The sequence below is a fragment of the Bacillus cereus group sp. BfR-BA-01331 genome (assembly GCF_022663915.1).
Lineage (GTDB): Bacteria > Bacillota > Bacilli > Bacillales > Bacillaceae_G > Bacillus_A > Bacillus_A mycoides.
In genome coordinates, this window is the sequence record NZ_JAKUGJ010000008.1 from 57,672 (window position 1) to 115,342 (window position 57,671).

The following is a 57,671-nucleotide window of genomic DNA, read 5'->3' on the forward strand; positions in this document are numbered from 1 at the left end:
CATCACTTAATAAATGAGGAGGAATGGAACCAACAACCCCAATAACAGGACCATTCTTCGTCATAACTTGTACACGCTGAGCTAATAGTACTTGGCTCCACCAGCCACCTAACGTTTGAAAACGAAGCATCCCATTTTTCGTAATTTGCGTAACCATGAAACCTACTTCATCCATATGACCTGCTACAAGAACGCGCGGGCCAGTTTCGTCCCCTTTTTTCAGACCAAATACGCTACCTAAACCGTCTTGCACAATCTCATCAGCATATTTGCTTAATTCTTGCTTCATAAAACTGCGCACATCATGTTCAAAACCTGATGCACCTTGTAATTCTGTTAACGTACGAAATAATTGTAATGTCTCTTTATTCACGAAGTCCCCTTCTTTCAAACCTTAGTAGAATACCTCTTTTATTGTAACGAAATTTTCGAAATGTTTCTAGTTTCTTCTTTTTTAGTTGCATTTGCATTATAATTATTATTGGTACACTATTTTTATTTTACAGAATTGAGGTGAATATATGAGCTGGAAAGGTTTAGTCACAGGTCTTGGCGTTGGGTTCGCAGCTGGTTATTTCGTTGCAAACAAAGTACAAGAACAATCCCATATTTCTTCAGAAAAAGCATTGAAAATGGTGAAACAAGCATTAAGTCATAAAGGTGAAATTACTGGCTCTTGGGTACATATGGTTCCGGAGGCATTTGAAAAATATGATGTCGCGTACGAAGTTTATCGCGGCGGTCTTACAACGATGTTAGATGAAATACAAGAACGATTTGAATTTTTAGTTGATGCTAAAACAGGTACTGTTTTAGAGGTTATAGCAGCATAAAAAGAGGTTTCCCATTAGGTGAACCTCTTTTTTTTTAGAATTACCAACAAAAGCTGATAATAACAGCAATACATAATAAGTGGAGATTGTTCCAATAAATATTTTTGGACACCTTCCTCTTATTAATATTAAGCTTCTATATTTGTTTTTCTCTCTATCTTCTCCACTATATGCCCTTCCTCATTCCACTTTACTGCACGGTAATATGCATCATGATAAAAAGTAAACCACGCCTCTTTTTCAGCACCATACTTCATCCACTTTTGTTTATGTTCAATCGATGTCATTGGATAGTCATCGTATGCCATTACCCATAATACATTTTGATGTGCATGCGTCGGTAAAATGTCCGCTAAATGAAGCATCGTTTCACCCTGACTTTCAAGGACGACAACAGCATGTCCATCGCTATGACCACCCGTATGCACCATCTTTATTTCATCCGTAATTTCTACTTCTTGCCTGAACGTAACAATCTTATCAACGATTGGCTCCCAATTTCCCTTCCAATATGTATTACGCGATCTAACATTCGGATTTTTCATTTCATTCCATTCAGTCTCACTTACATAAATCGTTGCGTTCGGAAACGCCGGAACAAGGTGATTTCCCTCCCATTTTGTTAAACCAGATGCATGGTCAAAATGAAGATGCGTCATTAAGACGTAATGAATATCTTCATTATGCAGTCCCAATTTTTCTAAAGATTCCTTAACTGCTGATTCTTCTGTTACACCTTGATTCCGCTTCATTTTCTCATTCAATTTACCATTCCCTATCCCTGAATCAATAAGCATGTTTCCTTCTTTCGTTTGTAAGAGTAACGGATCTGTTCGTAAATAAATATGATTTGTATCATTATGTTTATATTTTCGTGACCAAAGTACTTTTGGCACAACTCCAAACATCGCGCCTCCATCTAAATGTGTATTCCCACCTTTTAGCCACGTCACTTTTATATTTCCAATTTGCAACTGTTCCATATCCCATCCCCCTTTTTCATTTAATTTTAACATAATATTCCGATTATTTTTCATATAAAAAACCTATGCATTACTGCATAGGCTCCGTACGATATTTTGCTTCAACTCGATAAATACGATGACCTTTACTAGAGAATTTCTCTTCGTATTCTGTCATAATGTTTCCTTCATAATCACTATTATGAAGATCTAGGCTAAGGTAAGTTAATAACATACCATACTCAGCCATACTCATAAGAGAATATTCAAATAATCCCTGGTTATCAGTTTTGAAATGAATTTCTCCGCCATCTACTAACACTTCTTCATAATTGCGTAAAAATGTTTTATACGTTAAACGACGCTTCGTATGACGATTCTTCGGCCATGGATCTGAGAAGTTTAAATAAACGCGGTCAATTTCACCTTTCGCAAAGAAAACTGTTAAATCTTCAGCATCTTTATTAATTAACTTTAAGTTCGGTACTTCTTCTTCAATTAATTTATCAAGTGCATCTACAACAACACTTGTGAATTTTTCAATTCCAATATAGTTAATATGCGGATTTGCTTTTGCCATATCATACATAAAGCGGCCACGTCCTGTACCTACTTCAATATGAATTGGCTGTTCATTTCCAAATATTTCTTTCCAGTTACCAGCGCTCTCCTCTGGGTTTCCAATTACGATATGTGAATACTCATTAATTCGATCCATTGCATAAGGCTTATGTCTTAAACGCATAGATGTCTCCCTCTCTTTACAAAACTATTTTAAAGGAAAAATTCCTTCTTTCTGTTTTAATCAATCTATCAAACAAAAAACCAAGTACGTACGAGCACTCGGTCCGTTTCTTTCAAGTATAAGATGTACCATTTTGATAAAAACTACATAAAGCATTAAACATTCCATGACGAAATAGCTTTTTCTCTTACATTTCTAGGGAGAGAAAAACACTCGAAAGGATGATCCGTTCATGCCAATTAATCAACAGCATCAATTAGAAGTGTTAAAAGATATTTTAATCAACCATCAAAGTGATTGCTGCGGGACAGTTTCTGAATGCGAGCAATTAGAGCGACTCATTCAATCGTTACTCGCAAACGATAGTATAAGTAGTGACACTAAAGTAATGCTAAACGATGTATATTCTTATAGTCAATCGGGTAAATCTTCCTCTAATTTGGACAACCATATTTCCAATAATCAAGAACAACTTACTCAGTGGATTGCTGGAATGGACAATTTTTCTTAAGTATTATTCTGAAGCAAGTAGTTGCTGTAAATATTGATGCCAATATTTAGCTTCTGCTTGCTGCTTTTTTGTTGTGTGCCATTGCATAGATAAAATCGTTTGTGCTATCACATACCATCTCATACGCCTAAGCAATGATTCATCTAGTTCAATCTCATAATATCCGAGCCACTCACTCCATTCATGGCGTGGAATATACCAATATAATAACATACCAAGATCTAAAGCTGGGTCAGCAATAACAGCCCCATCCCAATCAATTAAAAACAATTCATCTTCGTCCGACAATATCCAATTGTTATGGTTTACATCACAATGGCATACAACGAATTCATTGTACTCAATATCTTTTAATGACTCCGTTAAATATTGAAGACCTTGCTGAATTGTTTCATCAACTCTTATATCTCCTCTTAAAACGAGCTGTAATTGTTGTAATAACTCTTGCGCATGAAGCGGCTGCTTTCCTAGCCTTTGAATCATCTGCACAAGCGCTTTAGAGGAGTGTATTTTCTTCAAAAGTTTCGCAACACGTTCTAGTTTCATATCCTCTGGCTCTAACTTCTGTCCCGGAAGCCATTTTTGAGCAGAAATTACATCACCGTTCGTTACCCTTCTTGTCCAAAGTAATTTTGGAACAATTCCTTCTGCTGACAATACCGCTAAAAAGGGCGATGTATTCCGCTTTAAAAATAACTTTTGTTGTCCGTTTTGCGCAATATATGCATCGCCCGTTACTCCACCAGCCGGTATAAGACTCCACTCTTTTCCTAATAATTGTTCCAACCATTCCATATTCATTACCCGTTAACAAATCCTTATCTTTTATAGTTATGAAAAGAAAAACCGCAACATTTCTACACATGTTGTGGATTCATATATTTTACTGTATTTGAATGAAAAAACTTGGCATAAGCCGAAAACAGGATAAATCACCTGTTCTTCTAGTTTATTTTACAAAATCAATCATAGAATGACAACTTATGAAAATCGTCACCTTTGTCAATTCTACATTTATTACATTCTCATCGTCAAGTAGCGATTTGTCACATTATCGTCAATATATACGTGCTAATTGGAGCCAATTGAAGTTCCTTTCCTCTAAATGAAGAAATTGGCTCTATTTTCGCTTGCTTTTCGTTTACTAACACATGCCACGTTTCTTCTTTTGGAAGCTGCACCGTTTTAGCTTCCAAACCGCTATTAAATAAAACTACAATCTCTTTCCACGGTCCAAATAATTCTACATGCTCTAGGTGGTATGCCAGTACTTCTGTAGATGTTTGCAAAAAAGTCATATGCGTTTTTATAAGGTCTGCATTTTGTAATCGGAATGCCCCGTGCCCTTTGCGAATCGCAATTAACCCTTTTATATAGTTAACAGTCTCCATCTCTTTCTCTTTTTGATCCCAATCTAATTGATTAATTTCATCATTTGCATTATAACTATTTTCATTCCCTTGCTTCGTACGATAAAACTCTTGCCCCGCATGTAAGAAAGGAATCCCTTGTGAAAGAATAACCATTGCAGTTGCTAAACGATGACGCCTTTTCAAAATTTCTTCTGATTCTGGATTACTTTGCACTAGTTTATCCCACATCGTCATATTGTCATGACATTCTACATAGTTGATGCTTTGTATTGGCTCTAGAAACAATCCTGTTTCTTTCATACTTAAAAGGCTACCAGCTACTATATACTGCAAATGATTACAATCTACATGCCCACCAAATGCAAAGCCACGTTTATTAATATTAAAAGTACTTCCTTTTATTCCATCACGAAATTGATCATTAAACTGTGCGATACATGGCATTTTATTCGCATTATTTAACGTCGCTTTCTCTTCAAGAGGAAGCGGTGTTTGCAAATCCCATCCTTCACCTAATAACAGCGCATCCTGCTTTATTTTTCGTACTTCTTTTTCTAATTCATTCATCGTTTCAACATCTAAAATTCCCATTAAATCAAATCGGAATCCATCAACATTGTATTCAGTAAGCCAATATAAAACAGATTCTATAATAAATTTCCTCATCATTTTCCGTTCAGATGCTATATCATTTCCAACTCCCGTCCCATTAGAAGGCATACCGTCTTCCCCATGACGAAAATAATATCCCGGGACAAGCTTCTCAAATGATGATAATTCTCTTTCATAAACATGATTATATACAACATCTATAATCACCCTGATGCCGTGATCATGAAATGTTTCAATTAGTTGTTTACACTCTACTATCCTGTTATATGGATCAGAAAGGTTTGTAACATAAAATCCTGTTGGTATATTGTAATATAACGGATTATAGCCCCAATTATATGCGGAAGCAGGATTCACTTCATCTACACCACCAAAACAATGTAAAGGTAATAGTTCAACATGTGTAACGCCTAAATCTTTTATATGAGACAATCCTGTTAATGTCCCATTTCGTCCCATTGTCTCTTCTTCCATCAATCCTTTATATGTTCCCTTTTTATTCACTCCACTGTTTGGGTGAATAGTAGCGTCACGAATATGCAGTTCATACAATATGGCATCTGTCATTGACTGTAATGGTGATAATTCTACTCGTTTTGTCACATTCGTTTTTTCCAAATCGATAACGACGCCGTATTTTCCATTTATCGTCGCAGACTTTGCATAAGGGTCAACCGCTTCGTTCCATATTAAATTAATACAAACAAGGAATGTATATCGTGCTCCATCATGATCACCTTGTAATGTATGAATCCACACTCCGTTTTCTTCTCTGTACATTTCATAATCAATATATTCTTTATCACTTTTATAAATCCGTACTTTCGCAAGCCTTGCAGTCGGAGCCCATACTTTAAATATTGTTTCTTCTTTTTTATACACAGCACCTAAGTCGGTACCTTCGTAATAATATTTTTCATCGAAAACTACTGTTCGAATCACAGCGCCTATTTGTAAATCTGTTTCTTCATTCCGTTCATCACGTACTGTATAATACTTCCCCACATCTATCGGCTCTTCTATAAAACATTCATACTTCGTTGCATCTGGAAGAGCAATAGTATGAACAATCGGTAACTCTTTCACATTGCTTCCTTCTTGTAAACGAAATGTCCGGCTTGTTCCATACGCATGCGGGAGCAAAATTGTAATTTTATTCATTTCATCTAAATAGGCATCAAATGGACGTTTTACTTTCAACATAAAAAATCACCATCATTCTTAAAGTTAAAATAAAGTGAAACTTTAATCAGTGGGAAGGCTTTACCCCACTGATTATTAGTTGAACCAATCGGGCCTTTATGGGCAGTAGATCTCCCACCTAGCTTCTTTGCTTTATCCTAATTTTGAGGTGGGAGTCTTACTGCCCGTTAATGCGGGGTGAAACGAGCTGCAAATGATAAGGGGTTTCTTATCAGCGAAGCTCTATACAGTAACACATTATTCCCTATAGTATATTCACCTGTATAAAAAACGTTTTCATACATTCTATTTTTGTAGTTTTATTTCAGTAATCGATTTATACTTCGGCGTTTCCTTAACGTGAGATTCATACAAAGTAATCGTATCTGCTTGAAATGATGTTACAGGTAACTCTTTTACATTTGTCAGATCAAACACTTTTTCTCCTACCCATTTACGCGCAACAGTAATATGTGGATGATAAGGACGTGTCTCTAGAGAGAAGCCATTTTCTTCACAAATTGTATGCACTTGCTTTTGTAAAGTAAACAAATCTTGATTATCACTTATCCCCGCCCAAAATATACGAGGCTGGTCCACCTGTCCGAATGTAGAAAGTCCTTGTAACGTGAACGATAATTCCGTTTTTTCTGTAAGTGTTTGTAATCCATTCTTTATTCCTTCTAACTGTTCCTGCGTCGCACTTCCTAAAAATGAAAGGGTAATATGATAGTCTTCTTCATGTACCCACGAGCGAAATGGTAATTCATCCTTCATTTCCTCTTTATAATTAGAAAGAATTTCTTTTATATGACGTGGTAAAGTTACTGCGACAAAATAATGCGGCACCATCTACATCGTCTCCTTTATGTTATTGTTGCTTTTCTTCCTTATCTCATTCAGCTAAAAAGAATCCGCCCTCTAAAGTAGAGAGCGGTCATTATTTACATATCTTTTATTTCGCTAATTCATGAATTGCCTGAGCATAAATCGCTGTCGCTTTTAATAAATCTTCAATTTCAATGTACTCATCTTTTTGATGCGCAAGTTCTTCTTTTCCTGGGAATAACGGGCCAAATGCAACGCCAGCTTTCAATGAACGAGCATAAGTACCACCGCCAATTGCTAACAATTCAGCTTTTTCACCAGTTTGTTCTTCATATACACGTTGCAAAGTACGAATTAACGTATGGTCTTTGTCAACGTGATGCGGGCGAGAGTTAGAATAATCCGCTACTTCAAATCCATGAGTACCAACATATTCTTTTAACTTTGCAATTGTTTCTTCAAAGTTAGTTGTAACTGGATAGCGTACATTTAATCCTAAATTACCACCGTTTTCTTGCGAGTAAGACAAGCGACCAACATTCACTGTTAACGGCCCGCTAATATCATCTTTATAAGAAATACCAGCTTTTTCTCCAATAATATCACCCGTAAATGTTTCTGTTACAAACGAGGCAAATGAAGCCCCTTTTCCATCAAGAGAAACTTTCGTTAAGAAGTTTACCAATAATAAACCTGCATTTTCTCCCTTTTCCGGAGTAGATCCGTGAGCTGAAATCCCTTTGATTTGCAACGTCACCGTCTTTCCTTCTACAAGTGCTTTACCTATTTTTTTAGCAGTTTGTAAATACTCCTCATATGCTACTGTAAGTGTATTTACATCTTCTCCTGTAATAACTGCTTCTGCAAAATCAGGAACCATATTTAAACGACGACCTGACTCAAATGAAATAAGCTTAAATGTGCCTTCTTTCTCTTCGCCATCACTTTGCACAACTTGTATGTCAGAAATTCCTTTTTCCGCATTAATAATCGGAAAATCTGCATCCGGCGCAAAACCGATTGTTGGCATTTCTTCATTTTTAAAATAATGATCTACACACTTCCAATTACTTTCCTCATCGGTTCCTAAAATCATACGAACACGTTTTGAAAGAGGTAAGCCTAATTCTTTAACGATTTTCATCGCATAATAAGCTGCCATCGTCGGCCCTTTATCATCAATTGCACCGCGTGCAAAAATCTTCCCGTCGCGAATATCCGCACTATACGCAGGAGTTGTCCAGCCATCTCCTTCTGGTACAACATCAACGTGACAAAGAATACCTACTAGTTCTTCTCCTTGTCCCATTTCAAGATGACCTGCATATCCTTCTAAATTTTTAGAAGCGAAACCTTCTGCTTCTCCTTTATGTAACATGAAAGATAAGGCTTTTTCTACACCTTCACCAAATGGTGCGCCCTCTTTCGCAGATTCTTCTTCCCATACACTTTTAATTTGTAAAAATTTTTGTGTATCACGAATTAAATCATCTTTTCGTTTTGTAACTTCTTCTGTCCAATTAATCGTCGACATCACGCATCCATCCTTCACTATATTGTCTCTTTCATCATAGCAAACGAAAATCTCTTATGCCATACATGAAAACCTAATAACGGACAATTGTAATATTTCAGATATTTCTTATTAGTTTTTCTTTTATTTTTTTAAAAAAATTTGCAGGAATTTGGCGTTTTACGTAGAAATTTATGAGTTAGTTGACTGACCAGACATAAAATGTCAACTACCAATATTTTTCTATATGAATATTTGTTAAACTTTTGTAAAATTTAAGTAAGTTAAAGCATGAATTTTATCATGTAGAGTACAATGGTAGTAACGACCTTCTTTCCTGAATGGGGTCAAAAAAACTAGTAGAGGAGCGGTTTTCTCTTGAAACCTACAACTACTCGTATGCTAACACGCATTAAATCAATTTATATGTACATCAATGAAAACGGTACGGTAACAACGAAAGACCTTGTAGATGAGTTCGGGATCACACCGCGAACAATACAACGTGATCTAAATGTGTTGCAGTTTAATGAACTCGTGTATAGCCCTTGCCGCGGCAAGTGGACAACGACAGGAAAGAAAGTGAGAATGACCTCATAATAAAAAATAATTGTATGTAAATAAATACATACCCCTTTCTAACTCATTAGAAAGGGGTCTTTTCTATACTTTGAAATTGGCGTTACTTTTCGTTATCTACTTGATACGTCTTTAACATTTCTACTTCTTCATCTGTTAATTCACGATATTGCCCAAGTTCTAACTCTTCATCTAACATTAAAGGTCCCATCTCTGTTCTCTTTAAATAAACTACTTTTTTCCCTACCGCTTCAAACATACGCTTCACTTGATGGAATTTTCCTTCTGTAATAACGAGTTCAATCTCAGAAATATCATCACTTTTTAAAATTGTAAGTTCGCCTGGCTTCGTTTCATAGCCATCTTCTAAAATTACACCTTTAGCGAATTCTATTACATCCTCTTCCGTTACAACACCTGAAATGTGTGCATAATACTTTTTCGGCACATGCTTTTTCGGAGATAATAGTTGATGCGTTAACTTCCCATCATTTGTGATTAATAAGAAACCTTCTGTATCAATATCGAGCCTTCCAACAGGGAATGGATCGAAAATCGCATCTTCTAATTCTAATAAATCTATTACTGTTTCGTGGTTATCATCTTCTGTCGCTGAAATAACACCTTGTGGTTTATGCATCATTAAATAAACAAACTCTTTATATTCCACAACTTCACCGTGAATCATAACCTCTTGCTCTTCTACATTCACATGAAACTTCGCATCTTTCACTGGCGTTCCATCAATCTTCACAACGCCGTCTTTCAGTAATTTCTTTACTTCTTTTCTACTTCCGTGTCCCATATTCGCTAATAATTTATCTAATCTCATGTTCTTCACCTTCTTTATTTATCATAGAAAAGGGGACGTATTTACGCCCCTTTTGATTTCAACTTTATTTTGAATCTACTACCAAGTTTACGCTGGATTTTCTCTAAAGCTTCTCCGCCAAATACTCTTTCTAGTACTCCTGTGCGAATCGCTAACAATCCGTAAACAAGACCACCAATACCTGCACAAATCGCAACTGTAATAAGAGCACCAATACGGCCATCAGGCGAAATCATGAAGGATAGAAGCCATTGTGATAGTTTTACAGCAATAACCATTACAAGTGTTAAGACTGCAATTTGGAATGTTCTCTTATATACAACACCAAATGAATAGTGTGCGTGTTTTTTGATTTGTCTATTCGTATACCATACGGAAGCTAAGAAGCCGACTGCAGTAGCCAAGATCGCCCCAACTGTACCGAAATAACGAATAAAGATTACGTTACATGCAAATTTCAAAATAACACCCATCACAAGCGCAATAACCGCATGTTTCTGCTGGTTAATCCCTTGCAGAATTGCTGCTGTTACTGTGAATAAAGCGAATAACAATGCAACTGGCGCATACCACATTAATACTTGTCCACCTAGTGGGTCTGAATCGTAGAAAGCAGTGTAAATCGGATATGCAAGTGTAGAAATACCGACAACTGCTGGCAATGTTAAAAACATATTCGCCTGGAATGTTTGTGTAATTTGTAATTTCAAATAACGGTATTGCTTTTCAGTAAATGACTTTGTAATCGCTGGCACGAGCGTTAAACTAAACGCTGTTGCAAGTGATACTGGAATCATAATTAATTTATGCGTCCACATCGTGAAAATACCGAGTGCTCGCTCTGCGATATCTCCTTGACCAATCGCCTGCATAATAGAGTTAAATGTCAATGTATCAATTTGTTGATATAAAGGAATTGTTAATCCAATTACAACATAAGGGATTGCATATGCAAACAACTCTTTAAACAATTGAGCGGTACTTACCGTCGATTCTGGTACAGTTTGCTCAATTAAATATTGATCTAAATATTTTTTACGTTTTAACCAGTACCAAATTAATACACCAAGTGCTCCAACTGCTGAAACGAACGCAGCGAATGTCGCAACCCCAACTGCCGTTGCTACTGTACCGCCAAGTACTTTAATAACGATGAAACTACCCGCTAATAAAAAGACGATACGAATAATTTGCTCAATAATTTGTGAAACCGTAGTCGGTCCCATCGATTGGTGGCCTTGGAAATAACCACGAATCAAACTTGCTGCCGGCACAACAATAAGCGCAAAACTTACGAGGCGAATAATCGTCGTAACTTCTTCTATCTTATTTTGTAAACTTTGTTTACCAAGCATTGCTTCTGCAAATAATGGTGCGGTCATGTACAGTACTAAGAAGGAAAGAACTCCTGTTACTATCATCATAACCATTCCCGAGCGGAACATTCTCCGACTCGTTTTATAATCCCCAAGTGCATTATATTTGGAAACAAACTTAGAAACAGCAAGCGGCACTCCTGCCGTTGCGATACTTAAAAATATCGTATATGGAATGTATCCATATGTATAGAGCGTTCCGCCTTCTGTGCCTACTAATGCATGAAACGGAAAAACGTAAATCATGCCTAAGAACTTTACTAAAAATGTCCCTAACGTCACAATAAGCGTTCCGCGCAGAAATTTTGAATCGGACATACGAAAATCCTCCTACATCTACAATAAAGTGAAACTATAATTAGTGGGAGACTCCCCTCCTACTAATTATTCGAGCATTTACGGACCTTTTTAACTCCCTCTTTACTTCTCATAAATCTTAAGATAGTAGTCTTATTGCCCATAAATAGCAGGATAATGCTGAACTCTAACTTTTGTATTGTACCACAATTCTCCTCTTAAGCAGTACTTCACTCTATTTTTCTTTTAAGGGAAAACATGCTATTCTTTTAGGCAGGAAATGTAGAAAATGAGGTCGATATATTATGCATTATGATGTTATTGTCATCGGCGGCGGTCCTTCAGGGCTAATGGCTGCAATCGGTGCTGCTGAAGAAGGCGCAAGCGTCTTACTTCTTGATAAAGGAAATAAACTAGGACGTAAACTTGCGATTTCTGGTGGTGGTCGTTGTAACGTAACGAACCGTCTACCACTTGATGAAATCGTTAAACATATACCTGGAAATGGTCGCTTCTTATACAGTGCTTTTTCTATTTTCAGTAATGAAGATATTATTACATTCTTCGAAAATCTCGGTGTACAACTGAAAGAAGAGGATCATGGCCGCATGTTCCCCGTATCAAATAAAGCGCAATCTGTTGTAGATGCACTGTTAACACGATTAAAAGACTTAGGTGTGAAAATACGTACGAATACGCCTGTCGAAACGATTGAGTATGAAAACGGTCAAACGAAAGCAGTTGTATTACAAACAGGCGAAGTGTTAGAAACGAATCACGTCGTTATCGCTGTTGGCGGAAAATCTGTTCCTCAAACTGGTTCTACTGGAGACGGATACGCTTGGGCTGAAAAAGCTGGGCATACAATTACAGAACTTTTCCCAACAGAAGTACCAATTCTTTCAAACGAACCGTTTATTCGTGACCGCACATTACAAGGTCTTGCTTTACGAGATGTAAACTTAAGTGTATTAAACCCGAAAGGAAAAGTTATCATTTCTCATAAAATGGACATGCTTTTCACTCACTTCGGCCTATCTGGTCCTGCTGCTCTTCGCTGTAGCCAATTCGTCGTGAAAGCACTGAAAAAGTTTAAAACGAACACAGTGCACATGAGTATCGATGCACTGCCAGAAGAAAATAGCGAGCAACTATTCCAGCGCATGCTGAAACAAATGAAAGAAGATCCGAAAAAAGGAATTAAAAACGTGTTAAAAGGTTATGTGCCTGAACGTTACTTCTTATTCTTATTAGAAAAAAATGAAATTGATGGCAGCGAACAAGCTGGACAAGTTTCTCACGAGAAGATTCGTGCACTTGTGAAAGACTTTAAAGAATTTACCGTCCATGTAAATGGTACGCAGTCAATTGAAAAAGCATTCGTTACTGGCGGAGGTGTATCCGTTAAAGAAATTAACCCGAAAGAAATGGCTTCGAAATTCACGAATGGTTTATACTTCTGCGGAGAAGTTCTTGATATTCACGGTTATACTGGCGGCTATAACATTACATCTGCCCTTGTTACTGGCCGAATTGCCGGAACAACCGCTGGACAAAATTCGAAAATGCAATATTAAAAAAGAAACAGGGACTCCTGTTTCTTTTTTTAGTATGTTGGAATAGCAAAGCAATACACGAAATTATATCGGCGATACTTTAAATATGTCGACCGTTTCTTCAAAAATATCCCTTCCTCCTAACTTCCCATTGCTTTTTTGTTGCTTTATATACCTTAGTAGCTTTATATTTTATATTGTTGAATATTCGAAAAAGGGTAAGGGGAAAACAAATGAGAAAAAAAGTCATGATGTCTTTAATGCTAATGACGTTTCTTTCTGCGGTAGAAGGAACGATTGTTAGTACAGCGATCCCTCGTATAACGAGTGATTTGTCAGGCGTCGAACTTGTTAGTTGGGTATATGCAATCTATATGCTTGCAACAGCTGTTTCGACTCCAATATACGGAAAGCTAGCTGATTTATTCGGCCGTAAAAAAGTTCTGCTCATCGGAGCAACAATCTTCTTAATCGGTTCTGCACTTTGCGGAGTCGTTACATCAATGGAACAATTAATCTTCTTCCGTGCTCTTCAAGGTATAGGGGCTGGTGCTGTTATGCCGATCACAATGACGATTATTGGAGACCTATATAGCGAAGCGAAAGACCGCGCGAAAGCACAAGGCTGGATGAGTGCAGTTTGGGGTGTATCTGGTGTTATTGGGCCGTTAGTAGGTGGATTTTTAGTTGATTCTCTTTCTTGGCGCTATATTTTCTTCTTAAACGTTCCTTTTGGAATTATCGCTTGCTTAATGTTTGCCACTTCTTATAAGGAATCTGTTAAGTCCGCCGCTAAGCAACATATCGACTATCTTGGTGCGACAGTTTTCTCATTAAGTACAATTGCTTTACTATACGCATTATTAACAGGTAGCAGTAAGCAAAACTGGGGAGACATTTCAATTATCGGCCTATTAATCTTTGCCGCTGTTTCATTCATTATTTTCTTATACATCGAGAAAAAGTCTCCGGAACCATTAATTCCGCTAGCACTTTTCTCTAACCGTACATTATCTACAATAAACATACTAACACTTATTGCTGGCGCAATGATTATTAGTATTACAGTGTATCTTCCAATTTGGAGCCAAGGTGTTTTAGGAAAAAATGCGACAGAGGCTGGACTCATTTTAATGCCGATTCCTGTTATGTGGACATTCGGTGCTATGTTCTCCGGCAACTTAGTTGGCAAGTTACAAACGAAACAAATTATTTTACTTGGAGCTAGCATTTTATCAGTTGCTACTTTCTTATTATTTACATTATCAACAGATTCACCATCATTCCTTATTTATGTTGCAGTCGGATTATTCGGCTTAGGAATGGGGCTTGTTACACCAATTTACATGGTAACAATTCAAGCAGCTGTACCGGCGAATACGCGCGGAACGGCAGTTGGTTTAAATACATTTATTAATACATTTAGTCAAACACTAGGAGCTGCAATCTTCGGAACGATCTTCAATACGATGATTCATGCACGTGGCATTAAAAACCTTGATCTTGTTTCTTCTGGCGGACATGGAGGGGCTACAGCAAACGTAGCAACCGAATCACAATCCGCATTAGCATCAAGTGTACACGTCATTTATATGAGCACTTTCGTATTAGCGGTATTCACATTAATTATCGCTTGGATCCTATTAAAGCCAGCTAAACAAACAAGTGAACAATAAAAAGAGGATGACCATTTTGGTCATCCTCTTTACATAAAATCTACTCTTCATTCTCCACAATATGTTTAAGCATGGACAATTTATTATCCCAAAATCGTTCATAATACGAGAGCCACTGCTGTAATTCCTCTAATGGTTCTGGATGCAAACGATATATCTTCTCTCTTCCGCTCTTTCTTCCACTCACTAAATTCGCTTCTGAAAGAATATGAAGGTGCTTTACAACAGCAGTACGACTCATCGGAAAATGATCCGTTATTTTTGAAATCGGTAACTCTTTGTCACTTAATAACCGTATTACTTCTCGGCGGGTTGGATCAGCAATTGCTTGAAATACATCATATTTCGCTACTGATGAGGACACTTAGCCTTCGACAACCTTTTTCAGTTTTTCATTTACAATCGCTACCCAGCCGCCGCTCATTCTATCGCGAATAATAGAGCTCTTCGCATTCGCTTTCGGAAGGATTTCATCAGGATGTTTCCAGCCGCCGTGAATTAACGTAAATTCTGTTTTACTATCTCCTAAGTCTTTCAAATTAAATGAAACAATCCAACCATCTGTATCCCATGAGAAAGATAAATGATTTGGCTCATCAATCTCTAACACTTTACATGGTGATGGTCCAAAAGGTGATTGCACATGAAACTCATGTCCTACCTTTAATTCAAAATCATTTGGCATAAACCATGACGAAATTCCTTCTGCAGTTGATACTACATTCCATACCTTTTGAATAGGCGCGTTAAAAACGATTGTTTGTTTAATATCATTTAATGTATTTTGTTGTTCCATTTTATATCTCCTTTATTCGGCATTAAAATATAACACCTTTTAGTTTCACTTTAACAATATAACACCTTTTGGTTTCATGTCAAGAAAGACTCTTTTTCACTGTTGAGAAATTCTCAACATTTTTTCAACAGGACAAACACCCTCTCACCATTCCTTCATAATATACTCACAAAGGCAATGAAAAATAGAAAATTCCCTCAACATGAACCCTATCACTCCTATTGAGAGAAGCGCCTAACTTATCTCATCTGTACTTCGTCTCTCCTCCTTCCCTCGGGGACAATACGCGAGATATGTAAAGATCAGAAGGAGTATGCCCGCCATTTGGGTAGGTAGTTATTTCTCTTCTCCTCAACATTTCCTTAGGAGCGAAATGACTACCGACCCACTTTTTTAAACAAAAATAAAAAGGAGATGAAAGCTATGTTCTATTGCATTAACTGTTCCGAAATTCACCATGAAAAACACCCGAATGATAAAGTTTTCAAAAACGGTTTTTATATTGATCCATTTTTAGGTGATCGTTATCACCTCGGTATGTGCACTGATGCCCAGGATCATGAAACAGGAAAAGTTCTTTTAACGGAAAAGAAAACAGGCGCAACACAATCTATTATGAATATTTTACCGACACATGTTGTCCCAACGTAAAGCATAAAAAAGAGCTGGCTCCCCAGCTCTTTTTTATGCTTTATAAACAATCATCGCTGAAAAACAATAAATTTGATTTTCATCATCGTTAATTGAAACACCAACTTGATACTTTATATCTACAAAATTTCCATCATCAATTTTTTTCAAAAATACATTTACAGCGTCTTCTAAGTCTTTTTCATGACTTTCATCAAACACTTTCACACGAATCATGTTAACACCATCCTAGATCGCAGCCCTCCGCCGCTTGTTTATTGCCACGGTGCGTATCTATGATGCGATAAAACTTTCCATCTTCATATATATATCCGTCTTCTAACACATATTGTTTATCTTCAGTATAGACATAAAACTTACCTATCATAAACTTACTCGTATATAATTCCAAATAATCTTGCCTAAATTTAGCTACCACTTTATTTGTAATATCAATTCTAATTGTGCGCCCCACCTTCTATCCCTCCCTTGCAAAGAACGGATTTAGGTATATTGTATTAGCGATTTTATATTTTATGCTTAAAAATAAGTGGATATGCTCTCTTTCTGCGCCTGTACTATTTTTCTAAAAAAATTCCCCCTATTTATTCAACTTATAAGAGCAAAAAAACAAACAAAAAAACGACTTTTATATATTGACTACAGCATATCAGATGTGATATTATATAAAATTTGACATTTTTATCCTAGTATGTTATCATTAAAAGTAGTTACCACATACGGAGGTGGATGATTTGTTTCAAATTGGTGATAAAATCGTTTATCCAATGCACGGTGCAGGAATCATCGAAGCAATTGAAGAGAAAGAAATATTAGGCACTACGCGTCAATATTGTGTTATACGCATCATTAGTAAAGATATGCAAGTAATGCTTCCGATGAATCAATTACAAAAATCAGGTATACGTTATATCGTCGATAAAGGTACGTTAGATGGTATACTTCTTGAATTTCATCATGGGGAATCAGACCCCTCACTCTCTTGGAAACAAAGATATACAATGAATATGGAAAAAATGAAGAACGGCAATCTTCAAGATAGTGCAGAAGTTGTTCGTGATTTACTTCGTCGCAATAAAGAAAGAGCATTAAATGCGAGCGAAAAACAAATGCTAGATAATGCGCGTAAAATGGTTATTAGTGAAGTTGCGCTCGTACAGAATGTTTCAGAACATCAAGCAACAGAATTTCTTCAAGATACAATCAATCATTAATTTTAAAAATAGCCGACCGCTATTTTTTTTTGCGTAAAAAAGGCCAAAGAGTTAAATCTCTTTGGCCTTTCATATTACCCACGCCCCGCTTGAAACGATGGGTATAAAGTCATTCCACCATCTGCAAATAACGTAATTCCAGTTACGTAACTTGCCTCTGCTGAAGCAAGCCACGTTGCTACTGCTGCGATTTCTTCAGGTTTTCCAATGTAACCCATTGGAATCATACTTTCTACGTCGTCACGTTTTTTCGGGTCAGCAAATTTTTCAGCATTAATTGGCGTATTAATTGCACCAGGCCCAATATTATTTACCCGAATACCTTTTGGTGCATATTCTAACGCTAACGTTTCTGTCATAAGCTTAATCCCCCCCTTACTAGCCGCATAATGCACAAATAATGGCCACGGGATTTTCTCATGAACACTAGACATATTAATAACCGAACCTTTAATATCGTGTTCCACAAAATATTTAATCGCTTCACGACTTCCTAAAAAAGCACCTGTTAAATTTGTATGAATTACTTTATTCCAATCCTCTAACGGCATTTCATGCGACGGTACCGCGTTTTCTATCCCCGCATTATTAATCATAACGTCGAGCGTACCAAACTCTTTCACAGCAGATTGAATGAGATTTACAACATCTGCCTCGACCGTCACATCACCTTTTACAGCAATCGCTTCTCCACCTACCTTTTTTATTTCGTCTAATACATCGTTCGCTTCTGACTCTCTTGAGCGATAGTTAATAACAACTTTCGCCTTCTCTTTAGCAAATCTTACTCCCATGGCTCTTCCAAGACCAGTTGCTGATCCTGTAATAACGACGACTTTCCCTTCTAAATCGCTATACATTTTAATACCTCCTTAACCTTTCGCAATCCCCAGCATAATTCCAGCTGCAATGATAAAAACGATACCAATAACAATCCCAGTTAATTGACGCTTCGTTTTCCTTTCACCTAATATAAAGATCCCGCCAAGCGTCGAAATAATAATTCCCATTTGTGAAAGGGAAAAGCTTGTTGCGACCCCAACTCTTGGCTGCGAAATGAATAAAAACATATTTCCAGCTGCCCAAATCAATCCTGGAAGAATATTTCGAATCGCATATTTATTGAATGGATGATGTTTAAATGTGAGTAAAATCCCGCCTAATACCATACCGACCGCTTGTGGTAATAAAGCCGACCAACCGTTCACGTTAAATAACCGGATAACTACTACGTAAACTAAATAACCGACTGTTGAAATTAATAAAATAATAATTCCTTTTTTAAAATTTCCTGCTTGCTCTGCATTCTTCTCTTCTTTACTTTGAAGCGATGTTAAAATAACCCCGATAATAATACAAACGAGCGCCAAAACTCCAAGAACGACCGATATCGTCGTTGACCATTCATGAAACACGATAACCCCAAATAATGTTGTCGCGACTAATTGAAGCCCTGTTGAAATCGGCATCGTTCTAGAAACACCCATTAAATCAATACTTTTTAATTGATTCGCTTGACCAAGTGCCCAAAATAAGCCAGATACAATTCCAACTCCAATAACGGTCGGAGTTAATACCGGCTTCATAAAAATATAAACGACAATTGAGAAGATAAGTGCACCGAACGTTGTACCGAGCGTTTGACTATACGGCCCCCCGCCTAGTTTCACGTTAAATAGCACAATACTCCCCCAAAATATAGCTGGTAAAATCGCTAAAAGTATATCCATCGCTCATTACCTTTCTCTACAAAATGTCATAGGTTATCGCTCTAAATCATTAGAGTGAGCTTTTATTTTTTCGTTTTTTCGTGCACAAATCTTTTCTACAATAGCACCAGAAACATTCTTTTCTCGCTCCACTTTCTTTATCTTTATGTGATCTAAATTGTCTTCCAAAGTAAGTGTAACTTTATCATTCGGCGGATTATGTGCCCCTTGAAATGTAAGAAATTGTATCGTAACTTCAAACCTAGGAACAAACTCATCTTTCTTGCCTAGACGCTTTATATTTGTAACTGAGTCACATTCATATTGATCTTCTGTCACTTGCCTTATAACCGAGTAATATCGATTCAGTAACGCACTTTCTAAAAGCTGTTCCGTCGATTCTTTTGCCAAAGAATTGCTTGGAGAAAAGAAAAAAACAGAACATATCATTGCAATCATTACACATATCTTTTTCATAACTTCCTCCTTTTCCTATAAGATAGTGTTCTCCAAAATGCCATAAAAAAACGACTTTCCCTATTTAGGAAAGTCGTTTTTTATAGCATAAATCCAATATTAACCACCACTCACTGGTGGTATTAGTGCAACTACATCACCAGATTGTATCGTATCATCTTCATTCGCGTACTCTTCATTAATCGCAACCATAATTGGCGCTGACACTGGTACATTATATTCTTTCGCAACAATATCTTTTAACTCTGCAACAGTAATATTTTCTTTCTCTATTTGTAATTCACTCGTTCCTGCTTCTTCTTGCAAGTTCGCAAATAACAATACTCGAATCATATTTATAACTCCTTCCCAGGCTCTCCTGCTGGATATGGTGTTTTTTCTAATTGGTCACCAATCCATGAGTCACCATCTTCCCAAAATTCCTTTTTCCAAATTGGAACAATTTGCTTAATACGCTCCATAATATATTCATTCGCTTCATAAGCCTCTTTGCGATGAGGCGTTGCTACAGCAACAACAACCGCTATATCAGAAATTTGTAGCGTGCCGATGCGATGCGTAATCGCAACATGTGTACCGGGCCACTTCTCCTTCACTTCTGACCCAATTTTCTGTAGCATCTTTTCTGCCATCGTCTTATAAGCTACATACTCTAAGTATAGTGTACGACGCCCTTTCGTAAACTCCCTAACTGTCCCGATAAATGTTGTAACAGCACCACATTCACGGCGAACTACTTTCTTTGTCACCTCTTCAATCGAGATTTCTGTATCAATTACTTCATAATACGTATTTATCATTTTGCACCCCTAGCCGTTTGTAAAAACCAGTCTATATACAATCTTTCTTCTGTTATATGAAATACTTTATATTCTTCTCGTACATTTGACGGAGCATCATACCACGTAATAACTGCCGCTATATTTTCTACCTTATGTAAAAGTTCAGCGTCTTCCGCAGAACGAAGTAACACTATTTTTGGATATTCCTCAGCTTTATAGCCCTCTATTAAAATCGTATCTACTTCAAAAAATTCGTACAAGCGGATAATTTCTTGCAAGGACCATTCATCTCGCAAAGAGGACAAAGATAGTAATCCAGCACCTTCTACACTACTTACTACAGCACCAGCTTTTCTGTGTCTTTCACTGTCTTTTTGCGCTACTTCAGGAAAGCCCCCGTGACCATGATGTTTAATTGTAGCAACCTTCATTTCTCTTTCAGTTAATGCATGCACCATCTTCTCTACAAGTGTTGTTTTCCCGCTATTTTGATACCCTACTATTTGTAAGATTGAAGAGGCTTTGCCCACGGCCAATCACTTCCCTCAGAGCATTCTAACAATAATACAGACACTTTCATTCCTGCTTCAAATCCTCTCGTTCCTCCAGGCAGCACGATAAAAGCATTTGCATCCGCAAGCGAAGAGACCGCACTCGATTTATCTAAACCGACTGGCATCGCTTGTAGTGCCCCATTAACAATACTCGCTTTCGCTCTTACAAAACGAGTAAACGGATTTGGTTTCGGGAAATCTTTTTGTAAAATAGCATCAGTTCTATATACGTGAGGCTCCTTCGCATGCAAATACGTTTTCATAATTGGATGTACAAATAATTCGAAACCTACATAACAAGCTGACGGATTACCTGATAAACCGAAAAGTAACTTTCCATCAACTTCAGCTACTGTCGTTACACTTCCAGGTCTCATCGCTATTTTATTAAAGAGTACATTCGCCTGTAACCTTGCATAAATAGCCGGTAAGTAGTCGTAATCTCCTACTGAAACACCGCCCGTTGTAATTAAAATATCAACCTCACCCATCGCTGATTTAACGGCTGTAAAACATGCATCTAACTCATCAGCAAGTTGTCCATAGTAACGCACTTTTCCGCCAGCTTTCATAATTTGAGCGGCAATCATGTAAGAGTTACTATTTCTAATTTTTCCTGGTTCTAACGCCTCATGCACTTCTAGTAATTCGCTGCCCGTCGTTACAATACCGACAACAGGCTGTTTTACAACTTTCACAGTGCTATATCCAAACGTCGCTAATAATGCGGCAACACCTGGATTGATTACAAAACCTTTCTTAACGAGGACTTGATTTTGTTTTATATCTTCTCCTTTAAATGACACATTGTCACCGTTTTGGAAAGGACGTTTTAACTTCATATATGTACTTTCGTTCCTCTCGAATCCTTCCGTCAGTTCTAGCATTACGACTGCATTGCAATCTTCTGGAATAGCTGCTCCTGTCATAATACGAACCGCCTGAAAAGCCCCTACTTCTTCTGCAAAAACAGATCCTGCTCCGATCTCTCCTATTACTTCAAATTCAATCGGATGCTCTTGACCCGCTTCCTTCGTGTCTTCTGCTCGAATTGCGAAACCATCGTAAGGAGAACGATCAAAGTGAGGAACGTCGTGATCTGAGACAACATCCTCTCCAAGAATCCTCCCGTAACTTTCTGTAATAGAAACTTCTTCTACTTCACCATGCTTAGCATATTTCATAACCCGCGCTACTGCCTCAGCAACTTGAATCGGGATTCGTTTTTCTACCATTGTTTCTCACCTCATATTTGCAAAATATCTAATCTCGATTACACTTTATATATTAAATCGCAATTACTTCAAGGAGGAATTCCATGTCTTCATTCACACATTTCAACGACCAAGGACGCGCTAAAATGGTTGATATAAGTGACAAAAAAATAACCGTTCGAACAGCAATAGCATGCTCTAGCATTCTCGTTACAAAAGAAATTTTTGATAAAATCTCACGCAACGAAATTGGTAAAGGTGACGTATTAGCTGTCGCACAAATCGCAGGTATTATGGCTGCAAAACGTACTTCTGATATTATCCCAATGTGCCATCCTTTATTATTAAAAGGAGTTGATGTCTCTTTCGATTGGAAACAGTCAGAAGAACAATATCGGCTACTTATTGAAGTAAAAGTTAAAACAGAAGGTAGTACCGGCGTTGAGATGGAAGCTTTAACAGCTGCTTCCGCTACCGCTCTTACTGTATATGACATGTGTAAAGCCGTTGATAAGGGTATGATTATTGGCGAAACGTACTTACTTGAAAAAACGGGCGGAAAAAATGGAGATTATATTAGAAATTCTTAATCCTACCTTTTCCATTTGAACCTAAAGGATTCCCCTTTAGGTTCAGCCTATATATCTTGCATATAGTCGTTTCGCAACATTCATATCATTCGTACCATGAATAAACGCCCTGCCATCTGTAAATAAAACAAAACGATATTCTTCCACTGGAAATGATAATAAATACGGCGTTGCTTTTACATCCACACTTTTTTGTAAGCGCTTTTTAATTTCTTCTAAATTAAAACCCTGACGCACACCTGGACGGATTTGAACTGTATTTCGCCCACATAATACTTCTGTTTTCGTTTGTGCTTCAAATGTTAAACTCGGATATGTACGTAACTTTCCACAAGATAAACATGTATCCTTTTTCTGCCTATTCACTTTAAATGCCATCTGCTGATTATTCCAAAGATCAAATGATAGCATCGTTTCACGAAGTGCCTCAAAATCTTCTACTAATATTTTCAAGGCTTCCGTTATTTGATGTGCAACTACTAATTGCACTGCTGGCTGTATAATACCGGCCGTATCACATGTCGCTCCGCTCGCTGGATGCTCCATTAAACATCGAAAACACGGCGTTTTTCCTGGCAAGATTGTATAAGTTACTCCGTAGCTTCCAACGCATCCTCCGTATATCCACGGAACGTTATACATCTGCGATATATCATTAATAAGAAGGCGCGTTTCAAAATTATCTGTCGCATCTAATATTAAATCTACACCTTTAATTAATTCTTCCATTTCTTGCACCGTTACATCAGTCACAACCGGTACAATTTCTACTTCGGAATTAATTGCCTTTAAATGTTCTGCTGCCGCTATTGCTTTCGGTTTATAATGCTTTGCATCTTCTTCTGTATATAATTGTTGCCTTTGTAAATTACTCCATTCTACATAATCACGATCCGCAATTGTTATTTTTCCAACACCTGCTCTAACAATTGCTTCTGCATTCGCTGCTCCGAGTGCACCAGCACCGATAACGAGCACATGCTTCCCTCTTATTTTCCGTTGCCCTTCTTCCCCAACACCAGAAAATAACATTTGTCTTGAATATCGCTCTTGCATACGACATCCCCCTTTCTTATCCTCCTATATAAGACATTTCAATTTTCGGACGATTTTTCGCACTTTCTTCTGTCCGTTCATCTGAATATCGATCTTTTCTATTCTCCCATACATATTGTATAGCTTTTAATAACTCATTATCCGAAAGGTTCTCCCTCAGAAGTTTCCTTAAATCCATTCCTTCTGTCGCAAACAAGCAAGTATAAAACTTTCCATCTGCCGAAATTCTTGCTCTCGTACAAGAAGAACAAAATGACTCAGAAACAGAGGTAATAAAACCAACCTCTACATTCGTTCCAACGTATCGATACCGCTTCGCAACCTCACCAAAATAATGAGCTTCAGCTGGCTCAATTGGATACACCCCATGAATCATATCAATTAATTCTCGTTTCGTAATAACTTGATCAAAATTCCATCCATTCGTACTGCCAACATCCATAAACTCAATAAACCTAAGCGTGATTCCTTGTTCTTTAAAATACGTAGCAACCGGAAGTACTTGATGATCATTCATTCCTTTTTTCACAACCATATTTACTTTCACTTCAAGGCCTGCTTCTTTCGCTGCCATAATTCCTTTTAACACTGGCTTCGTATTCATATTCCGGCCATTAATTGCGCGGAACACATTATCATCTATCGCATCCAAACTAACATTTACTCGGTGTAACCCAGCTTCTTTTAACGCCTTCGCTTGCTTCGTTAAATGAATCGCATTTGTCGTTAATCCTATATCTACTAAACCGTCAATTTTCACGAGACGTTCGATAAGTTTTGTTAAATCCTTACGGAGCAAGGGTTCGCCACCAGTAAGTCTAATTTTCCGTACACCGATGCTAACAAATACTTTTGCTAATCGCTCGATTTCATCAAATGTCAGTAAAAACTCATCTTTCAAAAAAGCATAATCAGGACCAAACACTTCCGCTGGCATACAATACGTACAACGTAAATTACATCGATCAATGACAGAGATGCGTAAATCTTGAAGTGGGCGTCCGAAAAAATCTTTAACCTTCTCCTGCATCGCCACTCTCCCTTTCTGCCAAATTTATACCTCTCTTCATTCTATTATAATATATTTTTGAACCGCGATGTTTTTGCTAAGGTGAATAAAGTGAAACTTTAATCAGTGGGGGTTTTGTCCATCCCCACTGATTATTAGCCCACAAATAGAGGGATAAAAAACCTTGAAACATAAAAGTTCCAAGGTTTTTTTGCTTATTAACTTAATCTAATAATAGTTAGAGTAGCTCCTGGCGTTGTCGTAGATAATGTAGCTATTGCAACTAATCCAAATAACTGCAGACTAATAGTAGCTCCAGCAGGCAAGTTAGCAATTATTGGTGCACTAAATGAACCAGTAGCCACTGTCGGGGAGTTTATCGTTCCCGCAAGCGGACTGCCATTTACGGTTATCCGAGAACTGACAAGTAATCCTGCCGTTAAATTAATTGTATAGGCTATATAATAATTCCCTGCATTCGCAACTGTAAATACAGTATTTCCACCACTAACGGTTATTCCTGGTCCAATATTTTGATTGTTCGGTAATGGGATATTCGTACCGCCTAATAAAACGGAAATAGCGGTTCCTGATGTATTATTCGCAAATGCATACGTTGCAGTTGTACTAACTCCAGTCACTCCAGTTACCCCGGTCGCTCCGGTCGCTCCTGTTGCTCCTGTTGGACCCGTGCCTCCCGTTGGACCTTGAATTCCTTGTGAACCTGTTGCCCCCGTTGGACCTTGAATTCCTTGTGAACCTGTTGCCCCCGTTGGACCTTGAATTCCTTGTGAACCTGTCGCTCCTGTTGGACCTTGAATTCCTTGTGAACCTGTCGCCCCTGTTGGACCTTGAATTCCTTGTGAACCTGTCGCCCCTGTTGGACCTTGAATTCCTTGTGGGCCTTGCGCTCCTGTTGGACCCGTGTCCCCGGTTGGGCCTTGTGGACCTTGTAAACCTTGCACACCTTGCGGACCGGTTGGACCTATTTCTCCTTGCACACCTTGTATTCCGGTTGGGCCTTGTGGACCAGTCGGACCTTGCACTCCTTGTATCCCTTGAATTCCCTGTGGGCCTTGTGCTCCGGTTGCACCTGTTGCCCCTTGTATCCCTTGTGGGCCTTGACCTCCTTGGATTCCTTGAGGACCTGTTGGACCTTGGATTCCTTGCGGGCCTTGAATTCCTTGCGGACCTTGATCTCCCGTTGCTCCCGTTATACCTTGTATCCCTTGTGGACCTTGAACACCTTGCGAACCGGTTGGGCCTATGTCTCCTTGTACTCCTTGTATTCCTTGTGGCCCCTGCAGCCCCGTTGCTCCGGTTGCACCAGTTACTCCAGTTGCTCCGGTCACACCCGTCGCCCCTGTTGCTCCCGTATCTCCTACTCCTCCCGTTACACCTGTCGCTCCTGTCGGACCAGGTGGTCCACCGGATGGACCTGTCACTCCCGTCGGACCTGATGGACCTGTTGGGCCAGTCGGTCCGGCTGGGCCTCCTGATGGACCCGTTACACCTGATGGACCCGTTACTCCAGTTGCTCCTGTAGTCCCTTCCCCTGTCGCCCCTGTTGTACCCGTATCTCCAGTTACTCCTGTCGGCCCTTGGATTCCTTGAATTCCTTGTGGGCCTTGCACCCCTTGCGCACCCGTCGGTCCTTGAATTCCTTGGATTCCTTGAACTCCCTGTGGACCCATTGGACCTGTTGGACCTATATCCCCTTGAGTACCTTGCACTCCTTGCGGGCCCTCTGGACCTGTTGCTCCTATATTCCCTTGAACACCTTGAACTCCAGTTGCTCCTTGTGCTCCGGTTGCTCCTGTTATACCTTGAATCCCTTGTATTCCCTGAATGCCTTGTGGACCTTCTGGACCCGTTACTCCTATTGGTCCTTGAATTCCTTGGATTCCTTGTGGGCCCTCTGGACCTGTTGCTCCAGCTGGTCCTGGCACTCCTTGTATTCCTTGCGGACCCTGAAGTCCTTCTGGGCCTTCTGGGCCTGTTGGTCCTATATCACCCATTGGCCCTTGAATTCCTTGGACTCCTTGTGAGCCTGTGTCCCCGGTTGGACCAGGTACCCCTTGAATTCCTTGTGGGCCTTGATCTCCTGTTGCTCCGGTTATACCTTGAGGTCCTATGGCCCCTTGTATACCTTGCGGACCTTGATCTCCAGTTGCTCCCGTTATCCCTTGAATTCCCTGAACCCCTTGGATTCCTTGTTCACCAGTTACTCCTGTCGGACCAGGAATACCTTGAATACCTTGCGGACCTTCTGGACCCGTTGGTCCAATTGGCCCTTGAACCCCTTGTATTCCTTGCAGGCCCTGTGCTCCTGTTTCTCCTGTACTTCCACTCGGACCTGTATTTCCAGTCACTCCCGCACTTCCAGTTACTCCAGTATTTCCAGTCGCTCCAGTCGCACCTGTACTTCCACTCGGTCCACCTCCTGGACCTGTCGCACCAGTTGCCCCAGTCGGACCTGGAGGTCCTCCAGATGGGCCAGTTATCCCTGTTGGACCTGTTATTCCAGTCGGACCACTAATCCCCTGACCAGTCGCTCCTGTTGCTCCCGTATTTCCACTCGGTCCTTGTGGGCCTTGTATCCCTTGAGCTCCTTGTATTCCTTGTGAACCTGTCGCACCCGGTACCCCTTGCACTCCTTGAATTCCTTGAGGTCCCTCTGGCCCGGTAGCTCCAATCGGCCCCTGTAATCCCTGTATCCCCTGTATACCTTGTGCCCCAGTCGCTCCGGTTGGACCAATTGGACCTTGTAACCCTTGCACTCCTTGAGGTCCTGTCGCTCCAGTTTCTCCCTGTGGTCCCCTTAATCCTTGTGGTCCCTGCTGTCCTTCTGGTCCTGTTGCACCCATTTGTCCAGCTGGCCCTTGAATCCCTTGCACTCCTTGAGGTCCTGTCGGGCCCATCGCCCCCATCGGACCTTGAAATCCCCTTGGTCCTTGTGGGCCAGTCGGGCCTTGTGGACCGGTTGGACCAGTAATCCCAATGCCAGTAAATCCCGTTGGAACGGGGGGAAAAGTAGGTCCAATAAGATTCGGTGAAATTCTGAAATTAGAGTTTAATGAATTTTGTCTATCGCGCTCTTTCACACTTTCACCACCTACACACCATCTTTTTTACTTTAAACAAACCTCTTCTTCTTAATATGTATTTACAAAAACAATCTCAAAGACTATTTTTATTTTAAATAATAAAAACTCCCTTAATTCCTTAAGGGAGTCCAGCAACTGAATCCATATTATCTGTATTAGGGACAGCTTGCGATATACTCGACACATTTGTACCTTGCCCCATATTTGTTCCCGTTACAGTACCAGCAGGGGTACCTCGTGTATAGGTTGTCGTCACCGAATCTCCCGGTTGTAAACAAAGCTTCGTCTCCGTCCCTATTACTGTAACAACATCAATCCAAGTGCAACCCGTTGAACCACTATACGATTTCGAAGCAGTAAATGAAGTATCACTCAAATTATCCCCTGTAAATATATTCCCAGTATTATTAACGATAATAAATTCTTTAATACGTGCAGGCATACTTACACTCTACCTTTCCTTTATGAACCTAATGTACGTGTACTCGTCGCTAATGGCGGAAGAAACACTGATGTTCTAATCACAGCTTCTGGCTGTCGTTTTCCATTTAAAAAAACAGCCGCACTCGATCCTCCAGCACCCGCATATATTTTCGATACAGCAAAAGGTGCGATATTATAACAGTCGCCAACATTAACAGCCCCTGTATTATTAATAATTTTTACTTTACGCATGTTAATCCCCATTTACCCCTCCCCCTTTTGTATACTGTATGCAAAAGAAAAAAACTTGAAACAGACTCGTTTCAAGTTTTTGCAGCTACTTATTTAGTTTCACCTTCATATTGAAGCATACCGCCAACCATATTCACCGTTTTAAATCCTTGCTCATTTAAATAATGGCATACATTTTCACTACGCATTCCCGAACGGCAAATAAAGATATATTCATTCTCTTTCTCAAAGAAATCCACTTTATTTGGAATATCGCCCATTTTAATATGTACAGCTTCTGGAATTTTCCCTGCCGCTACTTCTTCATCTTCCCTTACATCTACTAAAAATAATGTTTCTCCATTTTCTAAACGCCCTTGCACTTCTTCTGTAGTAATTGTTTTTACTTCTGTCATATGTAGTTCCTCCTTATATACAATAAAACCTTCAGTTTCTTCTTTAAACAATCATTTCTCATCAATTTTAGCACGCGAAGGAAGGAACGCAAAGAATGGAACATTTATTTCTCAATTTTCCAGCAAAACTTATTCTTTACAAACATAACTGACGCATTGTATCCTCAATATACTTGTTTGATGAAAGGAGCCAGTTAAAATGACACTTTTTCTTTTCATTATGGGCATCATTTTCTTAGTTTTTGCAGTTATTGCTCTTAGTATGAAAAATAATAAAAAGATAAAATCCCCTCAAGAAATGTCATTCTTATTTCTATTACTTAGTATAGCTTTCTTCGGTTTATCAATCGCTTCATATATTTTCCGTCTGCAAATCATGTAAAAAAAGGTGCCTACTATAAATCATGCACCTTTCCACATTAATTATTTCCTACACAAAACTAGATACTTTCCGGTTTAAAAACTCATAAATTTTCTTTTCAAATAAATGAACATCTAACGCTCCTGCCATATGCCCATTTATACTTTCTATCTCATATACTTCTGCGTACTTCCCTTGCTTTTGCAAAATATCTACCATTCTATAATTGTAACGAGGCGGCTGAAGTAAATCTTGTTTGCATGGAATCATGAGTACATTCGCTTCAACCTTAGAAAGAGCCTCTTCTAAGGAAGAAAATCCATGTGCAATATCATGTAATAAGACCGCTTTCGCAGTATACATCCATGAATTTGCATCTACTAAATCTATACTTTTACATGTCACTTTATTTATTTCTTTCTCAAATGATGTTAATGCAGAAAATTGTTGATAAGGTTCCATTTCTATACTGTTCCGCGGGAATGCCATTTCATAAAAATGTTCATCGAATGCATTCATAAACATCATTTTATTCGCTAAATGAAGCCCCTTCATTGGTTGCTCCTCTCCGTACTTTCCGCCTTTCCAATCTGGATCAAGCTGAATTGCTTCAATCGCATTTTGCGCTACATTTCCCGACGTTATAATTGGATTTTGCGGATTTGTAATAACTCCAATCATTCGCTGCACCATATGAGGATAGTGGACAGCCCATTGCTGCGCAATCATCCCACCTGCCGATGGTCCCATTACAGCATGTAAACTAGCAATCCCCATATCTTTTATTAACTCATATTGCATACGTGCTACATCTAAAAATGTGAAAACTGGAAAATCCATCGCATACTCAAAGCCAGTCATCGAATTTATCGATTTTGGTCCCGTTGTAATCACATATGGGTTCTTCACTTGTACATTACAAAGGTTATCAGTACATATAACGAAATATTTATTTGTATCAATTGCTTTCCCGGGTCCAATTAATCCATCCCACCAACCGGCTTCCTCATCATGCTCTGTATATTTTCCTGCCGCATGACTTGTTGCACTAAAATAGTGACAAACCAAAATCGCATTTGATCTTTCTCTATTTAAAGTACCGTACGTCTCATACCCCATTTGAACAGGAATCTCCCTACCATTTTCAAACACAAACTCTTTTACAACAAACTTCTCCTTTTTTACAATTTGCACAGACTCGCCTTCTTCCCGTCATATTATGAACTGCTTACTAAAGGTTTTTTTCTATGCAAACCAATCTCCTCCTTCTTTTCATAAATAAATGAATAATATACAAAATTAGCCACAAAATAGCACTATATTACACAATCAAAGAGGGCATACATATGATTTGGAATTGGTTACGTAAAAAGAAAAAATCAAATTCAACAGAAACAACAGAAGCAGATAATACTCCGAAACAGCAATCTAGTAATCAAGAGGATGAAAACAAAGAACAGACTAGAAGTATAAAACACAGTGCAGGTAAAAATAGTGAACAAAAAAAATCTGAGCAAAATGATTCTTCTCAAGAGACACAGCAAGGTTCTAAACAGGATGATTCTTCTCAAAAGAAACAGCAAGATTCTAAACAAGACGATTCTTCCAAAGAGAAACAGCAAAGTTCTAAACAAGAGGATAATTCTCAAGACAAACAACAAAATTCTAAGCAAGATGATACTTCTCAAAACAAGCATCAAAACTCTAAGCAAGATGATAATTCTCAAGACAAACAGCAAAACTCTAAGCAAGATGATAATTCTCAAGACAAACAGCAAAATTCTAAGCAAGATGATAATTCTCAAGACAAACAGCAAAATTCTAAGCAAGATGATAATTCTCAAAACAAGCATCAAAATTCTAAGCAAGATGATAATTCTCAAAACAAGCATCAAAACTCTAAGCAAGATGATAATTCTCAAGACAAACGGCAAAATTCTAAGCAAGATGATAATTCTCAAAACAAACAGCAAAGCCAAAGCTCAGGAAGTAACAGCATTTATGACTTTAGCAAACCAGAAAATGACCATATTCATTCTCTACAAGATTTAATAGAGAAGCTTAAAAAGTCTAGTGATTTTATTAATTATCATACATCTGATGATGAAACGATGCCTTATTGGATTTCTTACTATCGTCCTTCACTTGATGGAGAGAAATTACAAAAATATTTAATGCCTACTCTAATGGAACGTCCTTCCGCTCCATTAGAAGAATTAAAAGAACATATTCCAATGAGTGGTATAACGATTACGAACGATTTACAAAAAATTGAGGACATGGTTTTGAAGGGACATGCGATTATCCAATTGAACCAGCAAGATCAAAAGTGCATGCTTGCAAACATTGCAATTGATAATTATCGTGCGCCAACTCCTCCTTTAAACGAATCGACTGTTATCGGTCCTCAAGAAGGTTTCGTAGAAGATATTGATACGAATATTAATTTAGTTCGAAAACGTCTTCCTGTTTTAGATTTACAAACAAAAGAAATGATTATCGGTGAGTTTTCCAAAACAAAAGTTGTCATGATGTATTTAGACAACCTCGCTGAAAAAGATAATGTAGATTTTCTCGAGGAGTCATTACGTGCTCTTGAATATGATCAAATTAATGATAGTGCTTATATACAAGAACTAATGGGTGAAAAGTCGATTTTCCCTCTCTATATCAATACAGAACGTACTGATAGAGTTACAAAAGCACTTATTGATGGAAAAATTGCTATTTTTGTGGATGGTTCTCCAAGTGTTCTACTAACACCTGTATCCTATTTCGATTTTTTCATTTCACCAGAAGACTATAACGTCTCTTGGCTATACGCTACATTTTCTCGCATTTTACGCCTTATCGCTGTTCTATTTTCAATCTGTGCTACGCCTTTATATGTTGCAGTTTTAAATTATCATTATGAACTTATTCCAAGTGATTTACTTGAAACTTTGATTTTATCAAGGGCACAAGTACCTTTCCCACCTTTAATTGAAGCACTCTTTTTAGAACTCGCAATCGATTTATTGAGAGAGGCTGGCGCGAGGTTACCGATGAAAGTCGGTCAAACGCTCGGTATTGTAGGCGGTATCGTAATCGGACAAGCATCTGTACAAGCTGGTTTAACAAGTAACATTTTATTAATTATCGTTGCCTTATCAGCACTTGCTTCCTTTATTACACCTATTTATAAAATGGGTAATGCTGTTCGTTTACTACGCTTCCCGTTTCTCATATTTGCAGAAATAGGAGGACTCTTCGGTATTTCTCTTGGATTTATGTTTTTATTTACTCATCTATTTAGACTTACTTCTTTACGTAAGCCATACGCTTTGTTTTACCCGACAAGACAACAATCTGTTAAAGATTCTTGGATTCGTTTTCCCTTAACAATGATTGATACAAGGGATGTACAAGCAAGACCACAACATGTAAAAAAAGCATCAAAAGGGATTTCAACAAAACATAGATCGGATTTTGATGATTAAGGAATGAGGTACATTGATGAGTAAAGTTCAAGAAAAATATCAAATATCTCCTGTCTTTGTTTTCTTCTTAATTCACGGTGCACAGTTTGGAGCTGGCGTTCTCGGATTCGCTCGAATTATTGCGAAAGCTGCTGGATACGACGGCTGGATAGGGGTTCTACTCACAGGAATATGTATCCATATCCTTATATGGATGATGTATTTTTTATTAAAAGAAACAAACGGGAATTTAATTGACTTACATCGGCAAACATTTGGAAAGTGGCTAGGGAATGGCTTTAATATCATCTTTACAGCCTATTTTTTAATCGTCAGTATTTCCGTCATTCGAACATATGTTGAAATTATTCAAGTGTGGATGTTCCCTACCGCTTCCACCTTTATGTTAACACTCTTTTTATGCCTAGTTAGTTATTACATTATTTCTTCTGGCTTCCGTGTCATTACTGGTATTTGCGTCATCTCTGTTGGTGGTACACTAGGATATTTAATTCTTAGCCTATTCGTTTTGAAATACTCACATTGGACGAATTTACTACCTATTTTCACACATTCTTTTTCAGATATTTTAAAATCCGCCCATGTGTCAATCTACAGTATGACAGGATTTGAAGTTTATCTCATGATTTATCCGTTTGTAAAAAATCCGAAGCAGTCTCATAAATACGCTCAATACGGGGCACTATTTTCAAACCTTCTATATTTATTTAGCACCCTTTTAGCCTTTGCATTTTTTAGCGAGAAACAATTGTTAAAAACGATATGGTCGCAACTTTCTATGACCCAAGTCATTCAATTACCCTTCATAGAAAGACTAGAATATATTGCAATCTCAGGCTATGCACTTGTTATTATTACAAGCTTTATCCTTCCCTTATGGGCGTCAATGAGAGCAACGCATGAAATATTCCGTGTAAAACAAAGAGGTGTTTTAATCGCTTTTATCATTATCACTCTCATTGTTTCACAACTTTTAACAAACAGACACGATATTAATAATTTTATTAGTAATGCATCAAAAATTAGTTTTTGGCTCATTTATGTATACATCCCAATCCTATTTATTATTGTGTGGGTGAAAAGAAAATGGAAAAAATCAAAAGCAAATTAATACTTATTTCTTGTATAGCACTTTTTAGTTTAACTGGATGTTTACAAAAAAATATTATCGATGATGTACAACTTATTCAAGGAACCGTTTTTGATACAGCAAAGAATAATAAAGTAAAAGTAACATTCGTTTGTCCCATTCAGAAAAAAGGAAATAAAGTTCAAGTTTTTGAAGGCAGCGCAAATGCGGTAAAACAAGTAAAAGCAGACACATCTTTAGAATCTTCTCAACCATTTGCTAGCGGACAAATGCGTGTTGCTCTATATACTATACGACTTGCAAAAAAAGGAATGTCTACTTCATTCGATACATTACTTCGAGATGTGAATATAGGGAACGCTTTATATGTTGCTTTACTTGAAGGTAATGGTACTGAACTTTTAAAAGGGAAATATACGACTTCATACAACGTTGCAATTTATATGAAAAAATTGTTAGAGCATAACATGGAAACTGGTCCTTTACCAACGGATAATCTGCATGTAGGAGCATTCCGTTATTATCAAGAAGGGCAAGACTACTATATTCCAATTTTAAAGAAACATGGTGATAAAATAAAAATCACCGGAATTGGTCTTTTTAAAAAGGATAAATATATCGATAAAATTGCGGAAAAAGATATGTTCATATTTAAAGGACTATTAGAGAAACATAAATTAGATTCACATGAATTTAAAACAGATTCTGCGTACGTAATGATTAATAATATTCGTTCTGTTCCAACTTACGATATAAAGATTAAAAACGGAAAGCCTTCTTTTTTCATTCACGTTCATCTTGATGCACGTATTCAAGAACTATCGAAGCAAATTAACTTAGAAAATAACAAGAACACAAAAAACATTGAAAAAAATGTACAAAAACAATTAGATACACAAGCTGCTAAATTAATTAAGCAGTTTAAATCTTTAGGCGTCGATCCCCTCGGACTAGGAGCAAAATATAAACAACATTATCGCCCATTCAAATTAGAAGAGTGGAAAAAAATGTACAAAGATGTCCCTGTTAACGTAAAATACACCGTAAATATTACAAATTCTGGTGTAATTGAATGAGAAATGATTGAACTCCTCTCTCCAGCATGATACAACGGAAAGAGGAGTTTTTATTTTAGATAGATAGAGAAGATATTTATGGGGGAGCTTATGTCTAAAAAATTAGTAAAGCCTATTTTAAATGGCATTTTATTTCTCGGCGTCTTTTTATTTGCTCATACATACTTAAAAAATGTTTCCTTCACACGTTATTTACTTGTAGTTATACCAATGCTACTCATCGGAATATTTGGCATCGATCTTATTTTATCCGTTTTAATTAAGAAAGAAGAATAACGAGCGAACATCTTATTTCTCATAAGATGTTCTTTTTATTTAATAACTACCTTATGTTACAATAAAGTGAAACTTTAATCAGTGGGGATTTTGTCCATTCCCCACTGATTATTAGCCTTCACCAATCGGGCTTTTACGGGCAGTTATCTCCCACCTCACTTCCTCGCATTTGCGACTTTTGAGGTGGGAGTCTTACTGCCCGTTAATGCGGGATAAAATTCGGCATAACGTAAGAAAGGATGAAACAACATGACAAACGAAAAAGGTTTAGATAAAGGATACGAACTTGTTGCAAAAATGCATGAAGAATTCGGACATCCTGTGACAAATACTCCAATAAAACTAACAGAAGAGCGTGCAAAAATTCGTGCTAGCTTTATGCAAGAAGAGCTAGAAGAATTTCTAGAAGCAACGACTGTTGAAGATCAATATGATGCACTGATTGACCTTATTTACTTTGCATTCGGAACGTTTGCAGAAATGGGCGTACGTCCAGATAAAGGATTCGAAATTGTAAACAATGCTAACATGGCAAAACTATTCCCTGATGGAAAGCCTCGATTCCGCGAGGGCGACGGCAAAATTATGAAACCAGAAGGATGGCAAGCACCGGAACCACAACTTCGTGCGGAAATCGAACGCCAACGTCAAGAGGCAGAAAAAAACTGCTAGGATCTCCTAGCAGTTTTTTATTATGTCTTTTTTCCTTTGGTCTATTAATGACCCACGTGTCCCGCGTGTCCTGCTGCTCCTGCAGTACCAGCTGCTGCTCCTGCTGCCGTCCCTGCTCCAATTCCACCTCCCCAAGGCTGTTGTTGCTGCTGATACTGTTGGTATTGTTGTTGACCCTGATGCTGTTGTTGACCTTGATGATGCTGTTGACCTTGATGATGCTGTTGGCCTTGATGATGCTGTTGGCCTTGGTGATGGTGTTGACCTTGGTGATGGTGTTGACCTTGGTGATGATGTTGACCTTGGTGATGATGTTGGCCTTGGTGATGGTGTTGGTGTTGGCCTTGGTGATGGTGTTGACCTTGATGAGTTTGATAAAGGACAGCCTGCGGGTGAATTTGATGATGACCTTGGTGATGTACTTGTTGTTGATGGTGGCCGTGGTGTTGATGATGCCCATGATGACCGTGGTGTTGATGCTGGCCTTGGTGACCATGATGACCATGATGACCATGGTGTTGATGCTGGCCTTGGTGACCATGATGATGAGTTTGATAAAGGACAGCCTGCGGATGAATTTGATGATGACCATGATGATGTACTTGTTGTTGATGATGACCGTGATGCTCATGATGTACATGCTGACCGTGATGGCCGTGATGCTCATGATGTACATGCTGACCGTGATGACCGTGATGTACATGCTGACCGTGATGACCGTGATGCTCATGATGCACATGATGACCGTGAACACCTTGAGGGAAGCCGCCGATTCCACCAGCTACAACACCAACGCCTGGTACAGGGAATCCTGTTTGTACGCCTCCAACGAAAGATGGAAATGTAGTTGGCATACCTACAGGCACTCCTCCTTGTGTACCTCCTACTAGTGCCGGAAATCCTGTTTGCACTCCAGCTACTGATGTTGGGAATCCTGTTTGTACACCCGCCACTGACGTCGGAAATCCTCCAGCTGCTCCTCCCATCCAACTTGGAATTCCGCCATATCCGTGTTGACCATCTCCTCCCATGAACATCATTTGTCCATAACTATCCGATCCACCTCCGAAGAAGCCATGTGGTGCATTATTGTCCATCCCTTTCATTCCTTTCACCTCTTCTGTTCAATTTAACCTACCTTTTTTATCATATTTTCTATAGAAGAATAGGTGTTTGTCTATATGGGAATTCCGCGCCTTTTTCTTCGTTCTTCATTCATGATAAACTAAATTAACTGATTATTTTTTCAAAGGAGGCGTTTTCGTTGGAGAACGTAGCAAAAGCTTCCATCGACGATTTAGATTCAATCTTACATATAGATGTTGATGTAATCGGAGACGATAGTAGACGAGATTATATTAAACACGCTATTGATGAAGGAACCTGCATCATTGCAAAAGAGGACAATTCCATTTCTGGTTTTCTAACATACGATACAAATTTCTTTGGTTATACTTTCCTCTCATTAATCATTGTTTCGCCAACGAAAAGAAGACAAGGTCATGCAAGCTCATTAATCTCATATATGTTAAGACATTCTCCTACTCAAAAAATATTTTCTTCAGCGAATAAATCGAATACAAATATGCAAAAAGTCTTTAAAGCAAATGGATTTATGCGTAGTGGAATGATCGAAAACTTAGATGAAGGTGATCCTGAGCTTATTTTTCACGCAAAAAAGCTCAGAGCATAAACGCTCTGAGCTTTTATTAATAATTAATTAGTTTGCAACAACGTTAACAAGTTTTCCAGGAACAACAATTACTTTACGAACTGTTTTCCCTTCAATTTGTTCTTTGATTGCCTCAAGTGCAAGTTGTTCCATTTCTTCTTTTGATGCGTCTTTACTCATTGTTAGTTTTGTGCGAACTTTGCCCATAATTTGAACAACGATTTCAACTTCATCTTCTACAAGTTTAGACTCATCAAATGTTGGCCAGCTTGCATATGTGATTGTTTCACTGTATCCAAGTTTGCTCCATAGTTCTTCCCCGATGTGAGGTGCAACTGGTGCAATCATTTTTACGAAACCTTCTACATATTCTTTCGGAAGTGTTTCAGCTTTGTATGCATCGTTGATGAATACCATCATTTGAGAAATCGCTGTGTTGAAGCGAAGCTCTGCATAGTCTTCTGTTACTTTCTTCACTGTTTGGTGGTAAGCTTTTTCAAGATCTTTGTTTGGTGCATCAGTAATTTTCTCACTTAATTCACCGTTCTCTTGAATGAATAGGCGCCATACGCGGTCTAGGAAGCGACGAGCTCCGTCAAGACCATTTTCAGACCAAGCGATTGAAGCATCTAATGGTCCCATGAACATTTCGTATAGACGAAGTGTATCTGCACCATGGCTTGCTACGATATCATCAGGATTTACAACGTTACCTTTTGATTTACTCATTTTCTCGTTGTTTTCACCTAAGATCATACCTTGGTTGAATAATTGTTGGAACGGTTCTTTCGTTGGAACTACACCGATATCATATAATACTTTATGCCAGAAACGAGCATATAGTAAGTGAAGTACTGCGTGCTCTGCTCCGCCGATATAAATATCAACCGGAAGCCATTGTTTTACTTTTTCAGGGTCTACAAGTGCTTCGCTGTTGTTTGGATCGATGTAGCGTAGGTAGTACCAGCAGCTACCAGCCCATTGCGGCATTGTATTTGTTTCACGACGACCTTTTTTACCAGTTTCAGGATCGACAACATTGACCCACTCTTCAATGTTTGCAAGTGGTGATTCACCTGTACCTGAAGGACGAATATTCTCTGTTTTCGGAAGAACTAATGGTAATTCTTCTTCTTTCACAGCTGTCATTGTACCATCTTCCCAGTGGATTACTGGAATTGGCTCACCCCAGTAACGTTGGCGACTAAATAACCAGTCACGTAGACGGTACGTTACTTTTTGATTTCCTGCGCTTGTTACTTCAAGCCACTCAATCATTTTTACAATTGCTTCTTCTTTATTTAAACCATCAAGGAATGCTGAGTTTACGTGCGCACCATCACCTGTATATGCTTCTTTCGAAATGTCTCCGCCTTTTACAACTTCCTTCATTGGAAGATTGAACGTTGATGCGAATTCATAGTCACGCTCATCGTGAGCTGGAACTGCCATTACAGCACCTGTTCCGTAAGTTGCAAGTACATAATCAGCGATCCAGATTGGTAATTTCTCACCGTTTACTGGGTTAACTGCGTAAGCACCAGTGAATACACCAGTTTTCTCTTTCGCAAGTTCTGTACGCTCTAAATCACTCTTCATTTTTACAGAATTAATGTAAGCTTCTACAGCTTCTTTTTGTTCTGGTGTTGTAATTTCTGCAACAAGTGCATGTTCCGGAGCAAGTACACAGTATGTTGCACCAAATAGTGTATCAGGACGCGTTGTGAAAACTGTGAACTTCTCATCTGTACCGTCGATGTTGAAGTGTACTTCTGCACCTTCAGAACGACCGATCCAGTTACGTTGCATGTCTTTTAAGCTTTCTGGCCAATTAAGCTCATCTAGATCTTCTAATAGACGATCTCCGTAAGCTGTAATTTTTAACATCCACTGTCTCATCGGACGACGCTCAACTGGATGTCCACCGCGCTCACTCTTACCGTCAATGATTTCTTCGTTTGCAAGTACTGTACCAAGTGCAGGGCACCAGTTTACAGGTACTTCATCAACGTAAGCTAAACCTTTTTCAAATAGTTTTAGGAAGATCCATTGTGTCCACTTGTAGTAGGTTGGATCTGTTGTATTTACTTCACGATCCCAATCGTAAGAGAAGCCTAATGCTTTAATTTGATTACGGAACGTATTAATATTAAGCTCTGTAAATTCAGCCGGGCTGTTCCCAGTATCAAGTGCATATTGCTCTGCTGGAAGACCGAATGCATCCCATCCCATTGGATGAAGAACGTTATATCCTTGCATACGCTTCATACGAGATAAAATATCTGTCGCTGTATAACCTTCTGGATGACCTACGTGCAAGCCTGCACCTGATGGATATGGGAACATATCTAGTGCATAAAATTTTGGTTTTTCTGTTTCATCTGGCGTACGGAATGTTTTATTCTCTTCCCAATGCCCTTGCCACTTCTTCTCAATTTCTTGATGATTAAAGCTCATGAGATACCCTCCTTGAAATTCTATTTATTTTCACCGCCCAAAATACAAAAAACCTCTCATCCCTAGAAAGGGACGAGAGGTTATAGATTCCCGCGGTACCACCCTAAATTAATGTAATAAATACATTCGCTTAGATCCGTAACGTGGATTAACGGCAATTGCTACTAATGATTTCACAACTGCAACTCAAAGGCGAGTTCATAACGAAACGTGGATTGACTTGCACCGACCGTCAACTCTCTAAACCAGCTTCTATTACTACTACTCCTTCTCACTGTTATTACAAATATGAGTTAATGTGAACTACCCACCACTTAGTATCTCTTAAGAGCTTACTTGAAGCGGGGGGCTTCTCGGTTAATCGTTACTCTTGCTAACTAACGAATTCGTCTTAGGACAGCCGAGCTAACTCCCTTGTTCCAAAGGATATTTTATTACTATTTATTTAAATATATTCTAAAACATGTTGCATGTTCCGTCAAACTAAACTGCAATTTTTTCTTCAACTGTTTCTTCTACTTTTACTCGTCTATCATAAATACTCGTTGCTATAAGCGCTACTACAAGCATTACCATGATCGCAATAAACAATACTTCCATATTGTATAAGTCAACAATCGCTCCGCCAACGACCGGTCCGAACATTTTCCCTACAGTCGCTGCGCTATTTACAACACCTTGATAAAATCCTAGCTTATCTTTCGGTGCAAGTATATTTGCGATGGTCGGAACTGCCGGCCATACGAATAATTCACCAATTGTTAATGTCACCATCGCAACGAGAAACATCGTAAATTGCTGCGCTTGACTTAAAACAATAAACGACGCCGCAAAAATGATAATTCCAATCATAATTTGTTGTTTTAAAGAACGCTTCATCCAGCGAATTAACATACTAACAAGTGGCTGCGCACAAACAATCATCGCTCCGTTTATCGTCCATAATAAACTATAATGGCGGAGGCTAATATCTAATTCTCGCATATGAGTCGCAATTGCCCCTTGCCACTGTACGTATGTAACCCAGCATAAAGCATATGCTACACATACGATTAGAAGCGCTTTGAAGCCAGGTGTAAGTGACCAACCTTTTTTCGTTTCGGCTTCTTTTTGTACCTCTTGCTCTTTTTTTGCTTCCATACCACGAAATCCAATAAACGCAATTAAGAAGAAAATAAAATATAAAATAAAGTTCGCTAAGAAAATATAATCAAAACGATAAGACGCAACTAATCCACCGCACGCTGTTCCAATCGCAATCCCAACGTTTTGTCCAACATACATTGCATTGAACGCTCGTCTCCCGCCTTCTGGCCAAACCGTACCGACCATCGCATACATCGATGGAAACACCATTCCAGAACCGAATCCGATTAATGCTAGCCACACAACATATAATGGCCAACCATGGAAAAATACAAGACCTAAAATCGATACAAGTGTAATGACAATCCCTACTAAAATTGATTTATAACCGCCCCATTTATCAAATAAAACACCGCCGAGCAAGTTTCCGATTACACCAGTAAGCGAGTTGATCATTAATACCATTCCGGCTACTGATAAAGATTTCCCTAAACTATCATGTAAGTAAATTGTATTAAAAGGCCATAAAAAAGAAGCACCCGTGACATTAATAATCATCCCAGCTACTAATAGCCATACTTTCCTTGGCATAGTCTCCCCTCCTATTCTCTTTTTTTCGTTCATATATATAACAGTAAAATTGTAGTCGTTTTTAAATAGGAAGGCAACTGATTAATAGTTGATGAAATTCAGATAATAGTACAAAGACGATTAGAATGTATTCTAATCGTCTTTGTACAATATTAATCTACAAATAATGGAATCGTTCCCTCGCGAAAGGTTATCCAACTTCCTTTTTACGTTTTGCACTTTCTTTAGCACTCCATTTAAATATTTTGTCTAGTAGAGAGTATATTCTCCCAGACTCCTTCGTTAATAATGGCCCTAACGACGCCAATATTAAAACATATAAAGCTGAGAATGGTTTAATCGTCGCCATTAAGCCACCCGCTATTCCAAGATTCGCGACAATAATGGAGAATTCCCCACGTGATATAAGTGTTAAACCGATATTCGTAGAAGCCTTATGCGATAACCCGGCTTTACGCCCTGCAATCATTCCAGCTGTAAAATTACCGATGAGAGTAATGAAAACTGCTCCTAATGCCAACCATACTGCTCCTCCAAGCGAAAACGGATCTATACTTAAACCGAAGCTGAAGAAAAATATAGCTCCAAAGAAATCACGAAACGGGACGACGAGATGCTCGATCCGGTCACTATGCTCTGTTTCTGAAAAGACGAGTCCTAACAATAAAGCCCCAATCGCTTCCGCAACATGAATTGTTTCTGAAAATCCTGCTACAAAGAATAAAATAGCGAATATTACGATAATAAAAATTTCGTTTGACGAAATATCTAATACTTTATTTAGAAACGGCGTAGCTTTTCTAGCGATTACAAAGAATAGGAGCATATACCCTACCGCGATTAACACCGATGTAAGAGCACCTACAAATGATGTTGCACCACCGAGTACTAACCCTGAAACGACTGATAAATATACAGCTAAAAAGATATCATCAAACATAATGATTCCTAATATTAATTCAGTCTCTTTATTACCAGATCTTCTTAAATCAACAATTACTTTTGCAACAATTGCACTCGATGAGATTGTAATAATTCCAGCAATAATTAACGTTTCTAATAAGGGGAAGCCCATAACATATCCATAAAGTAAACCTAATATGAAATTAAGCGATATATGAACACTACCCCCAAAAGCAATCGACTTTCCTGATTTAATTAATTTTTTTATTGAGAATTCTAAACCTAAATAGAATAAGAGGAATATGACGCCAACACGGCCGAGGAAGGAAATAACTTCTCCGCTTTCAATAAACCTTAAATCGATAAGTCCTAAATCTGGGGCATGAGGCCCCACTAACATACCGAGTATAATGAGAAACGGAATAATCGAGAACTTTAACTTTGCAGCGAGGATAGCTGCAAAAGCTACTAATACTAACGCAGTTCCAACTTCAAAGATTAAAGTATCCATCGATTAGGAATCACCTCCTGCTGAAAGCAATTCATTAATAATTCTTTTCACTTCATGTCTTTCACCCGACAATACGAGCATATCGCCAGCTTCAATAATAGAGTCTGGACCTGGATTAAAGAATTTCTTCATATTCTTTTTCAAAATAGCAATAATCGTTACGTTATATGTTTTTCTGACATGTAAGCTACCAATTGTTTGTTGTACTACTGGTGCATTATTCTCCACCTTAAACCATTCAATTGATAATCCTTCAAAAGCCATCTCAATTGTGTCTAGCGCTTGCGGCCTATATACCATTCCGCCTAATATAGCCGCAATTTGTCTCGCTTCAGAATCACGAAGAGAAATGCTTGAAATACTCTCATCATGATCCGCATCAAAATGGTACATTTCCCTTCTTCCATCATCATGAATAACAATAACCATTTTTTCATTACCTTTTGTTATCACTTCGAATTTACATCCAATGCCCGGTAGTTCACTCTCTCTAATATTCATATTCCCGCCTCCTAATTTTTTAGTTACGGCTCTTTCCTTTTACAAATCTACATCAATCTCTGTTTTAAACTTCTCATCTTTTGATATCCCTAAATACTTTAACGTTTCTGATGGAGTTGCGTGATGAAAATGCTTTTGCAATAGCGCAATCGCTATTCCTCTTTTGTACGCATGAAATCCAAATGTTTTTCGCATTGAATTCGTTCCAATCTTACCAAGTATCCCAACCGCTTCAGCTGCGCTATGGATAACACGATACGCTTGTTGGCGCGAGATTGAATTTGTCGTTTTATTAGATTGAAATACGTAGTTTTCTCTTTGAGCATCAATAGATTGTACGTACGCTAAAAGGGCTTCTTTTACTTTTGTATTTAAATAAATATCTTGTTTAAATTTTTCATCTTTCACAGGAAGAGAATAAAACTCTTTAACAGTCTTATCTTCATTTAATACCTCTTCAAATTTCATACTAAGTAGCTCAGTGATCTTTAATCCAGTGTTAATTCCAATAACAAATAAAAGATAATCTCGCTGCGAGTGCTCTTTTAAATACTTTTTCATAGCCTCAATTTGGCTTATATCTTTTAATGCCTCTACAACTTCCATACATGTATCTCCTCATCTTATGAACGGTAATTTTCTCATTATCCTGTCCATTTTACCTTATCATGCTATGAGATTTCCATGTATTATCCATTATTTTCACAATATACTCTTACGACAATTTTTCATTTGGAAATTTATGATTGTACAAATACGGTGTGGGTAGAAAAAATAGGGGGAGTACAAGTTCAGCTTCTTTCTACAGATCGGATTCCTCCTTTCATTTTTCGGTTGCTGATACTTTCATATTATGTTACTTATTTACATTATATTATATATTTCAGTAACATTAAAGTGTTTTTTCTGAAAATATAAAAAACCGAGCAGTTTCGCTCGGTTTTTCATTAATCTTCTTTCGGAAGAACAATTCCTTTATACAATTGAACTGTAATGAAGTAATAAATCGCATAAATAACTACGAAAATTACGATTGGTACCCAAATACGGAAGTAAGGATCCATTAAAATAAATCCGAAAATATTCATACCAACTAATACGTGAGCAATACCCACAATTGCCGGGAATAAGAATACTAAGAATAACTCTTTATAAATCGATTTCGTTAATAACTCACGGCGCACACCGATTTTGCGAAGCATTTGATAACGCGTAATATCTTTTGATGCACCAGAAAGAATTTTAAACATTAAACAACTTGCCATCATTGCTAAGAACGCAATTCCAAGGAAGAATCCCATAAATACTGTTCCACTCGCAATGCCGTAGAATCCATTGTAAGATTGATATTTACTATCTAATCTTTCAGCTTTTACATTTTTATATTTAACTAGCTGCAACTCGTCAAGTTTTTTCCATTCTTTTGTGTATGCTACAAAATCGTCTGTTTTTCCAGTAACTACGATTCCTTCTTTACCATTTACAGTATCGTACATTTTCTGATCTACAATTTTAATTGCATGATCTTCATATAGATAAAATGGCTGAATTGTTCTGAAAGCCTCGTTCCATTCTTCTGGAAGTTCTTTAGCACTCGCATCTTTTTCATTCATTTCTCTAGAAACTGCACCTACTGGCAGTTCCTCTGAAACTTTCTTTGTTTTTCCTAAATCCTTCATACTTTCCATCTGTTTTGTATCTTGTACGAAAGGAGGGTTTTTCTCTAAATCTTCTTTTACATAATAAACGTATTTATTATCAACTTTGTAACGATATTCGTTTTTTTCTTTAAATGTAATACCATCTAAAATTTTCTTTTCTTCAGCTGTTGGGTTATGAATAACTGAATCATATATTACTAAACCATCAACCATTTTTATAACGTTATTTTTAAACGCCATACCACCTGAAATTGCACCTGCTCCAAGAGCAACTAACATCGCTACCGTTGCAAGTACTTTCGTTAAGCTATTTATACGGAAATTTAATTGTGCAAACGTAAAAGCGTTAAGTCCTTTTTCACTACGTTTTTTATTACTCTTTAACTTTCTAATGATAACTGGGAGAAGTGATCCAAATAGCATGTAAGTACCCGTTGTTGTTGTAATTAATGCAATAAGGATTCCCATTTCTCTTAATTTTTCCATGTAAATCATTGATGCATAGCCAATTCCTAATAAAATAACAGCAAGGATTGCAACGACACCTGTCATTTTACCTTTTACTGCAACACGCTCTGTTTGTGCATCTGCATGTACAAGTTGCAGTACTGAAATACGTGATAACTTAATACTGTTCATAATTGCTGATAATACAAATAATGCAAAGAAGAAAATGCAAGTAACAGTCATAGATGGTAGATAAAATGCCTTATAGCCTTCACCAGCAAATTCTAATTGTTTCATTAATAACTGTCCGATACCTTCTGCAAGTCCTACACCAACTGTAAGTCCAATCGCAAGAGACGCAGCACCTAATACAATCGTTTCAATAAACATAAGTAATGTAACTTTATGCTTTTTTGCACCTAACATCATGTACATACCAAACTCTTTTTGACGAAGAGATAATAAGAAAGAGTTTGCATATAAAATGTAGAAGAACGTTATAATTGCTAATAAAAATGAACCTGCTTGGAATACGAACCCAATAGACTTAATAACAGAATTGGATTCGATAAACGCTTTATTCAGCGCTAACGTTTGGAACATATAAAAAATTGAAATCGACATGACAAGACCAACAAGTAAGACAATATAATCTTTCAGCTTACTCTTTAGCCCTGACATGGAAAGTTTAAATAACATGCCCTAGACCTCCCTTCTTACGCTTTTTGTGTGCCTAAGTCCGCAAGCACATCTAAAATTTCTTTATAAAATTCTTCACGCGTACCACCGCGGTGAATTTCTTTATATAGCTCACCATCTTGAATGAATAAAATACGCTGACAGTAACTTGCACTATATGGATCATGCGTAACCATCATAATAGATACGCCTTGTTCTTCATTTAAGTTTGTCATCGCATCAAGTAAACTTGCTGCATTTTTCGAATCAAGAGCTCCTGTTGGCTCGTCTCCTAAAATAATTGCCGGCTCATGCACTAGTGCACGCGCTGCTGCTGAACGTTGTTTCTGTCCACCGGATACTTCAGTTGGATACTTTTGAAGAATTTCTGTAATCCCTAACATAGCCGCTACTTTCTCTACTTTCGGTCCAATATTACGTGATGAAACACCTTGAAGTGAAAGTGGAAGTGCAATGTTCTCATAAATAGATAAGTTCTCTAATAAGTTGAAGTCTTGGAAAATGAATCCTAACTTTTGCGAACGGAAATCAGAAAGCTCACCTTGCTTCATTTTCGTAATGTCCGTACCCGCAATTTCAACAACGCCACCCGTTGCTTTATCAAGCGTTGAAATTACATTTAATAATGTCGTTTTACCAGAACCAGATGGTCCCATAATACCAACAAATTCACCCTCTTGAATTGAGAATGATACACCTTTTAACGCGTGTGATTGGTTCTCACCTTTTTTACCGTACACTTTTTGAACGTTTTTCACGTCTACAACTGGTTTCGTCATATATATCCTCCTACGCTTGTTTTTCCATTACCTATTTTGCGCCTTTTGGAGGTGAACTGCTATTTATTAACATTACAATTACCTTACACTTTTGTAAGAAAAAAAACTGAGCATGTAAGCTTAGTTTTTTCATTAGTAAATGCAATTTTATCAGCGATTTTTCAAATATATCGACTTACCGACAAAAGATGACAATAAAAATAGGCTGCTTCCCATGTGGAACAACCTATTTCCTACTCTTATTTCTTTAAAGGCGTTACCGTCCAATACGTAATAACACGCCAAATCCATTCTAATGGACCCATTTTAAAGATTTTCATCCAAATCACACTGAAAATAATTTGAATTGCATAAATTGCGATACACACATATAGCGTCTGCATGTACGTTAAGTTTCCTGCAAAATTAAATACACTGCCTGCAATTAAAATCATTGCAGTTTGTCCAATATAATTTGTTAAAGCCATACGACCATAGTATTTCAGTGGCGCTAATAATGCTTGAACTGGTTTTAACTGAAGTAATAAAATTAATGCTCCTACATAGAAAGCTGAAATAATTGGTCCAACTGTAACACCAATTTTTAAAAACTGACCTGCAGCATCCATTGTTCCATCCTCAGTCATAAGTATCATATTTACAAATGGATTAGCAGGAACGTGCCCATATTGATACCATAAAGCTATCACACTTAAAACAAACATAACTCCTGTAAAAATAGCGACTTGCTTTATTTTCGCTGAAAGATTTTCAAATACTTTGTACTGTCCTGCAGCAAGACCTAATAAAATTAAACCTACAGGCAATAGTTCCTTAGCCGCCATAATACTAAAAACTATCGTAAGAATAAGACCGATTACTAAATTTATTTGCTTCTTCACTTTATAAAATGGTAAAGTGACTAATCCACAAATTGCGTATAACGCTAGTGCTTCTCCGGGCTGAAACATTTGATGAATTAAACCAAAAATAAATAGTGCAACTAAGCGGCGTAGAAATAGAACATATCCATTCTTCCCTTTCGCAATTGCTCTTGTAATGAAGATATAGAATCCTACTCCAAATAAGAATGAAAAGATTGAGAAGAAACGACCTTCTACAAATAAGTATAGAAATCTTTGATAACTTGCATCCACTGTATTAGGGTCTGGAACTTTAATATTAAGTAACGCCAAAATATTTACTAAAATAATCCCCAGTAATGCGAAGCCACGAATGTAATCTAACTCATCAATTCGTTTGTTTGTAATATTGTTCCCCATAATGCAACTCCTTGTCCTAAATTAAATCCTCCCTTACTCTACTGGAAAAATAAGCTTACAACTATCGACAAACCTTACAGGAATCTTACATTATTGTCATATAGCAAAATAAAACCAGGTCATATTGCGACCTGGTTTACTCTGATTGTTTTGATCTTTGCGGTTGTCCTTTTTTACTATTACGCTGTTTCACTTGCACAACCGGATCAAGCTCATTTGAAAACTCAGCGTTATGTCCATTTTGCGTTTTTTGCTCTGGATTATTTTGATCTGAACGTTTCGCCATTACATTCACTCCTTCTTAGTGCGGTGTAATAATCATTTGATGTTGCAATTGGCGAATTGCCATACGTGCTCTATTTAACTGCTCACGCTGCTCATCATTCGCATGTTGCTGCATAGTTTGTAAGTCGTTATATGCTTGTTCTAATTGTAACTGAGCATCCGAATACTCCATCGTATTGTAATGCTCTTGTCTCATGCCTTGGTCTAATTGTTCTTTCGCATATTCCACCGCTTGTTCTGCCTGTGTAATATACTCTTCAAGTGATTGACGCTCTGCCATAATTGTCCCTCCTTGCTTCAATTCCCCTTTAGTGTGTCCCTTCCATATGAACCTTATGAGTATGTTATAATGGATTTTGTTTCATCCCGCATTAACGGGCAGTAAGACCTCTACCTCAAAATTTGGATGAAACAAAAAAAGGTAGGTGGGAGCTCAACTGCCCGTAAACGCCCGATTCGTTCAGCTAATAATCAGTGGGGGGAACATCCCCCACTGATTAAAGTTTCACTTTATTTTGACTCGTCTTAGGAGGGAAAGTAATGAAGGTTCAAAACCCTTTTCCATATACAAACGACAATAAACGTTATCATACATGGAATTACCACTTACGAAATGAATTTGGTGAAAAAATCTTTAAAGTTTCATTAGATGCTGGCTTCGATTGCCCGAACCGTGACGGTACAGTTGCTTACGGTGGTTGCACGTTTTGTAGTGCTGCTGGATCTGGTGACTTCGCTGGTGATCGCCGCGATGATGTTATAACGCAGTATCATGAAATGAAAGAAAAAATGCGCTCAAAGTGGAAAGACGGAAAATGTATCGCTTATTTTCAGGCGTACACAAATACACATGCACCACTTGAAGTGTTAAAAGAAAAATTCGAACCGCTTCTAGCAGAAAAAGACGTTGTCGGTCTTTCTATCGCAACTCGTCCAGATTGTTTACCAGACGATGTCGTTGAATATTTAGCGGACTTAAATAAACGTACGTACCTTTGGGTTGAACTCGGACTACAAACTGTTCATGAACGTACTGCAAATCTTATTAACCGTGCTCACGATTATCCATCTTATGTGGAAGGCGTAAATAAATTACGCAAACACGGCATTAGAGTTTGCTCTCATATTATTAACGGTCTTCCCCTTGAAGATTACGACATGATGATGGAAACAACTCGTGAAGTAGCAAAGCTTGACGTACAAGGAATTAAAATTCATTTACTTCATTTATTAAAAGGTACGCCAATGGTAAAGCAATATGAAAAAGGTCAATTAGAATTCCTTTCTCTTGAAGATTACGTAAGTCTTGTTGTTGATCAACTTGAAATTATTCCAGAAGACGTAATTGTGCACCGCATCACAGGTGACGGTCCACCTGATTTAATGATCGGTCCAATGTGGAGCTTAAATAAATGGGAAGTATTAAATTCCATCGATGCAGAATTTGTACGCCGCGGAAGCTGGCAAGGAAAATATGCAAATGAGGAGAAACAAAAATGAAATTAGAACGTGTATTACCGTTTGCTCGCTCGCTGCTGCAAACGGCTGTTAAAGAAGGCGATTACGCAGTAGATGCAACGCTTGGCAATGGACATGACACTTGCTTCCTAGCTGAAATCATTGGAGATAACGGCAAAGTATTTGGATTTGATATTCAAAAAGAAGCAATCGAAAGTTCTACTATCCGCCTGAAAGAAAAAGAACTTTTCGAACGTACTGTTTTAGTTCATGGTAGTCACGATACACTCTTATCCGTATTACCAGAAGATGCAAAAGGAAAAGTAACAGGCGCAATTTTCAACTTAGGTTACCTTCCAGGCGGTGACAAGCATATCGTCACAAAACCGAACTCAACAATCTCAGCGATCGAACAACTATTAGACGTAATGGCACCCGAAGGTATCATCGTCCTTGTCATTTATCACGGACACCCAGAAGGACAAGTAGAACGCGACGCTGTTCTCACATTTGCAGAAGAACTAGATCAAAAAGAAGCTCACGTTTTGCGATACGGCTTCATTAACCAGCAAAATAACCCACCATTTATTGTGGCGATTGAGAAGCGATAAAGTGAAACTTTAATCAGTGAGGTTTACTGTCCGGCAAATAGCGGGATAATTATATCAACGATTTTTCAAATATATCGATCATTCGACAAAACATAACAAAAAAAGACGTGCATTCATTGCACGTCTTTTTCTTATTCTCCTATATAATGGATGTATACAATATTTGAAGAAAGAAGGATAGAACTTTGCTAGTAGAACTAAGGGGAATTCAAAAGAAGTATGGCAAATCACTTATACTAGACAACATCGATTTATCCATTCCAGAAGGAGAAGCACTCGCTATTATTGGTGGGAACGGGACTGGAAAAAGTACTTTACTCAAAATAATTGCAGGCTTTATTCCACCTACGGCAGGGACACTTCAAAGAAAAGAACATATACAAATCGGTTATGTCCCTGAACATTTTCCTGAAGGAATTCGTTTTACATTAGAGGATTATTTATATCATCTCGGCCACATTCACGGTTTATCAACAAAATATTTAAGAAATAAAATTCCGATGCTCCTTGAATCTTTTCATCTACATCATGCAAAGCATTACGTTGTACGAAACTTTTCAAAAGGTATGAAACAAAAAACAGGCATTATGCAAGCATTACTTACGGACGTCCATTTATTAATTCTAGATGAACCTCTTTCTGGGCTCGATCCTAACTCTCAGCAAGAATTAGAGCATATTTTACTCTCATTAAAACAACAAGGCATATCTATACTCTTCACATGTCACGAAAAACAACTACTAGAAAACTTCGCCGATAGAATTGTGACATTAGCAAATCATACAATTGCGGAAGATACCTCTGTGCAAAAATCAACAGAACAGGTCTATATTGAGGCAATTGTTCACGAAACATTTTCATCTATAGAACTACAAAAGCAATCAGGATTTATACAAGTTACACACAATTCAAATCAAAACCTCATTCAATTACAAATCGAAAAGGAATATACAAACGAAATGCTTCAGTTTTTATTACATAAAAAAGCATCTATCACACTGCTACAGCCTAATTTTTAAATCGAAAGAAGGTTTATTATGTTTGCGCTTATTCGTTACCATTTTCTCGACTACACAAAGTCGTATAAGTACATTCCTCCTATTGCGATGTACTGCATAAGCTTACTTTTTGTATATACATATAAACCAACTCCCATTGTACCGACATACTTAGAAACAGCACTCGCACTTTATTTATTATCTGCCTGGATTACAGTCACAATTTTTCATACTGAAGATCCTGTACAAGAACAAATCACTATTTCACATACAAATAATATTTCGGCATTATACGTTGGTAAATATGTTACGGCTCTTCTTATTTGTACTGTTTTATCTTTTATATCCGTAATCTATCCAATTATTTTGCAAATGTTTAATGAAAAAATGACAGCTTCTTTATTTCTAGTCGGATTTCTCGCTCACATGTCTTTATCTATACTAGGAATTTCAATCGCAACATTATTTACTAGAAATATTATTCAAAAAGCAAGCACCGCTTGGCTTAGTCTTACATTTATATTACTTATGACGATTGCCTCAATCCGGTTAAAAAAAGAGTTACTATGGTTTTTACCACCTGTCAAAAGCTTTATAATGCTTGGACAATACAAATATAATATACTTACTCATACTCTATGGCTTACAGCTTGGGCTATCGTATATTCATTTTTATTACTTACTTTATTTCTTTTTCTCGTTCGCAGAAAACGTTTTTGATTACATATTAAAGGGGACTAAACAATGATTGGAATACTAGCAGGAATGGGTCCAAAATCAACCGGACCATTCGTCGATACAGTTGTAGCAGAGTGCCAAACAATATATGGAGCAAAGCATGATATAGACTTTCCTCATATGATGATTTATTCGTGCCCAACACCGTTTTATATGGATCGCCCTATTGATCATGCGGCGATGAAAAAAGCGATTATTGAAGGAGCGCAAAAACTTGAAAGTACTGGTGTAGATTTCATCGCAATGCCATGTAATACAGCGCATCTTTATTTCGAGGAATTACAACGTTCTATTACCATTCCTATTTTGAATATAGTCGATGAGACGTTAAAAGCAATTCCTGAAAATACAAAAAGAGTCGCTCTTCTTGCAACAGAAGCAACTGTTCAAGCAGGTATTTACCAAGACGGGATTACAAAACGTAATATAGAGTACATTCATAATGAACAATGGCAAGAAATGATTAATCAAATTATTACTTGTATTAAAGGCGGAGAAATTGAGGAAGCTCGTAAATTATGGAGTCTGCTCGTTTTACAGTTAAAAGACGAAGTAGATACCGCTATTATCGCATGTACCGATTTGAATGTGGTGGTTAGTGAGGACTTTGTTGATTCCGCTCAATGTCTTGCGAAAGCAGTTGTTAGGATCTATGCATCAAATATAAAAAAGTCTTCATAAACATAGAACACATCCTTTTTAAAATGTGTTTTATGTTTGATAAAAACAACCAAAACTTTTAACTTTTTTCACAATTCTTTCAAAGTAATCACACTTAATCTCGCTATATTAAATAAGTAGTTTATTCATATAGGGAAGGTTAGGGGAACTGAAGTATGAAACAAAATCGTTCGCTTCATTACATTTTTTGGCGTTGGCATTTTTATGCCGGGCTTTTTATTACGCCGCTTCTTATTACTTTGTCACTGAGCGGAATTGGGTATTTATTTCGGGAAGAAGTTGAAGATTTCATCTATAAAGATTTATATTTTGGGAAGAGCGCCCAAACAGAATCTATTTCGATGGCTGATTCGCTTTTCTTAACAGAGAAAAAATATCCACATTATAGTGTGGCGAAAATTAGTGAGTTTAATGGGGATTATAATACGAGACTTACCATTGCTAATGAATATACAGGAAAGCAAAAATTTGTGTATTTAGATAGCAATAATCAAATTGTTGGGGATCAAAATGCAACTGAAACATTTGCCAATATAATGCGGGAATTACATAGTTCCCTTTTAGTCGGTGGCACTGTCGTCAATTATATTGTAGAACTTGCAGCGTGCTGGACAATCTTTTTAATTGTAACCGGGTTGTATATGAGTATACGCCAATTCAAAAACACACCAGCATCCAATAAGCGAGAAAAGGCAAAACGACGTCATTCTATTATCGGTATTATATTTACAATTCCTCTCGTTCTTTTAGTTGCATCAGGTTTACCTTGGTCAGGATTTATGGGTAACCAAATTTATAAAATCGCAGCGTCGAATGAATCAATCGGATATCCGAAATTGTATATGGCACCACCTGAATCAAAGGTAAAAGAATTACCCTGGGCAACAAGAAAAGAAGCTCCTCCGGAATCAAACTCAAATGAACCAAAAGCAATTTCAGTTGATGAATTACAAAAAGGAATTGAAATAAAGAAGCCATACGTTATCTCACTACCGACTGATCCGAAAGGTGTATTCACTGTTTCGAAATCAAGCGGTTCCGGTATTACGGGTATGGATGTGGCACCAAATGAAGAAATAACAGCTTACTTTGATCAATATAGCGGAGAACTCATTTCGAAAACGGACTATCGTGATTATGGATTATTTGCACAATGGTTCACTTACGGTATCCCGCTTCACGAAGGACATTTATTCGGATGGCCAAATAAAATATTATGCTTACTAACGACGTTATCTTTATTACTTCTTATTTATTACGGAGTAAAAATGTGGTTAGCAAGAAGGCCGAAAGGAAAATTAGCAGCACCTCCTAAGCAAAGAGATAAGAAAAGCACATTCGTTTTCTTTATCATGATGGTTATACTAGGCGCTGTCATGCCTTTATTCGGACTATCTGTTTTAGTTATTTTCGCGATTGAACTTCTCATATATGTATTTTCAAAAATACGATCATAGTAAAAAGGGACAGTCCAAAAAATCTAATTTTGGACTGTCCCTTTTTCATTATTGAGCAAAATTGCAACAGCACATGAAATTATATCGACTTAACTACAAAATACGATAATAGGAGCAACCTATTAATAGGAAAAAACCATCCCAAAATACCTTTTGAGATGGTCTCTTCATCACTGCGCCATTTTCTTTCGGTACATCTTCCCGTTCCAATAGAAGAATCGTGAAGTAAGCCCTCCGTATTTTACAATGCGCCGTGCCATTTTGTTCATATTCTTTTGCGCTGATACTTTTTGGTCTGATAAGTAAATACCAAGTAATCCTCGGCTTATGAGACGATGAAACTTCGCATGAGGCAAATCACCAATGCTCTTCTCTGCTTCTTCTACAAAATGTTTCATACGATCTAATATAGCTTGCTCGTTTTCATAATAACTACAGAAATTCAAATCTCCTCCGATACGGTCTTCTTCTTGATCGATGAAATAATCAAGTAAAATGTGAAGTCCTTGTACGTATGGAAAATACCCTTGTCTAATTTTCACAATATCTTCTTCATGTAACTCATCATGAAATGCATATGCTACAAGACAGAAAATTCCAAGCGTAGAACCTGCACATGCTGAAAACTCAAACCAACTCATCGGTGGTAAATTTTCTTTATGCGCTTCAAACCATGTTTTTAAGCGTGGTTCTCTTTCTTCTAACTTCACGTGTTTATGAATTTGCAAATCACAATAATAACAAGCAAGTTCATGAAGAATTGGAGCAATTTTATCATAATGCTTCGTTTTCTTTAAAACGTCCTGACATGTTTCAACAAGCTCATCTAAATAACCACCATCATCTTGATCATCACGATAACGATAATAGTTACCGCCCCCTTCAACTTCAGGGCTTAATGCCATTACCATCGACTCATGAAGAGCCGCAAAGTCTTTCGGGTCAAGTGATGTACTACGATCACATAAATTATCTAAATAGTCGCTAATCGTTTGATAAGCTACGATAAAACGAATACATTCCTCACGATGTTCATTTGCTAGTAGCGCTAAAATACCACCGCCTTCACAATGAAACGTTTTATTTTCAATACTTGCGATCGCTTGACTATGAAGCTCGTCATTCGGAATATGGTAGGCACGCTCTTTCCACATCGCTAGCTCATGGTGTACAACCGGAAACACATCACGGTATACTTTGGCCATGAGCGTTATGGGATTACTCGGTACGTTCACTTCTTCCTTCATCTCCTCTATTAAATGTACAAATAATAATTTATTTGTTTGTTTCTACTATATTATTGACACGTATTTCAGTAAATGACTGAATATAATTCAAAATTTCATCACGCTCATACTCATTTAATAACTCATGATAACAATTAGGCCACTCCTTATATGCCTTATCACTAATTTTAACATTATCAAACCATGTACGGACACGTGTTTTATCTACAAGTTTATCCTCACACGCCTGCATTAGCAAGAGCGGAACATCTGGAAAATCATCTATTTTCTCATGAGCAATCTCGATAGACTTAATCAATTCACTATACCAACGTACTGATACTTTACGCAAGAACAATGAATCATTCTCCATCGCATCCCTCACTTCATGATTACGAGTTGACATTTCTACAGTGAGATTTGTTGCAAATTGCAATTTTGGAGCAACGACATTTAATATTTTTGAAGCAGCACGAAGCGAAGCGGAAGGTGCAGCTAATACTCCTAAACAAGGTGAGCTTAGTACAATCCCATCTATGTCCTCTCTTTTCGTTTCTTGCATCATACGAATAACGACAAGTCCTCCCATACTATGACCAAATAAAAAAATAGGCAATCTATATTTCCTTGCTTCTTTCACCCATAACTTTATTTCCTTTATGTATTCATCAAATGAGTCGATATGTCCTCTATTTCTTGAAGTGGTTCCGTGTGCTGGAAGATCGCCCATAACGACGTGATAACCGATATGATTCCACATTTCTGCAACTGCTTCATAACGCCCATGATATTCCATGGCACCATGTACGATAATAATGACGGCTTTCGCTTCCTCCGCTTCATAGTTCCACATACGAAACTCCCCCATTTCACTCTTTTTCATAATTTGATACACTAAAACTAGTCTCTAGGAAAGGAAGGCTTTACATGATATATCCTTACAAAGAAAAAAATCCGAAAATTGCGAGTAGTGCTTTTATCGCTGACTATGTTACCATTACAGGCGATGTGACAATTGGCGAAGAATCTAGCATTTGGTTTAATACAGTCATCCGCGGTGATGTATCACCAACGATAATTGGAAATAGAGTAAATGTACAAGATCAATGTACACTTCACCAAAGCCCCCAGTATCCTCTTATTTTAGAAGATGACGTTACCGTTGGGCATCAAGTTATTTTACATAGCTGCAAAATTGAAAAAGATGCTTTAATCGGAATGGGATCTATCATATTAGATGGCGCTGAAATTGGTGAAGGAGCTTTCATCGGTGCTGGTAGTCTCGTTTCACAAGGAAAGAAAATCCCTCCTAATACGTTAGCTTTCGGGCGCCCTGCGAAGGTCATTCGCGAATTAACAGAAGAAGACCGTAAAGATATGGAACGTATCCGCACACAATACGTTGAAAAAGGACAATATTATAAATCGTTACAAAATTGATTTTATCGCTGCCATAAGACTGGCAGCTTTTTTTATGAAAAAATCTAACTTTTTCTTTACAAAACCTTATTATCCCCTCAATAAAATCTTATTAAAATAGAAGTTAATAACTCCATATATATGTAAATGAGGGAGGAAAAATCTCATGAA

The 57,671-nt window shown here is 37.8% G+C and carries 63 protein-coding genes and 1 other annotated feature (2 of these 64 cut by a window edge); of the genes, 23 read left to right on the forward strand and 40 right to left on the reverse strand.

The genetic code is table 11. The annotated features are described in order from the left end of the window. Positions 1–373, reverse strand: partial view of a M42 family metallopeptidase gene (locus tag MR155_RS16280; protein WP_002089046.1) — the start only. Its footprint begins 701 nt before the window's first position; 373 of the gene's 1,074 nt are visible here — the first part of the coding sequence; it begins with the start codon at positions 371–373; the stop codon falls past the left edge of the window. 148 nt (positions 374–521) lie between these two features. Between MR155_RS16280 and MR155_RS16285 the strand changes: the two genes are divergently transcribed. Continuing rightward, on the forward strand, positions 522–833 hold the full coding sequence (locus tag MR155_RS16285; protein ID WP_002015622.1) for a PepSY domain-containing protein: 312 nt from the start codon (positions 522–524) through the stop codon (positions 831–833). 128 nt (positions 834–961) lie between these two features. On the opposite strand, the gene MR155_RS16290 is transcribed toward MR155_RS16285, so the two are convergent. Together MR155_RS16290 and trmB are read right to left on the reverse strand one after the other, a co-directional pair. Beyond that, complete coding sequence (locus tag MR155_RS16290; RefSeq protein ID WP_472927175.1) at positions 962–1,816, reverse strand: YtnP family quorum-quenching lactonase; 855 nt, start codon at positions 1,814–1,816, stop codon at positions 962–964. Between the two features lie 70 nt (positions 1,817–1,886). Continuing rightward, on the reverse strand, positions 1,887–2,540 hold the full coding sequence (gene trmB / locus MR155_RS16295; protein WP_002138679.1) for a tRNA (guanosine(46)-N7)-methyltransferase TrmB: 654 nt from the start codon (positions 2,538–2,540) through the stop codon (positions 1,887–1,889). Positions 2,541–2,772: 232 nt separating this feature from the next. Here trmB and MR155_RS16300 point away from each other — a divergent pair, with 232 nt between their 5' ends. Beyond that, entirely contained in the window at positions 2,773–3,051 is a 279-nt protein-coding gene (locus MR155_RS16300) for a YtzH-like family protein (RefSeq protein WP_002015625.1), read from the forward strand. Positions 3,052–3,054: 3 nt separating this feature from the next. Here MR155_RS16300 and MR155_RS16305 read toward each other — a convergent pair whose 3' ends face one another. The 4 genes from MR155_RS16305 to pepV form a co-directional block, all read right to left on the reverse strand. Beyond that, positions 3,055–3,852, reverse strand: a complete 798-nt coding sequence (locus MR155_RS16305; protein ID WP_131246861.1) for a phosphotransferase family protein — start codon at positions 3,850–3,852, stop codon at positions 3,055–3,057. A gap of 245 nt (positions 3,853–4,097) precedes the next feature. Continuing rightward, positions 4,098–6,239, reverse strand: a complete 2,142-nt coding sequence (gene pulA, locus MR155_RS16310) for a type I pullulanase (RefSeq protein WP_242310554.1) — start codon at positions 6,237–6,239, stop codon at positions 4,098–4,100. A gap of 285 nt (positions 6,240–6,524) precedes the next feature. Next, on the reverse strand, positions 6,525–7,070 hold the full coding sequence (gene thpR, locus MR155_RS16315) for an RNA 2',3'-cyclic phosphodiesterase (RefSeq protein ID WP_219301227.1): 546 nt from the start codon (positions 7,068–7,070) through the stop codon (positions 6,525–6,527). A gap of 103 nt (positions 7,071–7,173) precedes the next feature. Then, positions 7,174–8,580, reverse strand: coding sequence for a dipeptidase PepV (gene pepV / locus MR155_RS16320; protein ID WP_242310556.1), 1,407 nt, complete (start codon positions 8,578–8,580; stop codon positions 7,174–7,176). 357 nt (positions 8,581–8,937) lie between these two features. On the opposite strand from pepV, the gene MR155_RS16325 reads away from it, so the two are divergent. After that, positions 8,938–9,159 carry a DeoR family transcriptional regulator gene (locus MR155_RS16325; protein WP_000805512.1) on the forward strand — a complete coding sequence of 74 codons (222 nt, stop codon included), beginning with the start codon at positions 8,938–8,940 and terminating at the stop codon, positions 9,157–9,159. Positions 9,160–9,241: 82 nt separating this feature from the next. Here the strand turns inward: MR155_RS16325 and MR155_RS16330 are convergent, their stop codons facing one another. Together MR155_RS16330 and MR155_RS16335 are read right to left on the reverse strand one after the other, a co-directional pair. After that, positions 9,242–9,970 carry a pseudouridine synthase gene (locus tag MR155_RS16330; protein ID WP_002034388.1) on the reverse strand — a complete coding sequence of 243 codons (729 nt, stop codon included), beginning with the start codon at positions 9,968–9,970 and terminating at the stop codon, positions 9,242–9,244. 41 nt (positions 9,971–10,011) lie between these two features. Next, entirely contained in the window at positions 10,012–11,664 is a 1,653-nt protein-coding gene (locus MR155_RS16335) for a putative polysaccharide biosynthesis protein (protein WP_002089053.1), read from the reverse strand. A 284-nt stretch (positions 11,665–11,948) separates the two neighbouring features. Between MR155_RS16335 and MR155_RS16340 the strand changes: the two genes are divergently transcribed. Further along, positions 11,949–13,220: a BaiN/RdsA family NAD(P)/FAD-dependent oxidoreductase gene (locus MR155_RS16340; RefSeq protein WP_219301226.1), complete on the forward strand. Its 1,272-nt coding sequence runs from the start codon at positions 11,949–11,951 to the stop codon at positions 13,218–13,220. A 212-nt stretch (positions 13,221–13,432) separates the two neighbouring features. Beyond that, positions 13,433–14,875, forward strand: a complete 1,443-nt coding sequence (locus tag MR155_RS16345; RefSeq protein WP_044444001.1) for an MDR family MFS transporter — start codon at positions 13,433–13,435, stop codon at positions 14,873–14,875. 40 nt (positions 14,876–14,915) lie between these two features. Here the strand turns inward: MR155_RS16345 and MR155_RS16350 are convergent, their stop codons facing one another. Continuing rightward, entirely contained in the window at positions 14,916–15,239 is a 324-nt protein-coding gene (locus MR155_RS16350; protein WP_113935762.1) for an ArsR/SmtB family transcription factor, read from the reverse strand. After that, the gene (locus MR155_RS16355) at positions 15,240–15,671 is read right to left on the reverse strand and encodes an SRPBCC family protein (protein ID WP_219301224.1); all 432 of its coding nucleotides are present in this window, start codon (positions 15,669–15,671) and stop codon (positions 15,240–15,242) included. It abuts the gene before it with no gap. Positions 15,672–16,094: 423 nt separating this feature from the next. Between MR155_RS16355 and MR155_RS16360 the strand changes: the two genes are divergently transcribed. Then, positions 16,095–16,322 (forward strand): DUF3973 domain-containing protein, encoded by a 228-nt coding sequence (locus MR155_RS16360; RefSeq protein ID WP_002138690.1) that lies wholly within the window; start codon positions 16,095–16,097, stop codon positions 16,320–16,322. A gap of 33 nt (positions 16,323–16,355) precedes the next feature. On the opposite strand, the gene MR155_RS16365 is transcribed toward MR155_RS16360, so the two are convergent. Together MR155_RS16365 and MR155_RS16370 are read right to left on the reverse strand one after the other, a co-directional pair. Further along, positions 16,356–16,538 (reverse strand): sporulation protein Cse60, encoded by a 183-nt coding sequence (locus MR155_RS16365; RefSeq protein ID WP_000621746.1) that lies wholly within the window; start codon positions 16,536–16,538, stop codon positions 16,356–16,358. Between the two features lies 1 nt (position 16,539). Then, positions 16,540–16,776, reverse strand: coding sequence for a DUF2553 family protein (locus MR155_RS16370; RefSeq protein ID WP_002089059.1), 237 nt, complete (start codon positions 16,774–16,776; stop codon positions 16,540–16,542). A gap of 280 nt (positions 16,777–17,056) precedes the next feature. Between MR155_RS16370 and MR155_RS16375 the strand changes: the two genes are divergently transcribed. After that, positions 17,057–17,536 carry a CarD family transcriptional regulator gene (locus tag MR155_RS16375; RefSeq protein ID WP_002089061.1) on the forward strand — a complete coding sequence of 160 codons (480 nt, stop codon included), beginning with the start codon at positions 17,057–17,059 and terminating at the stop codon, positions 17,534–17,536. A gap of 74 nt (positions 17,537–17,610) precedes the next feature. Here MR155_RS16375 and MR155_RS16380 read toward each other — a convergent pair whose 3' ends face one another. The 7 genes from MR155_RS16380 to MR155_RS16410 all read right to left on the reverse strand — a co-directional run bounded on the left by MR155_RS16380 (position 17,611) and on the right by MR155_RS16410 (position 22,293). Next, positions 17,611–18,396: a glucose 1-dehydrogenase gene (locus tag MR155_RS16380; protein WP_219301223.1), complete on the reverse strand. Its 786-nt coding sequence runs from the start codon at positions 18,394–18,396 to the stop codon at positions 17,611–17,613. Positions 18,397–18,408: 12 nt separating this feature from the next. Next, complete coding sequence (gene glcU / locus MR155_RS16385; RefSeq protein WP_219301222.1) at positions 18,409–19,266, reverse strand: glucose uptake protein GlcU; 858 nt, start codon at positions 19,264–19,266, stop codon at positions 18,409–18,411. Positions 19,267–19,299: 33 nt separating this feature from the next. Continuing rightward, the gene (locus tag MR155_RS16390; protein WP_002089063.1) at positions 19,300–19,722 is read right to left on the reverse strand and encodes a DUF3888 domain-containing protein; all 423 of its coding nucleotides are present in this window, start codon (positions 19,720–19,722) and stop codon (positions 19,300–19,302) included. A 99-nt stretch (positions 19,723–19,821) separates the two neighbouring features. Further along, positions 19,822–20,055 (reverse strand): molybdopterin converting factor subunit 1, encoded by a 234-nt coding sequence (gene moaD, locus MR155_RS16395; RefSeq protein ID WP_000621795.1) that lies wholly within the window; start codon positions 20,053–20,055, stop codon positions 19,822–19,824. A gap of 2 nt (positions 20,056–20,057) precedes the next feature. Then, complete coding sequence (moaE, locus tag MR155_RS16400) at positions 20,058–20,522, reverse strand: molybdopterin synthase catalytic subunit MoaE (protein ID WP_219301220.1); 465 nt, start codon at positions 20,520–20,522, stop codon at positions 20,058–20,060. Continuing rightward, positions 20,519–21,040, reverse strand: a complete 522-nt coding sequence (gene mobB, locus MR155_RS16405) for a molybdopterin-guanine dinucleotide biosynthesis protein B (protein ID WP_219301219.1) — start codon at positions 21,038–21,040, stop codon at positions 20,519–20,521. The genes moaE and mobB overlap by 4 nt, the downstream gene beginning before the upstream one ends. Continuing rightward, complete coding sequence (locus MR155_RS16410; RefSeq protein WP_219301218.1) at positions 21,004–22,293, reverse strand: molybdopterin molybdotransferase MoeA; 1,290 nt, start codon at positions 22,291–22,293, stop codon at positions 21,004–21,006. The genes mobB and MR155_RS16410 overlap by 37 nt, the downstream gene beginning before the upstream one ends. Before the next feature lie 83 nt (positions 22,294–22,376). Here MR155_RS16410 and moaC point away from each other — a divergent pair, with 83 nt between their 5' ends. Then, positions 22,377–22,862: a cyclic pyranopterin monophosphate synthase MoaC gene (moaC, locus tag MR155_RS16415; protein WP_002129484.1), complete on the forward strand. Its 486-nt coding sequence runs from the start codon at positions 22,377–22,379 to the stop codon at positions 22,860–22,862. Positions 22,863–22,904: 42 nt separating this feature from the next. On the opposite strand, the gene MR155_RS16420 is transcribed toward moaC, so the two are convergent. The 6 genes from MR155_RS16420 to MR155_RS16445 all read right to left on the reverse strand — a co-directional run bounded on the left by MR155_RS16420 (position 22,905) and on the right by MR155_RS16445 (position 29,104). Next, the gene (locus MR155_RS16420) at positions 22,905–23,918 is read right to left on the reverse strand and encodes a molybdopterin-synthase adenylyltransferase MoeB (protein WP_002067678.1); all 1,014 of its coding nucleotides are present in this window, start codon (positions 23,916–23,918) and stop codon (positions 22,905–22,907) included. Positions 23,919–23,934: 16 nt separating this feature from the next. Continuing rightward, positions 23,935–24,948, reverse strand: a complete 1,014-nt coding sequence (gene moaA / locus MR155_RS16425) for a GTP 3',8-cyclase MoaA (protein ID WP_002138702.1) — start codon at positions 24,946–24,948, stop codon at positions 23,935–23,937. A 197-nt stretch (positions 24,949–25,145) separates the two neighbouring features. Then, positions 25,146–28,031: a BclA-related collagen-like exosporium protein gene (locus MR155_RS16430; protein ID WP_242310558.1), complete on the reverse strand. Its 2,886-nt coding sequence runs from the start codon at positions 28,029–28,031 to the stop codon at positions 25,146–25,148. A gap of 121 nt (positions 28,032–28,152) precedes the next feature. Beyond that, entirely contained in the window at positions 28,153–28,476 is a 324-nt protein-coding gene (locus tag MR155_RS16435) for a hypothetical protein (RefSeq protein WP_002089076.1), read from the reverse strand. Positions 28,477–28,496: 20 nt separating this feature from the next. Next, a complete protein-coding gene (locus MR155_RS16440) occupies positions 28,497–28,721 on the reverse strand; it encodes a spore germination protein (RefSeq protein WP_113935770.1) in 225 nt (74 codons plus the stop codon). 77 nt (positions 28,722–28,798) lie between these two features. Beyond that, entirely contained in the window at positions 28,799–29,104 is a 306-nt protein-coding gene (locus MR155_RS16445; RefSeq protein ID WP_242310560.1) for a rhodanese-like domain-containing protein, read from the reverse strand. 199 nt (positions 29,105–29,303) lie between these two features. Here MR155_RS16445 and MR155_RS16450 point away from each other — a divergent pair, with 199 nt between their 5' ends. Further along, positions 29,304–29,486, forward strand: a complete 183-nt coding sequence (locus tag MR155_RS16450) for a hypothetical protein (RefSeq protein ID WP_002129493.1) — start codon at positions 29,304–29,306, stop codon at positions 29,484–29,486. A gap of 48 nt (positions 29,487–29,534) precedes the next feature. Here the strand turns inward: MR155_RS16450 and MR155_RS16455 are convergent, their stop codons facing one another. After that, positions 29,535–30,659 carry a homoserine O-acetyltransferase family protein gene (locus tag MR155_RS16455; RefSeq protein ID WP_242310562.1) on the reverse strand — a complete coding sequence of 375 codons (1,125 nt, stop codon included), beginning with the start codon at positions 30,657–30,659 and terminating at the stop codon, positions 29,535–29,537. 152 nt (positions 30,660–30,811) lie between these two features. Between MR155_RS16455 and MR155_RS16460 the strand changes: the two genes are divergently transcribed. The 5 genes from MR155_RS16460 (at position 30,812) to MR155_RS16480 (ending at position 36,058) form a co-directional block, all read left to right on the forward strand. Further along, entirely contained in the window at positions 30,812–32,944 is a 2,133-nt protein-coding gene (locus tag MR155_RS16460; protein WP_242310564.1) for a spore germination protein, read from the forward strand. A 16-nt stretch (positions 32,945–32,960) separates the two neighbouring features. After that, a complete protein-coding gene (locus MR155_RS16465; protein ID WP_242310566.1) occupies positions 32,961–34,055 on the forward strand; it encodes a spore germination protein in 1,095 nt (364 codons plus the stop codon). Then, positions 34,031–35,110: a spore germination protein GerHC gene (gerHC, locus tag MR155_RS16470; RefSeq protein ID WP_242248961.1), complete on the forward strand. Its 1,080-nt coding sequence runs from the start codon at positions 34,031–34,033 to the stop codon at positions 35,108–35,110. The genes MR155_RS16465 and gerHC overlap by 25 nt, the downstream gene beginning before the upstream one ends. Before the next feature lie 90 nt (positions 35,111–35,200). Next, complete coding sequence (locus MR155_RS16475) at positions 35,201–35,386, forward strand: hypothetical protein (protein WP_002089083.1); 186 nt, start codon at positions 35,201–35,203, stop codon at positions 35,384–35,386. Positions 35,387–35,635: 249 nt separating this feature from the next. After that, a complete protein-coding gene (locus MR155_RS16480) occupies positions 35,636–36,058 on the forward strand; it encodes a pyrophosphohydrolase domain-containing protein (RefSeq protein ID WP_219301210.1) in 423 nt (140 codons plus the stop codon). Between the two features lie 44 nt (positions 36,059–36,102). Here the strand turns inward: MR155_RS16480 and MR155_RS16485 are convergent, their stop codons facing one another. Further along, positions 36,103–37,164 carry a VrrB protein gene (locus MR155_RS16485; RefSeq protein ID WP_242310568.1) on the reverse strand — a complete coding sequence of 354 codons (1,062 nt, stop codon included), beginning with the start codon at positions 37,162–37,164 and terminating at the stop codon, positions 36,103–36,105. A 158-nt stretch (positions 37,165–37,322) separates the two neighbouring features. Between MR155_RS16485 and MR155_RS16490 the strand changes: the two genes are divergently transcribed. Further along, a complete protein-coding gene (locus tag MR155_RS16490; protein WP_242310570.1) occupies positions 37,323–37,751 on the forward strand; it encodes a GNAT family N-acetyltransferase in 429 nt (142 codons plus the stop codon). Positions 37,752–37,778: 27 nt separating this feature from the next. Here the strand turns inward: MR155_RS16490 and leuS are convergent, their stop codons facing one another. The 10 genes from leuS to MR155_RS16540 all read right to left on the reverse strand — a co-directional run bounded on the left by leuS (position 37,779) and on the right by MR155_RS16540 (position 49,192). After that, positions 37,779–40,187, reverse strand: a complete 2,409-nt coding sequence (leuS, locus tag MR155_RS16495) for a leucine--tRNA ligase (RefSeq protein WP_219301207.1) — start codon at positions 40,185–40,187, stop codon at positions 37,779–37,781. 65 nt (positions 40,188–40,252) lie between these two features. Next, positions 40,253–40,471, reverse strand: a binding site (T-box leader). A gap of 199 nt (positions 40,472–40,670) precedes the next feature. Then, the gene (locus tag MR155_RS16500) at positions 40,671–41,864 is read right to left on the reverse strand and encodes an MDR family MFS transporter (RefSeq protein WP_098636412.1); all 1,194 of its coding nucleotides are present in this window, start codon (positions 41,862–41,864) and stop codon (positions 40,671–40,673) included. Between the two features lie 190 nt (positions 41,865–42,054). Beyond that, positions 42,055–43,278, reverse strand: coding sequence for a cation:proton antiporter (locus MR155_RS16505; protein WP_002167528.1), 1,224 nt, complete (start codon positions 43,276–43,278; stop codon positions 42,055–42,057). A 3-nt stretch (positions 43,279–43,281) separates the two neighbouring features. Then, the gene (locus MR155_RS16510; RefSeq protein WP_001026048.1) at positions 43,282–43,779 is read right to left on the reverse strand and encodes a cation:proton antiporter regulatory subunit; all 498 of its coding nucleotides are present in this window, start codon (positions 43,777–43,779) and stop codon (positions 43,282–43,284) included. A gap of 39 nt (positions 43,780–43,818) precedes the next feature. Next, entirely contained in the window at positions 43,819–44,385 is a 567-nt protein-coding gene (locus MR155_RS16515; protein WP_088040279.1) for a tyrosine-type recombinase/integrase, read from the reverse strand. A gap of 341 nt (positions 44,386–44,726) precedes the next feature. Beyond that, positions 44,727–46,586, reverse strand: a complete 1,860-nt coding sequence (locus tag MR155_RS16520) for an FtsX-like permease family protein (protein ID WP_215576605.1) — start codon at positions 46,584–46,586, stop codon at positions 44,727–44,729. Positions 46,587–46,603: 17 nt separating this feature from the next. Further along, a complete protein-coding gene (locus tag MR155_RS16525; RefSeq protein WP_219301174.1) occupies positions 46,604–47,365 on the reverse strand; it encodes an ABC transporter ATP-binding protein in 762 nt (253 codons plus the stop codon). 239 nt (positions 47,366–47,604) lie between these two features. Further along, a complete protein-coding gene (locus MR155_RS16530) occupies positions 47,605–48,627 on the reverse strand; it encodes a DUF418 domain-containing protein (RefSeq protein WP_242310572.1) in 1,023 nt (340 codons plus the stop codon). 136 nt (positions 48,628–48,763) lie between these two features. Then, a complete protein-coding gene (locus MR155_RS16535) occupies positions 48,764–48,913 on the reverse strand; it encodes a hypothetical protein (RefSeq protein ID WP_001129345.1) in 150 nt (49 codons plus the stop codon). A gap of 15 nt (positions 48,914–48,928) precedes the next feature. After that, a complete protein-coding gene (locus MR155_RS16540) occupies positions 48,929–49,192 on the reverse strand; it encodes a YtzC family protein (RefSeq protein WP_002089099.1) in 264 nt (87 codons plus the stop codon). A 260-nt stretch (positions 49,193–49,452) separates the two neighbouring features. Here MR155_RS16540 and mnmL point away from each other — a divergent pair, with 260 nt between their 5' ends. The 6 genes from mnmL (at position 49,453) to MR155_RS16570 (ending at position 54,855) form a co-directional block, all read left to right on the forward strand. Then, a complete protein-coding gene (gene mnmL / locus MR155_RS16545; RefSeq protein WP_002034421.1) occupies positions 49,453–50,412 on the forward strand; it encodes a tRNA modification radical SAM protein MnmL/YtqA in 960 nt (319 codons plus the stop codon). Further along, complete coding sequence (mnmM, locus tag MR155_RS16550; protein WP_242310574.1) at positions 50,409–50,981, forward strand: tRNA 5-(aminomethyl)-2-thiouridylate-methyltransferase MnmM; 573 nt, start codon at positions 50,409–50,411, stop codon at positions 50,979–50,981. Before mnmL ends, mnmM begins: the two co-directional genes overlap by 4 nt. Positions 50,982–51,166: 185 nt before the next feature. Next, entirely contained in the window at positions 51,167–52,000 is an 834-nt protein-coding gene (locus MR155_RS16555; protein ID WP_002015688.1) for an ABC transporter ATP-binding protein, read from the forward strand. 18 nt (positions 52,001–52,018) lie between these two features. Beyond that, a complete protein-coding gene (locus tag MR155_RS16560) occupies positions 52,019–52,699 on the forward strand; it encodes a hypothetical protein (RefSeq protein ID WP_002138725.1) in 681 nt (226 codons plus the stop codon). A 24-nt stretch (positions 52,700–52,723) separates the two neighbouring features. Beyond that, positions 52,724–53,398 (forward strand): aspartate/glutamate racemase family protein, encoded by a 675-nt coding sequence (locus tag MR155_RS16565; RefSeq protein ID WP_219301171.1) that lies wholly within the window; start codon positions 52,724–52,726, stop codon positions 53,396–53,398. Between the two features lie 155 nt (positions 53,399–53,553). Next, entirely contained in the window at positions 53,554–54,855 is a 1,302-nt protein-coding gene (locus tag MR155_RS16570) for a PepSY-associated TM helix domain-containing protein (RefSeq protein ID WP_219301170.1), read from the forward strand. A 170-nt stretch (positions 54,856–55,025) separates the two neighbouring features. Here the strand turns inward: MR155_RS16570 and MR155_RS16575 are convergent, their stop codons facing one another. Both MR155_RS16575 and MR155_RS16580 read right to left on the reverse strand, forming a co-directional pair. Beyond that, positions 55,026–56,090, reverse strand: coding sequence for a tetraprenyl-beta-curcumene synthase family protein (locus MR155_RS16575; RefSeq protein WP_002138728.1), 1,065 nt, complete (start codon positions 56,088–56,090; stop codon positions 55,026–55,028). Between the two features lie 40 nt (positions 56,091–56,130). After that, entirely contained in the window at positions 56,131–56,934 is an 804-nt protein-coding gene (locus MR155_RS16580; RefSeq protein WP_002089108.1) for an alpha/beta hydrolase, read from the reverse strand. Positions 56,935–57,008: 74 nt separating this feature from the next. On the opposite strand from MR155_RS16580, the gene MR155_RS16585 reads away from it, so the two are divergent. Both MR155_RS16585 and MR155_RS16590 read left to right on the forward strand, forming a co-directional pair. Then, the gene (locus MR155_RS16585; RefSeq protein ID WP_242310576.1) at positions 57,009–57,521 is read left to right on the forward strand and encodes a gamma carbonic anhydrase; all 513 of its coding nucleotides are present in this window, start codon (positions 57,009–57,011) and stop codon (positions 57,519–57,521) included. Positions 57,522–57,666: 145 nt separating this feature from the next. Beyond that, positions 57,667–57,671 carry the 5' portion of a phosphatase PAP2 family protein gene (locus tag MR155_RS16590; protein ID WP_002034412.1) on the forward strand. 526 nt of this gene lie beyond the right edge of the window, so the window shows 5 of its 531 coding nt (coding positions 1–5); the start codon lies at positions 57,667–57,669; its stop codon lies off the right edge, out of view.

Excerpts from the sequence above, each read along its gene's own strand:
- glcU (WP_219301222.1), bottom strand. The coding sequence starts at position 19,266 with ATGGATATACTTTTAGCGATTTTACCAGCTATATTTTGGGGGAGTATT.
- mnmL (WP_002034421.1), top strand. The coding sequence starts at position 49,453 with ATGAAGGTTCAAAACCCTTTTCCATATACAAACGACAATAAACGTTAT.
- MR155_RS16585 (WP_242310576.1), top strand. The coding sequence starts at position 57,009 with ATGATATATCCTTACAAAGAAAAAAATCCGAAAATTGCGAGTAGTGCT.
- MR155_RS16435 (WP_002089076.1), bottom strand. The coding sequence starts at position 28,476 with ATGCCTGCACGTATTAAAGAATTTATTATCGTTAATAATACTGGGAAT.
- MR155_RS16505 (WP_002167528.1), bottom strand. The coding sequence starts at position 43,278 with ATGGATACTTTAATCTTTGAAGTTGGAACTGCGTTAGTATTAGTAGCT.
- MR155_RS16335 (WP_002089053.1), bottom strand. The coding sequence starts at position 11,664 with ATGTCCGATTCAAAATTTCTGCGCGGAACGCTTATTGTGACGTTAGGG.
- MR155_RS16410 (WP_219301218.1), bottom strand. The coding sequence starts at position 22,293 with ATGGTAGAAAAACGAATCCCGATTCAAGTTGCTGAGGCAGTAGCGCGG.
- MR155_RS16560 (WP_002138725.1), top strand. The coding sequence starts at position 52,019 with ATGTTTGCGCTTATTCGTTACCATTTTCTCGACTACACAAAGTCGTAT.
- moaA (WP_002138702.1), bottom strand. The coding sequence starts at position 24,948 with ATGCAGGAGAAGGTTAAAGATTTTTTCGGACGCCCACTTCAAGATTTA.
- MR155_RS16530 (WP_242310572.1), bottom strand. The coding sequence starts at position 48,627 with ATGGGGAACAATATTACAAACAAACGAATTGATGAGTTAGATTACATT.
- MR155_RS16520 (WP_215576605.1), bottom strand. The coding sequence starts at position 46,586 with ATGTTATTTAAACTTTCCATGTCAGGGCTAAAGAGTAAGCTGAAAGAT.
- gerHC (WP_242248961.1), top strand. The coding sequence starts at position 34,031 with ATGGAAAAAATCAAAAGCAAATTAATACTTATTTCTTGTATAGCACTT.
- MR155_RS16515 (WP_088040279.1), bottom strand. The coding sequence starts at position 44,385 with ATGGAAGTTGTAGAGGCATTAAAAGATATAAGCCAAATTGAGGCTATG.
- moaC (WP_002129484.1), top strand. The coding sequence starts at position 22,377 with ATGTCTTCATTCACACATTTCAACGACCAAGGACGCGCTAAAATGGTT.
- moaE (WP_219301220.1), bottom strand. The coding sequence starts at position 20,522 with ATGATAAATACGTATTATGAAGTAATTGATACAGAAATCTCGATTGAA.
- MR155_RS16580 (WP_002089108.1), bottom strand. The coding sequence starts at position 56,934 with ATGTGGAACTATGAAGCGGAGGAAGCGAAAGCCGTCATTATTATCGTA.
- MR155_RS16365 (WP_000621746.1), bottom strand. The coding sequence starts at position 16,538 with ATGATTCGTGTGAAAGTGTTTGATGAAAGTCATGAAAAAGACTTAGAA.
- MR155_RS16540 (WP_002089099.1), bottom strand. The coding sequence starts at position 49,192 with ATGGCAGAGCGTCAATCACTTGAAGAGTATATTACACAGGCAGAACAA.
- MR155_RS16485 (WP_242310568.1), bottom strand. The coding sequence starts at position 37,164 with ATGAAAGGGATGGACAATAATGCACCACATGGCTTCTTCGGAGGTGGA.
- MR155_RS16525 (WP_219301174.1), bottom strand. The coding sequence starts at position 47,365 with ATGACGAAACCAGTTGTAGACGTGAAAAACGTTCAAAAAGTGTACGGT.
- MR155_RS16420 (WP_002067678.1), bottom strand. The coding sequence starts at position 23,918 with ATGCAAGAGCGATATTCAAGACAAATGTTATTTTCTGGTGTTGGGGAA.
- MR155_RS16360 (WP_002138690.1), top strand. The coding sequence starts at position 16,095 with ATGTTCTATTGCATTAACTGTTCCGAAATTCACCATGAAAAACACCCG.
- MR155_RS16535 (WP_001129345.1), bottom strand. The coding sequence starts at position 48,913 with ATGGCGAAACGTTCAGATCAAAATAATCCAGAGCAAAAAACGCAAAAT.
- MR155_RS16300 (WP_002015625.1), top strand. The coding sequence starts at position 2,773 with ATGCCAATTAATCAACAGCATCAATTAGAAGTGTTAAAAGATATTTTA.
- MR155_RS16465 (WP_242310566.1), top strand. The coding sequence starts at position 32,961 with ATGAGTAAAGTTCAAGAAAAATATCAAATATCTCCTGTCTTTGTTTTC.
- MR155_RS16450 (WP_002129493.1), top strand. The coding sequence starts at position 29,304 with ATGACACTTTTTCTTTTCATTATGGGCATCATTTTCTTAGTTTTTGCA.
- leuS (WP_219301207.1), bottom strand. The coding sequence starts at position 40,187 with ATGAGCTTTAATCATCAAGAAATTGAGAAGAAGTGGCAAGGGCATTGG.
- MR155_RS16570 (WP_219301170.1), top strand. The coding sequence starts at position 53,554 with ATGAAACAAAATCGTTCGCTTCATTACATTTTTTGGCGTTGGCATTTT.
- MR155_RS16510 (WP_001026048.1), bottom strand. The coding sequence starts at position 43,779 with ATGAATATTAGAGAGAGTGAACTACCGGGCATTGGATGTAAATTCGAA.
- MR155_RS16285 (WP_002015622.1), top strand. The coding sequence starts at position 522 with ATGAGCTGGAAAGGTTTAGTCACAGGTCTTGGCGTTGGGTTCGCAGCT.
- MR155_RS16480 (WP_219301210.1), top strand. The coding sequence starts at position 35,636 with ATGACAAACGAAAAAGGTTTAGATAAAGGATACGAACTTGTTGCAAAA.
- moaD (WP_000621795.1), bottom strand. The coding sequence starts at position 20,055 with ATGATTCGAGTATTGTTATTTGCGAACTTGCAAGAAGAAGCAGGAACG.
- MR155_RS16355 (WP_219301224.1), bottom strand. The coding sequence starts at position 15,671 with ATGGAACAACAAAATACATTAAATGATATTAAACAAACAATCGTTTTT.
- MR155_RS16460 (WP_242310564.1), top strand. The coding sequence starts at position 30,812 with ATGATTTGGAATTGGTTACGTAAAAAGAAAAAATCAAATTCAACAGAA.
- MR155_RS16380 (WP_219301223.1), bottom strand. The coding sequence starts at position 18,396 with ATGTATAGCGATTTAGAAGGGAAAGTCGTCGTTATTACAGGATCAGCA.
- MR155_RS16305 (WP_131246861.1), bottom strand. The coding sequence starts at position 3,852 with ATGAATATGGAATGGTTGGAACAATTATTAGGAAAAGAGTGGAGTCTT.
- MR155_RS16475 (WP_002089083.1), top strand. The coding sequence starts at position 35,201 with ATGTCTAAAAAATTAGTAAAGCCTATTTTAAATGGCATTTTATTTCTC.
- MR155_RS16445 (WP_242310560.1), bottom strand. The coding sequence starts at position 29,104 with ATGACAGAAGTAAAAACAATTACTACAGAAGAAGTGCAAGGGCGTTTA.
- MR155_RS16565 (WP_219301171.1), top strand. The coding sequence starts at position 52,724 with ATGATTGGAATACTAGCAGGAATGGGTCCAAAATCAACCGGACCATTC.
- mnmM (WP_242310574.1), top strand. The coding sequence starts at position 50,409 with ATGAAATTAGAACGTGTATTACCGTTTGCTCGCTCGCTGCTGCAAACG.
- MR155_RS16290 (WP_472927175.1), bottom strand. The coding sequence starts at position 1,816 with ATGGAACAGTTGCAAATTGGAAATATAAAAGTGACGTGGCTAAAAGGT.
- MR155_RS16440 (WP_113935770.1), bottom strand. The coding sequence starts at position 28,721 with ATGGGGATTAACATGCGTAAAGTAAAAATTATTAATAATACAGGGGCT.
- MR155_RS16390 (WP_002089063.1), bottom strand. The coding sequence starts at position 19,722 with ATGAAAAAGATATGTGTAATGATTGCAATGATATGTTCTGTTTTTTTC.
- trmB (WP_002138679.1), bottom strand. The coding sequence starts at position 2,540 with ATGCGTTTAAGACATAAGCCTTATGCAATGGATCGAATTAATGAGTAT.
- MR155_RS16345 (WP_044444001.1), top strand. The coding sequence starts at position 13,433 with ATGAGAAAAAAAGTCATGATGTCTTTAATGCTAATGACGTTTCTTTCT.
- pulA (WP_242310554.1), bottom strand. The coding sequence starts at position 6,239 with ATGTTGAAAGTAAAACGTCCATTTGATGCCTATTTAGATGAAATGAAT.
- pepV (WP_242310556.1), bottom strand. The coding sequence starts at position 8,580 with ATGTCGACGATTAATTGGACAGAAGAAGTTACAAAACGAAAAGATGAT.
- MR155_RS16500 (WP_098636412.1), bottom strand. The coding sequence starts at position 41,864 with ATGCCAAGGAAAGTATGGCTATTAGTAGCTGGGATGATTATTAATGTC.
- thpR (WP_219301227.1), bottom strand. The coding sequence starts at position 7,070 with ATGGTGCCGCATTATTTTGTCGCAGTAACTTTACCACGTCATATAAAA.
- MR155_RS16340 (WP_219301226.1), top strand. The coding sequence starts at position 11,949 with ATGCATTATGATGTTATTGTCATCGGCGGCGGTCCTTCAGGGCTAATG.
- MR155_RS16330 (WP_002034388.1), bottom strand. The coding sequence starts at position 9,970 with ATGAGATTAGATAAATTATTAGCGAATATGGGACACGGAAGTAGAAAA.